The sequence below is a fragment of the Agromyces sp. GXQ0307 genome (genome assembly GCF_044769845.1).
GTDB lineage: Bacteria > Actinomycetota > Actinomycetes > Actinomycetales > Microbacteriaceae > Agromyces.
This window is the reverse complement of sequence record NZ_JBIZVY010000003.1, coordinates 567,174-624,844: the sequence shown is the minus strand read 5'-3', so window position 1 is coordinate 624,844 and position 57,671 is coordinate 567,174. Positions and strand designations below refer to the sequence as shown.

Here is a 57,671-nt window from a genome sequence, read left to right as displayed (position 1 = left end):
ATCGTCGCCGCGCTGACCCTCGACGACGCGACGGGCGCCACCTCGGAGTGAGGCGGCGCCCGTCGGGGTCGATGCGTGCCGGCGGCGCGGATCGGGTCAGATCGTCGTGGTGTCGTCGGGGCGCGAGGTCTCGTTGCGGGTGACGCGCTCTCCGGTGGCCGGGTCGACCGCGGTGCGCGACGTGGAGACCGAGCTCCGGCGCCGGGCCATCAGGATGATGCCGAGGATGATCACGACGGCTCCGGCCGCCATGAGGATGTAGCCGACCATCTGCAGGTTGATCCAGTCCACCGCCAGGTTCAGCGCGAACGCCAGGACGGCGCCGATGGCGAAGAGGACGATACCGAGGCCGAGACTCATTGTGGGGTGCCTGCTTTCACTCGGGCGGCGCGGGGCCGCGGGGCAGGGGCGGAGTGCCGCCCCCGATGCCGCCGAGTGTAGTGATGGCCGTTCGCGGCGGACAGTACGCTGGGAGGGCTGGCGTACGAAGGAGTGTTCATGGTAACGACGGTCAGGCTCGCGGTCATCCCGGGCGACGGCATCGGCCCCGAGGTGGTGGGCGAGGCGCTGAAGACGCTCGAGGCCGCCACGGCCGGCACCGACGTGGAGTTCGAGCAGACGCGCTTCTCGCTCGGCGCCGCGCGCTACCTCGAGACCGGCGACACCCTGACCGACGACGACCTCGAGGCGATCAAGGGCCACGACGCGATCCTCCTCGGTGCGGTCGGCGGCGTGCCCGGAGATCCCCGTCTCGCGGGCGCGAACATCGAGCGGGGCCTGCTGCTGAGGCTGCGGTTCGAGCTCGACCACTACGTGAACCTCCGCCCGAGCGTGCTGTACCCGGGTGTCGCGAGCCCGCTCGCGAACCCGGGAGACGTCGATTTCGTGGTCGTCCGCGAGGGAACCGAGGGACCGTACGTCGGCAACGGCGGCGCGATCCGCGTGGGCACGCCGGCCGAGGTCGCGAACGAGGTGTCGGTGAACACCGCCTACGGCATCGAGCGCGTCGTTCGGTACGCGTTCGCCGCGGCATCCGCTCGCCCCAAGAAGAAGCTGACGCTCGTGCACAAGACCAACGTGCTCGTCTTCGCCGGCTCCCTCTGGAAGCGCCTCGTCGACGAGGTCGCCTCCGAGTACCCGGATGTCGCGGTCGACTACCTGCACGTCGATGCCGCGACGATCTTCCTCGTCACGGATCCTGCTAGATTCGACGTCATCGTCACGGACAACCTCTTCGGCGACATCCTCACCGATCTGGCCGGCGCGATCAGCGGCGGCATCGGACTCGCGGCCTCGGGCAACATCAACCCCGACGGCCGGTTCCCGAGCATGTTCGAGCCCGTGCACGGTTCGGCTCCGGACATCGCCGGGACGGGCATCGCCGACCCGACCGCCGCCATCCTCTCCGTCGCGCTCCTCCTCGACCACCTCGGTCACGGGGCCGCCGCCGATCGGGTGCGCGACGCGGTCGCCGCCGACATCGCCGTGCGCGGCGACGCACGGCGCTCGACCTCCGAGATCGGCGACGCCATCGCCGCACGCATCGGCGCCACCGTCGGCGCCCACTGACTCGCACCACTTCCGAAGGAGGATCCCTTGACCACGTCGAACCTCACCCTGAAGGCTCCGTCGCCCGCCGGCCTCATCTGGCAGGTCACGAAGAACGAGACCGCGAAGTCCGCGGAGGAGCGCGAGGCCGTCCTCGCCGACCCCGGCTTCGGCAACCACTTCACCGACCACATGGTCGACATCTGCTGGTCGGAGAAGGGCGGATGGCACCGGCCGCGCGTCTCGCCGTACGGCCCGATCCAGCTCGACCCGGCCGCCGCGGTGCTCCACTACGCGCAGGAGATCTTCGAGGGGCTGAAGGCCTACCGCCACGCCGACGGGTCGATCCGGACGTTCCGGCCGTACGAGAACGCTGCGCGCATGCAGCGGTCGGCGCGGCGGATGGCACTGCCCGAGCTGCCCGTCGAGATCTTCATCGACTCGCTGAAGCAGCTCATCGCGGTCGACGCCGACTGGGTGCCGAGCGCGCCCGAGACGAGCCTGTACCTCCGGCCCTTCATGTTCGCCAAGGAGGCGTTCCTCGGCGTGCGGCCGGCGAAGAAGGTCAACTACTACCTCATCGCGAGCCCTGCGGCCGCGTATTTCCCGGGCGGGGTGCAGCCGGTCAACATCTGGCTGTCGACCAAGTACGCTCGCGCCGGCAAGGGCGGCACGGGTGCGGCGAAGACCGGCGGCAACTACGCATCGAGCCTGCTTCCGCAGGCCGAAGCGCATGAGAAGGGCTGCCAGCAGGTGCTCTTCCTCGACGAGGGGAAGTACCTCGAGGAACTCGGCGGCATGAACGTCGTGCTCGTGAAGAAGGACGGCACGCTCCTCACGCCCGAGTCCGACTCCATCCTCGAGGGCATCACGCGCGACTCGATCCTGCGTCTCGCGGCCGACCGCGGTCACCAGATCGAGCAGCGCCCGATCACGCTCGACGAGTGGCGCGAGGGCGCGGCATCCGGTGACATCGTCGGTGCGTTCGCGTGCGGCACCGCCGCGGTCGTGGTGCCCATCGGGCGGCTGCTCGGCGAGGACTTCGAGATCGTGCACTCCGGCCCGCAGGCCGAAGAGCTCGCGCTGTCGCTGCGCGAGGAGCTCACCGGCATCCAGTACGGGCGCGTCGAGGACCGCCACGGCTGGATGGTCCGACTCGACGCGTGACGGTGAGACCGGAGGCGGTCATTCCGGGGGACCGGATGCGGTCGATCACGGCCGCATCCGGTCCCCGGAATAGGCTTGGCGCATGAAGATCGCGCGCTTCTCCCACGGTGAGACCATCTCGTTCGGCATCGTCGACGAGGAGGAGCACGAACTCGTCGTGTTGAAGGCCGACCCGATGTTCGCCGGCTACGAGCCGACGGGGGAGCGTGTCGCGCTCGCCGACGCGAAGCTGCTCGCGCCCGTGATTCCGCGGTCCAAGGTCGTCGCGGTCGGCAGGAACTACCGCGACCACGCCGAGGAGATGGGCGGCGAGGCGCCGGCCGAGCCGCTGCTGTTCCTGAAGCCCAACACCTCGGTGATCGGCCCCGGCGACGCCATCGTGCTGCCGCCCGAGAGCGAGCAGGTCGAGTTCGAAGGCGAGCTCGCCGTCGTCATCGGGCGCGTCGCGCGCCGCGTGAGCGAGGCGGACGCGGCATCCGTGATCTTCGGGTACACGATCGCGAACGATGTGACCGCACGCGACCTGCAGCGCCGAGACGGCCAGTGGACTCGCGCCAAGGGCTTCGACACGTTCTGCCCGCTCGGGCCGCTCATCGAGACCGACGTCGACCTCGCTGCGGGCGAGATCACCACGAGCGTCAACGGCACGCGCCACCAGCACGGGCGCTTCGCCGACATGGTGCACCCGGTCGCGAAGATCGTCTCGTACGCCTCCGACGTGTTCACGCTGCTGCCCGGCGACGTGATCCTGACGGGCACGCCGGCAGGGGTCGGTCGGATCGTCGACGGCGACTCCGTCGAGGTCGCGGTCTCGGGGCTGGGTTCGCTCGTGAACCCCGTGCGTGAGACGCCCGGGCGCTGATGACGCGCGGTGCGGGCGACCTGGGCGATCTCACCGACCAGCGCGACCTGCGCGATCGTGACGACATCGCGCGACTCGTCCGGGAGTTCTACGCGCGGGCCTTCGACGACCCGCTCATCGGGCCGATCTTCACCGACATCGCGCACATGGATCTCGAGCACCACCTGCCGATCATGTGCGACTTCTGGGAGACGGTCGTCTTCCAGACAGGGTCCTACAGGCGCAATGCGTTCACGCTGCACGAGGCGCTGAACCGCCGGGCGCCGCTCGGCGATGCGGAGTTCGGACGCTGGATCGAGCTGTGGACCGCCACCGTCGACGACCTGTTCGCGGGGGAGTCCGCCGAGCGCGCGAAGGTGCGGGCGCGCCGGATCGCCTCATCGATGCAGCGGCGACTCGCGGGCGGGTCCGGCAGTGCGCTCGAGACGATCGTCACGCGGGAACGGCTCGCGGCGGCGGGCGGGATCGACGAGGTGCGCGAGGCGCCCGCCCGCTGATCGCGCGAACGGTCAGCGGCGCACGCGGGAGCGCAGGTGCAGCACCCGTTCGCCCCGGATCACCACGTCCGGATCCTCCAACAGGTGCTGCGAGTCGATCGACCCGAAGAAGCGACGCCCCGACCCGAGCACGACGGGTGCGACATCCATGCGCACCTCGTCGACCAGGCCCGCGGCGAGCGCCTGGCCGCCGACGTCGCCGGCGGCGACCTCGACGATGCGGTCTCCCGCGAGCGCCTGCGCCGCCGCCACGGCCGGCTCGACACCGTCGATGAAGTGGAACGGCGCCTCTGCGTCCCACCCCTCGGGCGGCGGCCGGTGCGTGACGACGACCACGTGGTCGATCCCGCTCGGCGGCGTTCCGTCCCAGCCGTCGGTGAGGTCGAAGACGCGTCGGCCGCAGACCGACACGCCGATCTCATCCCAGTAGGAGCGGACGTAGTCGTGGGATGCCCGGGACACCGTCAACACGCCGTCGTCGTCGAGCGGCACGTCACCGCTCGTCAACCAGTCGAACAGCGGCCCGGGCTGATCGTGCTCGTCGGCGATGAAACCATCGACCGACACCGAGGCGTACATGACCACCTTGCCCATGCGATGCTCCTCTGCTCGCGATGGGCTCACGCTATCGCGGCGTCGGCGAGCCCCTCGGACGGAATCCCCGCGCCGAGGTCAGCTCCGCCCGGTCGGCATCGCCCTCGCCGCGAGCTCCACATCCTCCTCGTCGTTCCACACGTGGAACGCGACGCGTGCCCGCCCGGCTCGGCCCGACGCCACGAGCCCGGCAGCGGTGAGGGCTGCGAGGTGGTCGCCGTCGGGGTCGGGCCAGGTGACGATCGCGCTGTCGGATGCCGCGAGCCCGAGCCGCGCGCGGAACGCGTTCGCGAGCCCGAGGTCGTGCGCGAGCACGGCGGCGGGGTCGCGGCTCGCCGCGAGCTCGAGCGCCGCTTCGGCGCCGGCCCACGCGTGCCACGCCGGCGAGACGTCGAACCGCCGCGCGCCCGCCGCGAGGTGCAGTTCGGGGCCGTAGCAGGACGCCCAGGGGTCCTCGCCCGAGTACCAGCCGGCGGTCAGCGGAGTGATCTCGTCGAGTGCGCGGTCGCTCGTCGACATGAAGGCTGCGCCGCGCGGCGCGGACAGCCACTTGTACGCGTGGCAGACGACGAGGTCCGCCCCGAGGTCGGTGGTGGGGAGCCATCCGGTCGCCTGCGTGGTGTCGACGAGGCTGAGCGCGCCCGTCGATCGGGCCGCCGCGATGACGGATGCCGCGTCCGCGACCTCGCCCGTCGCGGACTGGACGAGCGAGAACGCGACGAGCCAGGTGCCGGGGCGCACCTCGTCGGCGAGGTGATCGAGCGGCACATGGCGAACGCGCAGGTCGCCGCGCGCGAGGAAGGGTGCGACGACCGAGCTGAAGTCGCCGTCGACGCAGAGCACCTCGGCGCCCACCGGCGCTGATGCTGCGACGAGGCCGGTGAAGACCGAGACCTGGGAACCGACGGCGACACGATCGGCGGCCGCGCCGAGGAGCGTCGCGGCGTGGCCGCGGGCGCGCTCGACCGTCCCGGTGTAGTCGAGCGCGGAGGCGCGACCGTCTCGCCAGCGCTCGAGGTCGCGGGCGACGGCCTCGACGGTCGGGTCGGCGGGGATGCCGAGTGTGCACGCCGCGAGGTAGCCGCGGCCCGAGGCGAAGCGCCGGTCGGGGAGGACGCGCGCCGGCGCGGCGGCGCTGCGGTCGGTCGCGGCGGTGCCGGAGGCCATGGTGGTCGCGTTCATGAGTCCAGCCTGCTCGGGTGGCTTCGATCCGTCGAGAGCAGGTCTGCGATCAGTCGCATAAGGCAGGCTTATGATCAGTGCATGGACGCCTCGCCTGCGGAGACCAGCGGCCTCGCCGACCTCGACGCCACCAGCCTGCTCGTGCTCCGCGAGATCGCCGAGCGCGGGTCGATCACGGCCGCAGCGAACGCACTCGGCTACAGCCAGCCGGCGCTCAGCCAGCAGGTCCGCCGGGCGGAGGCTCGCGCCGGCGTCGCACTCGTGGAGCGGACCGGCCGCGGCATCCGCCTGACCCCGGCCGGTCGCGTGCTCGCACGGCACGGCGGCGCAGTCGCGACCGCGCTCGAAGCGGCCCGCGGCGAGCTCGCCGAGCTCAGGGGGCTCCGGTCGGGGCGTGTGCGGCTCATGGCGTTCCCGTCGGCGTCGCCGACCGTCGTGCCCGAGTTCATGGCCGAGATGGCCCGCCGGCACCCGGGCGTGCGGGTGAGCTTCGTCGAGGCCGAGCCGCCCGAGGCCGTCGCCGCGGTGCGCGAGGACCGCGCCGACCTCGCGTTGACCTTCAGCTACCCGGGCGACCGCAGCGACCCGCACCGCGAGAGCGCACGCGGGCTCGAGGTCACCACGATCGGCAGCGATCCGATGCACGTCGTGCTGCCGGACGGGCACCCCCTCGCGGGCGGCGACACCATCGATCTCGCGGGCCTCGCAGGCGAGCCCTGGATCGCGGGCTGCCCGCGCTGTCGTGGGCACCTGCTCGAGCTGTGCGACACCGCGGGGTTCGCGCCGCGCATCGCCGTCGAGACCGACAACTTCGTCGCGGTCGAGCAGCTCGTGGCGAGCGGCCTCGGCGTCGCCGTGCTGCCCGCGCTCGCGATCGAATCGGCGGGGGAGCGCGCCGGCGTCGCCGTGCGGGGCACGACGAACGGCGATCGCCGCACGCTGCACCTCGTGACGGCGCGGGGCGGCCGCGGCGTGCCCGCCGTCGCGGTGGCCGCCGAGGCGCTCACCCGGCTCGTCGCAGGACGTGACGGCGCCCGCCCCGATGCGGCGCCGGGCCGTACCATTGAGGGCGATGTCTGACACGACCCACCCCACGACGACCGCCACCGGATCCGACATCCGCGTGCGGTTCTGCCCCTCGCCCACCGGTACCCCGCACGTCGGCCTCGTGCGCACCGCCCTCTTCAACTGGGCGTACGCGCGCCACACCGGCGGCACCTTCGTCTTCCGCATCGAGGACACCGACGCCGCCCGCGACAGCGAGGAGAGCTACGGGCAGATCATCGACGCCCTGAGCTGGCTCGGCCTGCAGTGGGACGAGGGCATCGACGTCGGCGGCCCGCACGGCCCGTACCGGCAGTCGCAGCGCGGCGAGATCTACACCGACGTCATCGAGCGGCTGAAGGCCGCCGGCCACGTCTACGAGAGCTACTCGACCGCCGACGAGATCGACGCGCGCAATGAGGCCGCCGGTCGTCCGAAGCAGTTCGGCTACGACAACTTCGACCGCGACCTCACCGAGCAGCAGCGCGCCGCGTTCCGCGCCGAGGGGCGCCAGCCCGCCCTGCGACTGCGCGTGCCCGACGTCGACCTCGGTTTCGACGACCTCGTGCGCGGCCGCATCGACTTCCCGGCCGGGTCGACGACCGACTTCGTCGTGGTCCGCCCGAACGGCGCTCCCCTCTACACCCTCGTGAATCCCGTCGACGACGCGTTCATGGGCATCACCCACGTGCTGCGCGGCGAGGACCTGCTCTCGTCGACCCCCCGCCAGATCGCGCTGTACCACGCGCTCATCGAGATCGGCGTCACGGGTTTCGTGCCCCGATTCGGGCACCTGCCCTACGTCATGGGCGAGGGCAACAAGAAGCTCTCCAAGCGCGACCCCGAGTCGAACCTGTTCCATCACCGCGACCGCGGCTTCATCCCCGAGGGTCTCGTCAACTACCTGGCGCTCCTCGGCTGGGGCTTCTCGGCCGACCGCGACGTGTTCAGCCGCGCCGAGCTCATCGAGGCCTTCGACGTCGAGGACGTGAACCCCAACCCGGCGCGCTTCGACCAGAAGAAGGCCGACGCCATCAACGGCGACCACATCCGCCTGCTCGAACTCGCCGACTTCACCGCCCGCACCGTGCCCTACCTGCAGGCGGCCGGCATCGTCTCGACGCCCATCACGCCCGGCGAGGAGGCGCTCCTCGTCGAGGCCGCGCCGCTCGTGCAGGAGCGCATCACCGTGCTCGGCGAAGTCCCGGGCCTCCTCGGCTTCCTGTTCACGGATGCCGCGGGGCTCGAGTTCGACGAGGCGGCGGTCGGGTCGCTCCCGGCCGACGCGCCCGCGGTGCTCGCCGCCGCCCGCGAGGCGCTCGAGCGCATCCCCGGCGAGGCATGGACGCACACCGAGATCGAGGAGGCCCTCCGCTCCGCGATCATCGACGGCCTCGGCCTGAAGCCCCGCGTCGCCTTCGGCCCGATCCGCGTCGCGATCTCCGGCCGCCGGGTCTCGCCGCCGCTGTTCGAGTCCATGCAGATCCTCGGTCGCGTCGACTCGCTCGAACGCATGGACCGCCTCGCACAGCTCATCGGCTGACCCCGACGGATGCCGCGGCCGCGCCCCGCACCGCGCCGCCGCGGCATCCGCTCACCGGCCCGTCTCGATTTGGACCGCACCCTGCGATCGGCTACAGTTACATGTCGGCCCGGAACCCCGGTTCAGGGCCATTGGGGTATGGTGTAATTGGCAACACGGCTGATTCTGGTTCAGTTGTTCTTGGTTCGAGTCCAGGTACCCCAGCAGTGAGAAACCCCCGGTCGACCGGGGGTTTTCGTGTTTCCCGGTCGACTCCGCGGAGCGCGGGCTCCGCGATGTGCACGATCGCGATCTCAATCGTCCGTACGATTCGGCCCCGGCGTCGACGTTCCTAGGCTGGCGCCATGGGATCAGGGATCGAGCCGTCCGAATCGCGACGCTTCATCACGCACACCGAGACGACGATCTCGCCGAAGGGCGTCGCCGCCCTGTACGGGCGCGCCGAGATGCTCGCCAAGCTGCCGCTCGGCCTGCAGCGCCGGATCGTGGCGCGCGCCCGCGGCGACGAGTACATGGGATTCGTCGTCGAACCGTACTGCACCTTCCTCGCCTACGAGATCCGCGACGAGGACGCCGCGCATCGCCTGCTGCCGCCCGGCTACCGCCTCGTCCCGACCGCCATGTTCGCCGACGACGAGCCACGCACCTGCGCCATCCTCGGGGCGTTCAACGTGCACGCCTCGGTGTTCTGGGGTGTTCGGGTCGAGCTCTACCTCATCGCCGAGCACGTGCGGACGGGGATGCTCACGTGGGTCATCTGCGACTACGAGTCCAACACGATCAACTACGACCCCGGCCAGGGGTTCTCGACCTCGACCACCGACCGGGCGGTGGTCACCACCTCGTATGCCGGCGAGGTGATCGTCGACGTTCGAAGCCGCGTGCGCGCGAACACCCTGACCCTGACGGCGCCCCTGTCGATGGCGGCGATGCGGCCCCTCGACCAACGGCTCTGGGTCGAGGGCAACCTGTCCGTCGACTACGGCGGCCGGCTCGAGCACGACGGTTCCGACCCGTTCGGACTGGTCTTCGACCCGCGCGAGATGGCCCAGGCGCTGCAGGTCCCCCTCGAGGCCGTCATGATCGACCGCAACACCTTCGGCGCGGACTTCCGGGCCGACGACCCGTTCTCGGTCGCCTGCTTCCCGTACGCACAGCACTTCCTCACCACGAGCTACCCCCGTTCCAGCCCGATCCGCGACCGGAGGTCGCTGGAGGATGCCGTCCGATCGCACACGGCTGCGACGCGCTGACGCCGTCCGCTCGCGATCGACCGTGGTCGGCGGCCCGCGCTAGCGTGAGCGGATGGACCTTCAACTCACCGGTCGGGTCGTGCTCGTCGTCGGAGGCGGCGGCTTCATCGGATCGGCGATCGCGCGCCGGGCCCGCGACGAGGGCGCGACGGTGGTCGTCGCATCGCGGAATCCGAGCGACGGGATCGTGCTCGACGCCGGCGACGAGGCCTCGGTGAACGCCGCGATCGCGCAGGTGATCGACCGGCACGGCCGACTCGACGCGGTCGTCGTGACGGCGGCGCCCCCGGCGCACACGCTCGATCCGGCACGCAGCGGCGACCCGGCGCAGGTCGCCGAGGCGATCGACGCGAAGGCGCTCGCCTTCCTGCGGGTCGCGAACGCGTCCATCCCCGTGATGGCCGAGGCGGGATTCGGCCGCGTCGTCGGCGTGAGCGGACAGAACGCCTTCCTGACGGGGAACATCACGGGCTCCGTGCGCAACGCGGCACTGAACATCATCGCGAAGAACCTCGCGGACGCGGCCGCCGGGTCGGGCGTGACGGTCAACACGGTCAACCCCGGGCTGGTGCGGTCCGAGCCATCCGTCGACGTCGAACCCGGGAGGGGCGGCGAGTCCTCGCCGACCCAGATCGCCGACCTCGTCGCCTTCCTCATCTCGCCGCTGTCGGCGCTCTCGGGCGAGTCGATCGCCGTCGGCCACCGCATCCGCGGGGTGATCTCCGGGTAGCGGCACGCGCGGCGCGCGCCGCGTCGCTTTACAAGGGCCGATCCCTGAGGTTCGATGGAAGGCGAGGCCGAGGAGGACCGGAACCCTGCACCCGGTCCCGCCATGGGGACGGCCTCGGAAGGTCGGGGTTGGTTCGATGATGTACGGCGACACGCACGATCGCGCGGTGACCCGACCGCGCACGTTCGGGGGTGTCCTCGGTGGGCTGCTCGGCCTCGTCGCGGTGAGCGCCGCCGCGGCACTGCTCGTCGCCGCCGCGGTGACCCCGGCGATCGCCACGGCGGGAGTCGCGGCATCCGGCACCATCTCGCTCTTCGAGAACCTGCCGAGCTACCTCAAGATCGGCGACCTCTCGGTGAAGAGCAACATCTACGCGACGCAGCCCGACGGCAAGCATCGGCTGCTCGCGTCGTTCTACGACCAGAACCGGGTCGAGGTCGACTGGGACGAGGTGAGCCAGTACGTCAAGGACGCGGCCATCGCCGGTGAGGATCCCCGGTTCTACGAGCACAACGGCGTCGACCTGCAGGGCACGATGCGCGCAGCGGTGACGACGGCGAGCGGCCGCGAGACGCAGGGCGGGTCGTCGATCGCCCAGCAGTACGTCAAGAACGTGCGCGTCCAGGAATGCGAGCGGGCCGCCGCCGACGAGGCCGAGCGCGACGGATGCTACGACGCCGTCACCGAGACCTCCATCGATCGCAAGCTCAAGGAGATGCGTCTGGCGATCGGCGTCGAGAAGCGCTACACCAAGAGCCAGATCCTGCTCGGCTACCTGAACATCGCGGGCTTCGGCGGGACCGTGTACGGCATCGAGGCCGCCGCGAACTACTACTACGGCACGACCGCGGCGAACGTGACGCTCGCGCAGGCGGCGTCGCTCGTCGCGATCGTGAACAACCCGTCGAAGTTCCGGCTCGATCAGCCCGGCAACGAGGTCAACGGCGCCGCCGACGGCTACGCCGCGAACCACGGGCGGCGCGACTACATCCTGCAGAGCATGCTCGACGAGTCGAAGATCACGCAGGCGGAGTTCGACGAGGCGATCGCGACGCCCGTGGAGCCGAAGATCACCGAGCCGAGCACGGGCTGCCAGACCGCCGGCGGCAGCGCGTGGTTCTGCGACTACGTCAAGCACATCCTGCAGAACGACCCGGTCTTCGGTGAGGACGACGCATCCCGCCTGCTGAACTTCCGGCGCGGCGGATACAACGTCTACACCACCCTCGACCTCGACCTGCAGGCCGCTGCGGAGCGCGCGATCGCCGCTCACGTGCCGCCGACCTACCCCGGGTGGGACGTGGGCGGCGTGATCTCCACCGTCGAGGTCGGCACCGGCCGCGTGCTCGCGATGGCGCAGAACCGGGCGTACAGCCAGGACCCGAAGGTGCTCGCGAAGGGCCCGCAGTTCACGAGCATCAACTACAACACCGATTTCGAGTACGGAGGGTCGCGAGGGTTCCAACCCGGCTCGTCGTACAAGGTGTTCACGCTGGCCGAGTGGCTGAAGGAGGGCCACGGGCTCGCTGAGCGCGTCGACTCCCGACCGAAGAGCAACTGGGGAGTCTTCCGCGACAGCTGCCTCGGACCGCACTTCGCAGGCGACTGGAATCCCCGCAACGATGCGAACGAGTCGGGCGGCAACTACAGTGCGCTCGAATCGACCATCGGGTCCATCAACACGGGGTTCATCGGCATGGCCAAGGAACTGGACCTCTGCGGCATCCGCCAGACCGCCGAGGCGTTCGACGTCCACCGCGCGGACGGGAACGTACTGGTGCAGGGGCCGTCGTCGGTGATCGGGACGAACGAGGTCGCGCCGCTCTCGATGGCGGTGGCCTTCGCCGGTATCGCGAACAACGGCCGGACGTGCTCGCCCATCGCGATCGACCGCATCACCGGTCGAGACGGTGAGGAGATCGCGCCTCCGAAGTCGACCTGCACGCAATCGGTGCCGGAGCCCGTCGCCGCGGCGATGCACACCGCGATGGGCATGGTGATGACCCAGGGCACCGCGGTCGCCTCACGAGCCGCGACCGTCCCGAACGTCCCGCTGATCGGAAAGACGGGTACGACCGACGGCGCGAAGGACACCTGGATGGTCGGTGCGAGCACGAAGGTCGCCACCGCGGCCGCGGTGGTGAGCGTCAACGGCGATGCCAACCAGCGCGGTATCTGGTTCGCGACCGGCCAGGCCGCCACGGCTCGTCACCGGATGTGGCCCGAGGTGATGTCCGCCGCCGCGGCGAAGTACGGCGGCGGCGAGTTCACCCAGGCCGGGCTCGGCCCGGTGGCCGGACCGGGATCGTCCCCCGACGGACGCTTCGTCGAGCCGGACCCGCCGGAGCAACCCGATGAACCGTCGCAGCCGACGGGTGCCGGCGGTGACGGCGACGGACCGGGCAACGGAAACGGCAACGGAAACGGCAATGGCAACGGCAACGGCGGCCCGGGTGGCTGACGACTGACGCCACCTCGGCGTGCAGCACGCCCGGTCAGGGGCTGCGGTCGGGCATGCGAGAGGGCACGGCGTGCGTCTCCCGCAGCCGTGCCCTCGGTTCGCGTCATGCCGATGCGGGCGCCATCCGAGCGTGCCGGAACCGGTGGACGAACCACGCGGCGAGCGCCGTCAGGGTCAGGGCTCCGAACACGACCATCCACGGCAGCAGTGCGCCGGGGGAGACGCCACGCGTGCCCGCTGCGAGTTCCGCGGAGCCCGCGGCCAGACGGCCGTTGCCGTCGCGGAGCTCCGCAGCTCCCGACGCGAGCGTCTCGGCGCCGGTCGCGAGTTCGATCGTGCCGTCGGCGAGCGTCCTCGTGCCCGCGGCGAGCTCTGCCGACCCGGTCGCGAGTTCGTCGAGCCCGGTCGACAGGTCGGTCGCGCCCTGCGCGAGGGACCCGTTGCCGATCGCGAGCCCGCCCGCCCCGGTCGAGAGCCGCTGCGCGCCCGCGGCGAGCTCGGCCGTACCCGCGGCGAGTCGTCCGGTCCCGGCGACGAGTTCATCGACCTTGAGGTCGAGCGTCGAGGTGCCGCCGCGGAGGCTCGCCGCGCCGGCGCTGAGGCGAGCGGCGCCGTCGGCGAGTTCGGCGGACTTCGCGCTCAGCGTCCCGGCGCTGGACGCGGCGAGGTCGAGCTTCCCGTCGAGCGCGGCCGCACCCGCGGCGAGCTCGCCCGACCTGGCCGCCGCGACGTCGAGCTTCCCGGCGAGTGCCTGCGTTCCCGCGGAGGCCGACTGTGCTCCGGCGGACACCTCGGCGGCACCGGTCGAGACGGCGCCGGCGGAACCGGCGAGCTGCTGCGCGGCCTGCGCCAGCGCGAGCGCGTTCGCGACCGTCGCCTGGTCGGCTCCGCCGTCGACGAGGGCCTGGTGGAATGCTGCGAGCTGCTGCGCGAGCGACGTGCTGCCCGCAGCGAGTCCGGCAGCGCCGTCGGCGACGCCCTTCGCGCCCGTCGCGACGGCGCCGGTGCCCGCCACGAGGAGAGGTACGCCGTCGGGCCCGACGGCGTCGCCGAGGCCCGCGGCGAGTGCCGCTGCGCCGCCTTCCACCAGGTCGCCGCCGGCGGCGAGCGCGGCCACGCCGCCGGCCAGTCGGGAGGCGCCGTCGGCGAGGCGGGCGGCACCGTCGGCGGCGTTCCCCGCGCCGGTCGCGAGGTCGGCGGCGCCGGCGTTCGCGCGGCTGATGCCGTCGGAGAGGGCGCTCGAGCCGCTCGCGGCCCGAGCCGCACCGGAGGCCGCGTCGCTGGCGCCCGCCGCGCTCCGCGCCGCGCCGTCGGCCAGTTCGACCGCGCCGGCCCGCGCCGAGACGGCGCCGGCCTCGAGCTTCGCCGCACCCGCAGCGGAGGACTCGGCCCCCGCGCCGGCCGCCGCGGCGCCGTCGGCCGCGTCCGACGCGCCGTCGCGGAGCTCGCCGGCCCCGGCCGCGAGGGTCTCGGCGCCGTCGGCCAGATCCGCTGCGCCTGCGTCGGCCTGTCCGGCGCCGTCGGAGAGCCGCGTGGCGCCCGCCGAGATCGTGTTCGTGGTGAGCAGGAAGAACGCCGCGAGGGCGATCAGGGCGAGCGTGGTCGCGGCGGCGGCGATCCGCACGCCGAGGCCGTGGCGGTGGACGGCGGGGTCGGTTCTCGTCATCGAGTCTCCTGGGTTCTCCGGCGCGCCGAAGGCGCCCGTGTGCGTGGGGTGCAGGACCGACGGCGCCGGGGTGGCCAGGGCGCCGCCACTCGTGTCCGCGCGGTGCCCTCGGCCGTGACATCCGGCCGACGGTCGCTCCGTCGCGGCCGAAAGTGGCACGAATCTGGCAGAGCTTCCGTGAGCCCGTCAATGAATGCGCCGGAACTTCGGCGGTATCCGCCAAACGCCGGGTGGTGCCGCGCTCGGCCGTTGTGTCAGTTCACAGCGGATGCCGCGGCATCCGTCGCCTCAGACGTCGAACGAGTCTCCGGGCTCGAGCGGGAGGTACTCGCCTCCGCCCTGCTCGGTCGCCCACCCGAGCCGGGCGTTCGACAGGTCCTTGCCGGCGCGGGAGAGCACCATCTCGTGGGTGGGGAAGGCGCGCTTCGGACGGACCGCCATGACGTAGTCCATGGCTTCGGAGATCTTCATCCACGGAGCCCCGGCGGGTGCCGCGAGCACGTCGACCTCGACGCCCTCCGGCAGGGCGAACGAGTCGCCGGCGTAGTAGACCGCGTCGTTCACGAGCACGCCGACGTTGTCGATGACCGGGATCGACGGATGGATCACGGCGTGCCGTCCGCCGAAGAATCGGAGCCGGAACGGACCGACCTCGATCTCGTCTCCGGGTTCCACGCGCTCCACCTCGATGCCGGCGTCGGCGGCCGCCGCGACGACGCCGTCGGGCCCGAAGACGCGGACACCGGGGCTGCGTTCGCGGATGCGTCCGATCTGCTCCGGGGTCCAGTGGTCGTCGTGCAGGTGCGTGATCACGACCGCGAGCGCGCCGGTCGCCTCGGTGATCGGGGTGGTGAACTTTCCCGGGTCGACGAACAGTCGATCGCCGGAGTGCTCCACGACGAGGGCGGCGTGCTCGAGCTTGGTGACGCGCATGTTCCGAGCCAACACCGTGCGTGTCGTGCGCGCAACCGGGTTGCACTGCCATGATCGCTGCATGTCGCGTGGCCTCCGTCGCCTCCTGCTCGCGGTGAACCCGAGCGCCTCGTTCGGTCGCAACCGGTCGATCGGGCCGGCCGCCGCGCGGCGCCTCGAGGCCGAGGGCTACGAGGTGACCGTCCTGCGCGCCGACAACTTCGAACTGCTCCGGCTGGAGGTCCAGGCGGCCTTCGAGGCCGGGACGGACGGGCTCGTCGTCGTCGGCGGCGACGGGATGGTCTCGCTCGGCATCAACGTGCTCGCGGGGTCCGACGTGCCCATGGGGCTCGTCGCCGCCGGAACGGGCAACGACCTCGCCCGAGCCCTCGGGCTGCCGCACGACGACCCCGAGGCGGGGATCGAGGCGCTCGTCGAGGCGCTGCGACGTCCGCCCCAGTCGATCGATCTCGGGCTGATGCACCACGGCGAGCTCCGCACGTGGTTCGCCTGCGTCCTGTCGGCGGGCTTCGACGCGGTGGTGAACGAGCGGGCGAACCGGATGACGCGTCCGCGCGGTCCGAGCCGGTACACGATAGCGCTGCTCCGCGAACTCGCGACGTTCCGGCCCCGTCGGTACGCGATCACGATCGACGGCGCCCGGCGCGAGCAGGCCGCGATGCTCGTCTCCGTCGCCAACACCCCGTCGCTCGGCGGCGGGATGCGGATCGTCCCGCACGCGGACCTCTCCGACGGCATGCTCGACGTGTTCATCGTGCATCCGCTGTCGCGCATCGGCCTGCTGGGAGTGTTCCCTCGTGTATTCGCGGGGGAGCATGTCGATCATCCCGCCGTCGAGTTCGTGCGGGCGCGGCGGGTGCGGGTGGAGGCGGACGACATCGTCGCCTATGCCGACGGCGAGCGGGTGGGCGCGCTCCCCGTCGACGTCGAGGTCGTCCCGGGGGCCCTCCGGGTGTTCGCCTGAGCGGGTGCGCGCGCGCGGCCGGCCGCTCGATTTGGAATGGGCCGGAGACGTATGCCATACTCGAACACGTCGCAGCGAGGCCCCATCGTTTAGCGGCCTAGGACGCCGCCCTCTCACGGCGGTAGCGCGGGTTCAAATCCCGCTGGGGTCACCAATGACAGGCGAACGCCCCCGTACTTTCGTGCGGGGGCGTTCGTCGTTTCCGCGCGCGGTCGCCTAGACTCGTGCGAGCGAAGGGGAGTATCCCGCCGGGGCCGTTCGGCTCCGGGCCACGATCGTCAGTACGAGCGCCGTCGATGCCGCTCCGGGCGTGGCGGCGCAGCCGATGCGCCGGGAGAGACTTTCGGTCCTTGCCGCACCCTCTGAAAGGCTCCCGTGACCGCACTGCCCCTCTGGTTCGAAATCGGTTCGCTCGTCGTCCTGACGCTGATCCTCCTCGCCGACCTGCTGATGGTGATCAAGCGCCCGCACGTGCCGTCGTTCCGCGAGTCGACGCTGTGGGTCGCGTTCTACATCGCGCTCGCGCTCGTGTTCGCCGGGCTGATGTTCGTCATCGGCGACGCCGAACACGGCGCCCAGTTCCTCGCGGGCTGGCTCACCGAGTACAGCCTCTCGATCGACAACCTGTTCGTCTTCGTCATCATCATGGCGAGGTTCGCGGTGCCGAGGAAGTACCAGCAGGAGGTGCTCATGGTGGGCATCATCCTCGCGCTGATCCTGCGCGGCATCTTCATCCTGCTCGGCGCGCAGCTCATCGAGAACTTCAGCTGGATCTTCTACATCTTCGGCGCGTTCCTGCTCTACACGGCGGCCCAGCAGGCGTTCGGCGACCACGAGGACGAGGGTGGCGACTCGGCCCTCATCAGGTTGCTGCGCCGACGTCTGCCGATCACGAACGACTACGACGGCATCAAGCTCCGCACGATGATCGACGGCCGCCGTTTCTTCACGCCGATGCTCATCGTCTTCGTGGCGATCGGCACGACCGACCTCATCTTCGCGCTCGACTCGATCCCCGCGATCTTCGGCATCACCCAGAGCCCGTTCATCGTCTTCACGGCCAACGTGTTCGCGCTCATGGGCCTGCGCCAGCTCTACTTCCTCCTCGGCGGCCTGCTCGAACGCCTCGAGTACCTCAAGTACGGCATCGCCTTCATCCTCGCGTTCATCGGCGTGAAGCTCGTGCTGCACGCGATGCACGAGAACGAACTGCCGTTCATCAACGGCGGCGAGCACATCGAATGGGCGCCCGACATCTCGACCTGGACGTCGCTCGCGGTGATCGTCGGCGCGATGGCGGTCGCGACCGTGGCGAGCCTCGTGAAGGCCAATCTCGACGCCCGGCGCCGCGGCCACACGCTCGGCGAGGAGATCCCGCACTTCACCGAGGAGGGCGAGAGCGAGCGGGATCGCGACGCCGACAGCTCGTCCGTCCAGCGCTGACGTCGCTGCGTCGCGGGTGCGCGTGACGCGAGCGCGGCGAGCGCTTGCTAGCGTGGAGCGTCTGCGCCCCACGGCGTGAACTCTGCCCTGCCCAGAGAGGACCCGATCACGTGACGTCTGACGGCAGCGGTGTCGTGCCCATCCCCACGGGATCGGCGCGGATCGCGCACAGCGCCCGCACCCACGTCGGCAACGTCCGCACGGTGAACGAGGATTCGCTGCTCGCGCGGCCGCCCGTCTACCTCGTCGCGGACGGCATGGGCGGCCACGCCCGCGGCGACGCCGCGAGCCGCGGCGTGGTCGACACCTTCCGACGGCACCTCGATGCCGGCACGCCGTCGACGCCCGAGCGCGTGCTCGACGCGATCCACAGCTCGAACGACGTGGTCCGGGGGCTCTCCGACGAGGGCGATGAGGGCACCGCCGTGGCGGGCACGACCGTCTCGGGGATCGCGCTCGTCGACGCCGGGGACGGCCGCGGCGTGCACTGGATGGTGTTCAACGTCGGCGACTCGAGGGTGTACGCCTGGAACGGCCGGCGGCTCGAGCAGGTGACGGTCGACCACTCGGCCGTGCAGGAGATGGTCGACGCGGGCCTGCTCCGTGCCGAGGACGCGGAGCGGCATCCGGACCGGAACGTGATCACGCGCGCGATCGGCGCCGACGCGCATGTGGAGCCCGACGTGTGGCTGGTCCCGGCGACGGGGCGCCAGGTGTTCCTCATCTGCTCCGACGGCCTCTCGAAGGAGATCGGCGACATCGAGATCGGGCGGATCCTGGCGGGACACTCCATGCACGCGGCGGGGCTCGCCGGGGAACTGGTGGATGCCGCGCTGGCGGCCGGCGCGCGCGACAACGTGAGCGCGATCGTGGTCGAGTCCGATCTCGGCGGTGCCGCCGACGAGGACGGCACGACGCGCGACCGAGACGACGGCATCGCGGCGTCGGTCGAGGAGACCACGCCGCGCGGGAACGGGGGATGACGTGGCGGAGTACCTGCCCGACCACGGCGGTCGCTGGCTGACCGCGGTGCGCGACGAGGCGCTGCTGGTGCTGCCGGCCGAGCGCGTCGACGACCTGCTTGCACTCTGGCCCCGTCTCGACGGCGCCGCCGCCGCGCACGTGATCGACCGCTTGGCGGGATCGGGGATCACGGCCGCGCCGAGTTTCGCACTCGTCGTGCGCGAGAGCGCGACGGGAACGGCTCGTGCGCTCGTGCGCGGCGACCTCCGCGTCACGCTCGGCGAGGTCGAGGTGTCCGCAGTCGGCGTGTCGACCTGGCACGAGCGCGCCGTCGAGGGACGGCCCCACGTGCGAGTCGCCGTCGCGGCCGACGCGACGGGCACGCCGCTGCCGATCCTCGAGGGCGTCGTCGCGGCATCCGTCGTCGACTGGAGCGTCGAGGGCGTGACGGCGCAGCCCGCGCGCGCCGTCGCTCCCGTCGACGGCGCGGCCGGCATCGCGCCCCCCGACCGCGCGGCCGAGTCCGTCGTACCGGGCGAACCTGCGGTCGAGCACGTGGCCGAGACGGTCGTGACCGACGAGCGCACCATGGTGCCCGAGGACACGATCGTCGGCGTCTCGCGGACCGAGCGGCCCAGCTTCGAGCGACCGGCGCCGATCGTGCCGCCCGACTTCGGCTCAGCCCCGCCGGAGCGAACCGAGGCTCCGTCAGCGCCCGCGGCCGTTCACGCTCCGATCCTCGGCGACCATGACGGGATGACGGTGGCCGCCGCCGACATCCGTCGCCTCCGCGAGCGACGCGACGCCGACGCGGGCCGCGACCACGCGGCATCCGCCCCGGCGTCGCCGCCGCTGGCGCTGCGCATGCCCGACGGGTCGATCGAACCGATCGTCGGCGAACTCGTGCTCGGCCGCGCGCCGGCGATCGGCCGCGTGGCCGGCGGCCGCGTGCCGCGGCCCGTCGTCATCGGTGCGGGCGACCCCGACATCTCGCGCACGCACCTGCGCGTCGCCGTCGAGGGCGGGACCGTCGTCGTCACCGACCTCGACTCCCGCAACGGCACCCAGGTCGTCGCCCCCGGTCAGCCGCCGCTGCGGCTGCGCCCGTCGGAGGGGACCCCGGTGCTGCCCGACACCGTCATCGACCTCGGCGGCGGCTGGAGCATCCAGGTGGTGGTCCGCTGATGCGACGCCCGCCCGCCGCACCGCCGGAACTGCCCGGTCACACCCACCTCGGACTCCTCGGATCCGGGGGCTTCGCCGACGTCTACCTGTACGAGCAGCGGCTGCCCCGACGCAAGGTCGCCGTCAAGGTGCTCCTCGCCGACGACATCGACGCCTCGACGCGTGCGCAGTTCGTCGCCGAGGCCAACCTCATGGCGCGACTGTCGGCGCACCCGTTCATCGTGACGATCTTCCACGCGGATGTCTCGGCCGACGGCCGCCCCTACTTCGTGATGGAGTACTGCTCGGGGCCGAGCCTGTCGGAGCGGTACAAGCGGCAGCCGTTCTCGGTCGAGGACGCGCTGCGCACCGGCATCCGCCTGTCCGGGGCGGTCGCGACGGCGCACGCCGCCGGGATCCTGCACCGCGACATCAAACCGGCGAACGTCCTGACCAACGACTACGGATGGCCCGCCCTCAGCGACTTCGGCATCTCCTCCGACCTCGAGGGCGAGCTGCCGGTCCACACCATGAGCTTCACGGGGGATGCCGCGGCCACGGGCTCGGGCACGGGCTCGGATCGCGCGGCAGTGGGGATGAGCGTGCCGTGGTCGCCGCCGGAGATGTTCGAGGATGACCCGCGCCCCGACACCCGGAGCGACGTGTTCGCGCTCGCCGCGACGGTGCACACCCTGCTCGCCGGTCGCACGCCGTTCGAGGTGCCCGGTCGCTCGAACGGCCCGCTCGACCTCATCGGGCGCATCGAACGTGGTCGGATCACGCCGATCGGCCGGGACGACGTGCCGGCAAGCCTTGAATCGGTCCTCGCGACGGGCATGGCCGCTCGACGCGAGGACCGGTTCCAGAGCGCCGTGGAACTCGGTCGGGCGCTGCAGCGCGTCGAGCTGGAGCTGGGCTACTCGGTGACCGGAATCGAGGTGCCGAACCTCGTCGACGCGGCGGGCGCCGTCGACGCGCCGGGCGGACCCGCGCCCGGATCCGACGACGAGCCGGCGACCCGTGCCCGCTCGGTGCGCGTCGTCGAAGCGGGCGGTCCGGTTCCGGGCGGTCGGGCGGTGCCGGCAGCGGTTCCGGCATCGGCGCCGGTGGAGGACGGGACGGTGATCCGGCCGACGCGCGAGGTCGCGACGGCGGTCGAGCCCGTCGAGGGCGCGACGATCGCCGCGCCCGCACGGCGCGGCGGCGACGCGCCTCACCGAGAGGACGCCCCGACGGGCGGCCGGCGCGCCGTCGCCGGGATCATCACCGCCGTCGCGGGGATCGCGGTCATCGTCGCGGTGAGCGGGGCCCTGCTGCTCGGCGGATCCCTCGGCGGTCCGGACGGAGACGTCGACGATTCGCCGACGACGTCCGAGGACGCGGTGGTCGCTGCGACGGTCCCGACGCCCGAGGTCGAGCCGGGCACGGTCGCCGACGGCCGCGCGGTCTTCGCCGTGCGCCACGACAGTGCGCAGGCGGGCGACCGCTACCGGTGGCAACGCGCGGACGGTGCGGGCTCGACCGCCGTCGCCGACGGCCCCGAGATCGTCGTCGACGGCGTCGCGGCCGGGCAGACGGTGTGCATCGAGGTGCAGGTGCAGCGCGGAAGCAAGACCTCCGAGCCCGTCACCGGGTGCACGCCGTGAGGCCGCTCCGCGTCGAGTACTGCGGCGAGTGGTACACGGTCGAGGCCGGGAGCACGTTCACCATCGGTCGCGACTCCGACCTGACGATCGACGACAACCCGTACCTGCACCGCACCTTCCTGACCCTCTCGAGCGAGTTCGGGCTGTGGTGGCTCTCGAACGTCGGCCAGCTGCTCGCCGCGACGGTGTCGGATGCCACGGGCAGCGTGCAGTCCTGGGTGGCACCGGGCGCCAAGCTGCCGCTCGTCTTCAAGACGGTCCACGTCATGTTCAGCGCCGGCGCCACGACCTACGACTTCACGGTGCACGCCGAGGAGGACTTCTATAACACCTCGCTCACCGCGGCGCCCGCCGACGGCGGCACGACGATCCTGCCGGTCACGCTCACGACGAGCCAGCGCCTGCTCATCGTCGCGCTCGCCGAGCACGTGCTCTCGCAGCCGAGCGCGGGGCGCGCGACCGTGCCGTCCTCGGCCGAGGCCGCGGCACGCCTCGGCTGGAGCATGACGACGTTCAACCGCAAGCTCGACAACGTGTGCGAGAAGCTCGACAAGATCGGCGTCGACGGACTGCGGGGCGGGCGCGGCCGGCTCGCCGTGAACCGTCGTGCCCGGCTCGTCGAGTACGCGGTGGCGACCCGCCTGGTGAGTGCCGATGACCTGGCACTGCTGGACGGCGACCGCGACGGCGGGGGCGCAGCGGGCGACGCCTGACGCGGCACCCGACGCCGGAGGCGGATCTCCGATTCCCGCCGCAGCGGTGCGGGGGATCCCCTCCGTATCGGTCGCCGGTGGGGACCGCTCCCCATTTCGGGGGCCCGGAATCGCCGTGTTAGCGTATGCGCGACCCGCCGGTCTCTTCGGCGGCGATATCCGACGCCCTACCGACGGAACGCACCGGGGGAGACGAAGCTGTGGTCACGTTGAGGTCATGGGCGCGCTCGCGCCGCAACGTCGCCTCGGTCGCCGCACTCGTCGTGCTCGCGGGCGTGCCCGTCGGGCTCGCCATGGCGTACCAGGGCTTTCCCGTCACCGACCCCGACCTCCGGGCCCGCGAGGTGTGGGTCACGAACGCCGAGGAACTGCTCGCCGGCCGGCTGAACCGCCAGATCGAGGAGCTCGACGCCGCGGTCGCGACGGCGTCGAACGAGATCGACGTGTTCCAGGACGGCGACGACGCGTTCCTGTTCGACCCGAGCGTCGGCTCGATCGAGCGCATCGACCCGTCGTTCACGACGCTCGTGCAGCGTATCGACGTGCCCCCGGCGTCCGAGATCGCGTACGGCGGCGACGTGCTCGCGATCCTCTCGCCCGAGGGCGAGCTCTGGCGGGTGAACGCCGACGGAGATCTCGCGTTCGACTACCGCGGCACCGACCCGATCGCCGACCTCGGCTCCGGCGCGCACGTCGCCGTCACCCGGGAGGGCATGATCCTCGCGACCGCGCCGGGCGACGGCGAACTCGTGTCGCTGGCCCGGGAGGCGTCGGAGACGACGAGCACCGCGCTGCCCGCGATCGGCGAGCATCAGCTCACGGCGGTCGGCGAGCGCGCCGTCGTCTTCGACGAGGAATCCGATCGCGTGGTCGTCGACGGGCGCGAGATCGAGCTGCCGGAGCCGGCGCTGCGGCTCCAGCAGTCCGGCCCCGAGCACGAGCGCGTCGTGCTCGCCACCGCCACCGGCCTGCTCGAGGTGCCGCTCGCGGGAGGCGCGGTGCGCACCGTCCCGAACGGCGGCGACGTCGCGGCGGCGGACGCCGGCGAGGTCGCGGCCCCCGTGCGCCTCGGCGGCTGCGCGCACGGGGCGTGGGGCGGCGCCGTCGGCCGCTACCTGCTCGCGTGCGACGACGCCGAACCGCAGTCGACCGCCATCGAGCAGCCGACGGCGGGCTCGCGCCTCGAGTTCCGGGTGAACCGCGACGTGATCGTGCTGAACGACCTGACCAACGGCAATGCCTGGCTCGTCGACTCCGACCTCCGGCTCGTCGACAACTGGGAGGAGGTCACGCCGCCCGAGGAGAGCGACGAGCTCGAGGGCGACGAGAAGTCGGCCCAGCAGACCTTCGAGGACACCCTGGCCGAGCGCACCGACGTGAACCGCCCGCCGGTGGCGCGCGACGACGACTACGGCGTGCGACCCGAGCGCACGACCATCCTCGAGGTGCTCGAGAACGACACCGACCCCGACGGCGACGTGCTCACGATCGCCGGCACGTCGGAGGTCTCCGAGGCGGCCGGTCGGCTCGAACTCATCGACGGCGGGCGGGCCCTGCAGTTCACCCCGGCGGCCGGTGCCGCGGGCAGCGTGTCGTTCCGCTACGGCGTCGACGACGGTCGCGGCGGCGTCGCCGAGGCATCCGTGAACGTGCGCATCGTGCCCGACAGCGAGAACACCGCGCCCGCCGCCCTCCGCCAGGCCGCGATCAGCGTCGAGCAGGGCCAGCAGCTCTCGTACAACCTGCTCGCCGACTGGAACGATCCCGACGGTGACGACCTCTACCTCGTGAACGCCTCGCCGACCGGCGGCGACACGGTGCGATCGAGCCCCGACGGCCTGATCACGTTCGAGCACCGGTCGGCCGAGCTCGGCACCAAGGAGGTGCAGTACACCGTCTCCGACGGGCAGACGACGGCCGCCGGCACCCTCACCGTCGAGGTGAAGCCCACGGGGACCCTGAACCCCGTCGGCACACCCGACTTCACGCGGGTCTTCACCGGTGAGACGACGCTCATCGCGCCGCTCGCCAACGACCTCTCGCCCTCCGGAGCGGGGCTCGAACTCCTCGGCCTGGAGGAGGCGCCCGAGGGCCCCTCGATCACGCCGAACGTCGAGCGGGGAACGATCGCGTTCTCGAGCGTCGAGCCGGGGGAGTACGTCTTCCTCTACTCGCTCGGCGCGGGCGCCGCGACGAGCAAGGGGCTCGTGCGGGTCCAGGTCGTCGAGGCCCCGGCCGACGCGCCGCCGCCGATCGCGGTCAAGGACACCGCGTACCTCCGCGCGGCCGAGCCGCTCACGGTGCCCGTGCTCGCGAACGACGTCTCGCCGTCGGGCCGTGTGCTCGCCGTGCAGTCGATCGACGACTCGGCGGCAGACGGGCTCGTGTCGGTCGAGATCATCACGAACACGGTGCTCCGCATCACCGCCTCGCAGGCGCTCGACGAGCAGTTGCAGGTCTCCTACACGATCTCCGACGGCGTGAACTCCTCCACGGCGAGCGTGACGATCGTGCCCGTGCCACCGCTCGTCAAGCACCAGCCGCCGGTGGCGGTCGACGACGGCGCGATCGTGCGTGCGGGCGACATCGTGACCGTCGACGTGCTCGAGAACGACACGCACCCCGATGCCGCGACGATGCACCTGCTCCCGGAGCTCGTCGAGGTCGACGCGCCCGAGGGGCTCGCGTTCGCCGACGGCGACACCGTGCGCTTCCAGGCGCCGGAGCAGCCGGGCGTCTACAGCGCGGTCTACACGGTCGGCGACGACTCGGGGCAGACCGCGCGCGCGACCGTGCGCTTCACGGTCGTCGCCCGCGACGCGGGCGAGAACCGCGCACCGCTGCCGACGCCGCTCACTTCGCGCACGTTCGCCGGCTCTGCCGTGAAGGTCGACGTGCCGCTCGACCAGCTCGACCCCGACGGCGACTCGGTGGTCCTCACGGGCATCACCGTGGCGCCGGAGTTCGGCCGCGTGATCGAGCGCACGAGCACCTCGTTCACGTACGAGGCGTTCAGCGGTTCGGCCGGGACCGACGCGTTCCGCTACGAGGTGCGCGACACGTTCGGCGCGACCGCCGAGGGCACCATCCGCATCGGCGTCATCCCGCGTCCCGAGGTGCAGCTGCCGCCGAAGGCGGTCGACGACGCCATCGAGATGAAGCCCGGGCGCACGGCGTCGGTCGAGGTGCTCCTCAACGACTCCGACCCGAGCGGGTACCAGCTGCACGTCGCCGATCTGCCCGAGGTCGACGACGACATCGAGGCCGAGATCCGCGACCGTCGCCGCGTCGTGGTGACCGCGCCGCAGCAGGAGGCCGCGTACACGATCCGCTACGAGATCTCGAACGGCCACGGCGGCGCCGACACCGCGTTCCTGCAGGTCGCCGTGACGGAGGACGCCGTGATCGACCCGCCGACCGCCGAGGACCAGGTGATCGAGCCGGAGGAGGTCGTCGACGGCGAGAGCGTCACGGTCGACCCGCTGGCGGATGCCACGAACCCGGGCGGGCTCGTCGAGGACCTCGCGGTCACGCTCGAAGGGCCGAACGCCGACCGCGCCCAGGTCGCCGCCGACGGCACGATCGACGTGACCCCCGGCCGCGAGCGCTACGCGGTCGCCTACCGACTGACCAACGAGCTCGACGACCTCTCCGCCATGGCGTTCGTCATCGTTCCGCCGGTGCCGTCCGGTGACGACACCGTCGAGGAGACGCAGCGGCCGAAGACGCCCGAGGAGCTGCTCGCGGAGGAGAAGGCGAAGTTCCCCGCGCCGTATCTCAAGGACCTCGGCGAGGTCATCGTGCCGATGAACGGCAGCATCAGCTGGAACGTCGACGACCTCGTCGTCGTCCCGTCGGGAAACCCGGCCCTCATCCTGTCCGCATCCTCGACGAACGCCGGCGAACCGGCGTTCGTGAGCGGCACCGCCGTGCAGTACGTCCCCGCTGCCGACTACCGCGGAGCGGCGTCGCTGACCTTCGAGGTGACGGATGGCGAGAGCGCCGAGGATCCCGTGGGGCGCACCGCCATCCTGACCATCCCGATCACGGTCGGCGACCCGGACTTCAACGACACCCCGCCGACCTTCACACCGCGCAGCGAGACCATCGAGGCCGGCGAGGCGCCGCTCGACGTCGACCTGCGCTCGTCGACCGACCAGCCGAACCCCGACAACATCGAGCGGGTCGAGTACCGCAACCTCCAGGGGGCGAGCGCCGAGATCGAGGCGACGATCGTCGAGGGCTCGATCCTCCGACTCTCCTCGCCGCTCGGCGTTCAGCCGGGCACGGAAGCACGGGTCTCGTTCGACGTCGTGTTCAACGAATTCACGGTGCCGGGATACGTCGACGTGAAGGTGGTCTCCTCGACCAGGGCGCTGCCGAAGGCGAACGACGACGGGCCGGTCGAGATGGTCCGCGGCGGCACCGCGACGGTCGACGTGCTCGCCAACGACTTCAACCCCTTCGCACCCGACGCGCCCCTGACCGTGGTCAGTGCCCAGATCGACCAGGCCGACGTCGGCGCCGGCGCCTCGGTGTCGCACACGGCCTCGAACGTGACGGTGACGGCCGGCGCGGCCTTCACCGGCACGCTGAGCGTCGTCTACCGCATCCAGGACGGCACGACGGACCCGGCTCGCGAGGTGCAGGGTCGCGTCCTCGTCGTCGTCCGCGACGCGCCCGACCGTCCCGTCGCGCCCGAGATCCGCAACTCGGGGAACCGGTCGGTGACGATCCGCTGGGCGGCGCCCGCGAACAACAACTCGCCGATCACCGACTACGAGGTCGACTACAACGGGCAGCGACGGACCTTCGGGGCCGGGGCCGCCGGCGTCGATCAGGAGTTCACCGGGCTCACGAACGGCACGGCCTACCGCTTCCAGGTGCGCGCGAAGAACGCGATCGGCTGGAGCCAGTGGTCGCCGTTGTCGGCCCCCGAGACGCCGTACGGCACACCCGGCGCGCCGACCGGCGTGAAGGCGCAGCCCAACGGCTACGCACCGACGAGCGTCGACGTGACGTGGAACGCCCCGTCGAACACGGGCGGCGGCACCGTCCGGTACGACGTCCGCATCGACGGCGGCGCCTGGGTGAACTCCGGCCAGAACACGAGCCACCGCTTCACAGGTGTCGGCGCCGGATCGCACTCCGTCGCCGTGCGCGCCGTGAACCTCGGCAGCGGGAGCGCGGGGACCGCGTCCTCCGACTCGTTCTCCGTGCAGAACGAACCGAAGGTCGTCAACCTGACCAAGGGGGCCCGGGTCGGCTACTACAGCGGCCCGTACGGCTACTGCGGCGGCGACTGCTGGCACTACAACGTGAGCGTGTCCGGCTTCCCCGACGGCCAGACCTCCGGGTACGCGTGGTGCAACGGCACGCGGCTCAACACCAACATCCGCATCAACGTCTCGAACGGTCGCGGGAGCTACACGGGCTCCTTCCCCGATTCGTGGTGCGGCCACTCCAACGCGTACGTGATCATCGGCGGCGTCCAGAGCAACACCTGGTGACCCGCGACCTGACGAGACCGATAGGAAGAGAACCCCACGCATGACCGTGACCCAAGACCAGGCCGGCTGGTTCCAGGACGCCTTCTCCAAGCTCGTCGACAACGTCGACCGGGCGATCCTCGGCAAGCGCGAGATCATCGAGCTCGTCGTGACCGCGATGCTCTCCGAGGGGCACGTGCTGCTCGAGGACTACCCGGGCACCGGCAAGACCGTCCTGGCCAAGGCGCTCGCGAACACGCTCGACGGCACGCACTCGCGCATCCAGTTCACGCCCGACCTGCTGCCGTCGGATGTCACGGGCGTCACGATCTACGACCAGGGCAAGGGGCAGTTCGAGTTCCACCGCGGTCCGATCTTCGCGTCGGTCGTGCTGGCCGACGAGATCAACCGCGCCAGCCCGAAGACCCAGTCCGCGCTCCTCGAGGTCATGGAGGAGGGCCGGGTCACCGTCGACGGCGTCGGCTACGAGGTCGGCAGCCCGTTCATGGTCATCGCGACCCAGAACCCCGTCGAGCAGGCGGGCACCTACTCGCTGCCGGAGGCGCAGCTCGACCGGTTCCTGATCAAGACCTCGCTCGGCTACCCCGACCACGACACCGCGGTCACGCTGCTGCTGGACTCGGCGAACCGCGCCCGCGCGTCGAAGGTGTCGCCCATCATCGCGTCGAGCTCGGTCACGACGATGGCGCGGCTCGCCGCCGAGGTGCACGTGGATGCCGCGGTGCTCTCGTACCTCAACCAGATCGTCTCGGCGACCCGCGACCACCGCGACTCGGCGCTCGGCGTCAGCATGCGCGGCGCGCTCGCGCTCGCCCGTGCGGCCAAGACGTGGGCGATCTCGCGCGGCCGCACCTACGTCACGCCCGACGACGTGCGCGAGCTCGCGGTGCCGGTACTCGCGCACCGCATCATCGTCGACCCCGAGTCGGAGTTCGCGGGCGCCACGGCCGAGGACATCGTCCGCACGGTGCTCGTCGAGATCGCGCCCCCGGCGTACCGCGCGGCATGACGGCCGGCATCGACGCGCCCGCGTCGACGCCGCCCGGACCGGCGGCGCCGGCGGCGGAGGCATCGCCGCGGTCGCCGCGCGCGGCGAGCCCCGCGCCGTCGCAGTCGCGCATCGCGCTCCGATCAGCGTGGCGTTCGCTCGCGGCATCCGCTCGTTCACTGGCTGCCGGCCTGCGACGCGTCGGGCGGGCCGTGGGCGCCTTCGCCGCGCCCGTCACGGGCGTGATCTCCCCGGTCGGATGGCTCGTGCTCGCCGCGAGCGTCGTCGCCCTCGCGCTCGCGTGGCCGTTCGGCTGGATCGAGCTCGCGTTCATCGGTGCGACCCTGCTGGCGGCGCTCCTCGTCGCGATCCCGTTCGTCTTCGGGCGGATGGCGTACCGCGTCGCGATCGAGCTCCAGCCGCGCCGCGTCGTCGCGGGCGAGCGCGCGCTCGGCCGGCTCGTCGTGGAGAACGCCGGCGACGCGGCATCCGTGCCCTCGCAGCTCGAACTGCCCGTCGGCAGGGGGCTCGCGGAGTTCGTGATCCCGACGATCCCCGCGGGCGGCGAGCACGAGGAGCTGTTCGCGGTGCCGACCCAGCGGCGCGCCGTCATCGTGGCCGGCCCCGCGGCATCCGTGCGCGGCGACCAGCTCGGGCTGCTCCGGCGCGAGGTGCGCTGGACCGACCCCGTCGAGCTGTTCGTGCACCCCGTGACGGCAGGCCTGAAGCCCTCGGCGGCGGGCCTCGTGCGCGACCTCGAGGGTGAGATCACGAAGACGATCACCGACAACGACATCTCGTTCCATGCGCTCAGGGCGTACGAGCCCGGCGACGCGCTGCGCAACGTGCACTGGCGCACGTCCGCGCGAACCGGCCAGCTCATGGTGCGACAGTACGAGGAGACCCGGCGGTCGCAGCTGCTGCTCGTGCAGCCGACGAGCGCCGAGCACTACGCCTCCGACGAGGAGTTCGAGCTCGCCGTGTCGGTGCTCGCGTCGCTCGGCGTGCAGGTCATCCGCGACGCCACCCGGCTCGCCGTCGCCACCGACCGCCTGCGGCTCGGCACCGCGACGCCGACCGCGCTGCTCGACGACACCTGCCGGATCGCGCCGCTCGAGGACGGCGCCGCGCCCGTCCGCGACGTCGTCCGCGAGGCCGGCCGCCGCACCGCCGCGCCGAGCGTGCTCATCGTGGTCGGCGGGTCGCGCGCACCGCTCGCCGAGTTCCGCGCCGCCGAGACCGTGTTCGGGTCGGACACGCAGGTGATCGTCTTCCGGACCGAGGTGGGCGCCGCGTCGCGCATCACGCGCGTGGGGGAGTCGACCATCGTCACGGTCGGCTCCCTCGACGAACTCCCGCGCCTCGTGAGGAGGGTCCGCCCGTGAACCGGATCCCGCGCAGCTCACTCGCCGACCTCGGGGTGCTCTCGGCGCTGTCGCTCCTCGCGATCGCCGGGTACGAGACGAGCTTCGGCGGGCTGGACTTCCTCGCCGCCGCGCTCGCCGGCATCGCGGTCGGCACGCTCGCCGCCGTGCTCGGCACGGTGCTGCGCCTCAGCGTGCTCGTCACGGTGCTCCTCGGCATCGTGCTGTACTTCCTCGTCGGGACGCCGTTCGTCATGCCGGGCGAGGCCTTCCTCGTCGTGCTGCCGACCCTGACCTCGCTCGCCGGGCTCGCGGTCGGCGCCGTGCACGGCTGGGCCGACATCGTCACGATCGCCGCGCCCGTCGAGGCGCCCGACTACGTCGCCGCGGTCCCGTACGCCGCCGCGGCGGTGGTCGCCCTCGTCGGCGGGATGCTCGTGCTCCGATGGCTGCCGGGTCGGCGCACGCCGCTCCGCGCGGCGACGGTGCTCCTCGGGCCGGTGCTGCTGTTCCTCTCCGGCATCCTGCTCGGCACCGACCAGGCATTCCTCGCGGCCGTCCGAGGCGTCGCGTTCGCCGCGATCGCGCTGACCTGGATCGCGTGGCGTCGAGGTGCGAGCGTCGAGGCCGGTGGCGACGGCGCCGCGCGCCTGCGTCGGCGCAAGCTCACCGGCTCGGCCATCGTCGTCGCCGGCGCCGTGACCGTCGGCGCGGTCGCAGGCCTCGCGGTGGCCCCCGTCGCACCGGACCGGTTCGTGCTGCGCGACCAGGTCGTCCCGCCGTTCGACCCGTTGCAGTTCGCCAGTCCGCTCGCCGGATACCGCGAGTATACGAAGGAGCTCGCCGAGTCGCCCGTCTTCCTCGTCGAGGGGCTGCAGCCCGGCGACACGCTGCGGCTCGCAGCCATGGACTCGTACAGCGGCCGGCTCTGGAACGTCGCCGGTCCCGAGCAGGCCGCCGCCGACGGCGGCTACTCGATCGTCGGCTCGACCCTGCCCCCGCCCGAGCTCGCCGACCTCGGCGGCGCCCGGTCGATCGAGGTCGAGGTCGCGGCGTACTCCGACGTCTGGCTTCCGACCGTGGGCTACGGGTCGCAGCTCGAGCTGCTCGACCGCGGGTCGGCCGAGCGCGCGGGCGACGTGCGCTACAACCCCGCGGCGGGCACCGCCGTGCTCACGAGCGGCGCCGCGGAGGGCACGCGCTACCGGCTCGACGCGCGCGTCCAGGTCCAGCCGGACGACGCCGAGCTCGTCGACGTCCCGGTGGCACGACTCGCCCCGCCGCCCGTCGAGAACCTGCCCGATGTCGTCGCCGCGAAGGCCGAGGAGTACGCGGGCGACGCCCCGAGCCCGATCGAGCAGCTCCGCAACGTCGAGCGCGCGCTGAAGACGAACGGGTTCCTCAGTCATGGGCTCGCGAGCGACGCGGTCGCGTCGCGCGCCGGGCACGGCGCCGATCGGCTCATCGAGCTGTTCACGCGCAGCCGGATGGTCGGCGACGAGGAGCAGTACGCCGCCGCGATGGCGCTCATGGCCCGCCACCTCGGCTACCCGTCGCGGGTGGTCATGGGGTACGCGCCCGAGGTCGCCGAGGGCGGCGGCACCGTCGAGGTGCTCGGCGCGGACGTCACGGCCTGGGTCGAGGTGCCGTTCGAGGGCGTCGGCTGGATCGCGTTCCACCCGACTCCCGACAACGTCGACGTGCCGCAGGAGCAGACGCCGAAGCCGAAGTCCGAGCCGCAGCCGCAGGTGCGCCAGCCCCCGCGCGCCGAGCACGCCGACGACGAACTGCTCACCACGACCGAGATCGACGACACCGACGACGAGGACCGCGACCGGCCGTTCCAGATGCCCACCTGGGCGTGGATCGTGATCGGCGCGGTCGGCGTCCCGGCCGCGATCCTGCTGCTGCCGATGTTCGTCATCGCGATCGCGAAGCGCCGACGGCGTGCCATCCGCCATCGCGGCGCAGCGGACCGGCAGGTGGCCGGCGCCTGGGAGGAGCTCATCGACCGCTACGCCGAACTCGGATTCGACCCGCCGGAGCGGTCGTCGCGACTGCAGACCGCGAGGGCGCTGGAGCGACAGCTCGACGAGCAGGGCCTCGGCGACGTGCGCATCGCCGGACGCGCGCCGCTCTCGACGCTCGCCGCCACGGTGGACCGCGACGTGTTCGGCGGCGACGAGGTCGCGTCGGCATCGGTCGAGCGGCGATGGACCGAGGCGGATGCCGCGGCCGCCGCGGTCGCGGCCGCGGCCGGGCGCATGCGGCGACTCGTCGCCAGGTACCGGCTCCGCCGCCGTCGATGACGCCGGATGACGACGACGGTCGGGGTTAAGGTGGGGGCGTGAGCGACCCGGACTTCATCGTGCCCCCACCGGGGCTCGTGCCGGACGCGCCCGAGAGCGACCGGCCGGACCGGCCCGAGGGCACGGTGCGCGCCGAGCGGGCGCTTCCCGGATTCCGCCCGGCACCCGGCATCCGCCCGCCGTCGGCGCTGCCGATCGCGCCGCCGTCGACGCCGCGCACCGATGAGGCCGCGCCACCTGTCGCCGCGGCCGGCGCCACGCCGTCGCCGGCCCCAGCACGGCCCGCGCCGACCGGCCCATGGCGCCTCCGGAGTGCGGACGGCATCGAGTTCCCGGTGCACGATCGCGTCGTCGCCGGCCGGGACCCGAGCCCGCCCGCGTGGCTCCAGGGCGTCGTCGTGGTGGCCGTCCCGGACCACACGCGATCGATGTCGAAGACCCACGCACTCCTCGAGTCCAGGGAGGGCCGACTGCTCGTCACCGACCTCGACTCCACGAACGGCGTCCGCGTGTGGCCGGAGGGCGAGGCACCCGTCGACCTGGAGCCCGGCGTGCCCGCCGAGGCGCCCCTCGACGCGGTGATCCTGCTGGGCGACGTCGCCTTCCTCGTGGAACGGGCTCCCGCGCAGTCGGTGTAACCTGTCGGCATGCGTGCTCGGCGACTTCTCCTTCGGTGCCGCGGCGGGGCCCAGTCCTGAGGCCTTCCCCGCCGCGGAGTCCGTCGACGGCCGATCACCCTCCCGAAGGAAGACGAACCGCATGAACGACAGCACCCCGAACCCGTCGCGTCCGCGCACCCTCGCCGAGAAGGTCTGGGACGCGCACCTCGTCAAGAAGGGCGAGGACGGCACCCCCGACCTCATCTACATCGACCTGCACCTCGTGCACGAGGTCACGAGCCCGCAGGCGTTCGACGGCCTCCGCATGGCCGGGCGCCCGGTCCGTCGCCCCGACCTGACGATCGCGACGGAGGACCACAACACCCCGACGCTCGACATCGACAAGCCAATCGCCGATCCCACGAGCCGGACGCAGATCGAGACCCTCCGCCGCAACGCCGCCGAGTTCGGTGTCCGCCTGCACTCGCTGGGCGACGCGGAGCAGGGCATCGTCCACGTCGTCGGACCCCAGCTCGGCCTCACGCAGCCCGGCATCACGGTCGTCTGCGGCGACAGCCACACCTCGACGCACGGCGCCTTCGGCGCGATGGCGTTCGGCATCGGCACGAGCGAGGTCGAGCACGTGCTCGCCACCCAGACCCTGCCGCTGAAGCCGTTCAAGACCATGGCCATCACGGTCGAGGGCTCGCTCCGCCCCGGCGTCACGGCGAAGGACATCATCCTCGCCGTGATCGCGAAGATCGGCACGGGCGGCGGGCAGGGCTACGTGCTCGAGTACCGCGGAAGCGCCATCCGCTCGCTGTCGATGGACGGCCGGATGACGATCTGCAACATGTCGATCGAGGCCGGAGCGCGTGCCGGCATGGTCGCGCCCGACGAGACCACGTTCGCGTACCTGCAGGGCCGCGCGCACGCGCCGCAGGGCGAGGACTGGGACGCGGCGGTCGAGTACTGGCGGACCCTGCCGACCGATGAGGGCGCCGTCTTCGACGCCGAGGTCGTCATCGACGCCGACGAGCTCGAACCGTTCGTCACGTGGGGCACCAATCCCGGGCAGGGCGTCTCGCTGAGCGGGGCCGTGCCCGACCCCGCGGCGATCGAGGACCAGCACGAGCGCGCCGCCGCCGAGCGCGCACTCGAGTACATGGACCTCCAGCCCGGCACGCCGCTCAAGCAGATCCCGGTCGACGCCGTCTTCATGGGCTCGTGCACGAACTCCCGCATCGAGGACCTCCGCGCGTTCGCGTCGATCATCAAGGGCCGCACGAAGGCCGACGGCGTCCGCGTCATGGTCGTGCCCGGCTCGGCTCGCGTGCGGCTCGAGGCCGAGGCCGAGGGCCTCGACAAGGTGTTCGAGGCGTTCGGCGCCGAGTGGCGCTTCGCCGGCTGCTCGATGTGCCTCGGCATGAATCCCGACCAACTCGCGCCCGGGGAGCGCTGCGCGTCGACCTCCAACCGCAACTTCGAGGGGCGGCAGGGCAAGGGCGGCCGAACGCACCTGGTCTCGCCGCTCGTCGCCGCCGCGACCGCGGTTCGGGGCACGCTCTCGAGCCCATGGGACCTGGAACGGGATGCCGCGGCCGAACCGGTCGGCGCCGGCGCGAAGGGTGGCAACTGACATGGAGAAGTTCAGCACCGTCACCGGAGTCGCCGTGCCGCTCCGACGCTCGAACGTCGACACCGACCAGATCATCCCCGCCGTCTTCCTGAAGCGCGTCACCAAGACGGGCTTCGACGACGCGCTGTTCTCCGCGTGGCGGCAGGACCCGGAGTTCGTGCTCAACCAGCCGGCCTTCGCCGGCGCCGAGATCCTCATCGCCGGACCCGACTTCGGCACCGGCTCCAGCCGCGAGCACGCCGTGTGGGCACTCCGCGACTACGGGTTCAAGGTCGTCATCTCGAGCCGGTTCGGCGACATCTTCCGCGGCAACTCGGGCAAGCAGGGCCTGCTCGCCGCCCAGGTCGCATACGAGGACGTCGAGCGGCTGTGGGAGGCGATCGACGCGCAGCCGGGAATAGCCGCGACCGTCGATCTGGTTGAGCGTACGGTGAGCATCGGGAGCCTCACAGTCGCCTTCGATATCGATGACTACACTCGGTGGAGGCTGCTCGAGGGTCTCGACGACATCGGGCTCACCCTCCGAGACGAGCAGGCCATCTCCGACTTCGAGGCGACTCGGGCGGGATGGCGGCCGACGACGCTCCCCATCAGGGAGCCGGCAGAGACAGGGAACTGAGTGAACACACTCGTGGATGACGCGAAGCAGCACGGCACGGCGGTCGGCCTTCCGGTCGACCGCATCACGATCAACGGGGGCAAGCCGCTTCGTGGTCGGATCGAGTTGAAGGGTGCCAAGAACCTCGTCACCAAGGCGATGGTCGCAGCGATCCTCGGCGACACGCCGAGCATCCTGAAGGACGTGCCGAACATCAGCGACGTGCGCATCGTGCGCGGGCTGCTCGAAGTCCACGGCGTGACCGTGACGGAGGGTCCCCAGCCGGGCGACCTCATCCTCGACCCGGCGGCGGTCGAGTCGGCGCACATGGCCGACATCGACGCGCACGCGGGCTCGAGCCGCATCCCGATCCTGTTCTGCGGGCCGCTGCTGCACCGCCTCGGCGAGGCGTTCATCCCCGACCTCGGCGGCTGCCGCATCGGCGACCGGCCGATCGACTACCACCTCGAGGTGCTGCGCAACTTCGGCGCGATCGTCGAGAAGCTGCCGAGCGGCATCCGCATGTCGGCGCCCACCGGCCTGAAGGGTGCCAAGGTTTCGCTACCCTACCCGAGCGTCGGCGCGACCGAGCAGGTGCTGCTCACCGCGGTGCTCGCCGACGGGATCACGGAACTCACGGGCGCGGCGATCGAGCCCGAGATCATGGACCTCATCAACATCCTGCAGAAGATGGGCGCCATCATCACCGTCGACACCGACCGGGTGATCCGCATCGAGGGCGTGGAGCGCCTGCAGGGCTATACGCACCGTGCCCTGTTCGACCGGAACGAGGCGGCGAGCTGGGCCGCGGCCGCGCTCGCGACCGAGGGAGACATCTTCGTCGGCGGGGCACGCCAGCCCGAGATGCTGACCTTCCTCAACATCTTCCGCAAGGTCGGCGGCGCATTCGAGATCGAGGACGACGGCATCCGCTTCTACCACCCCGGCGGCGAGCTGAAGCCGGTCATCATCGAGACCGACGTGCACCCCGGCTTCATGACCGACTGGCAGCAGCCGCTCGTCGTCGCGCTCACCAAGGCCAAGGGCGTCTCGATCGTGCACGAGACGGTCTACGAGCAGCGTTTCGGCTTCGTCGACGCACTCGTCGAGATGGGGGCGTCGATCGACGTGCACAAGGAGTGCCTCGGCGGCCGGCCGTGCCGGTTCGGCCAGCGCAACTTCAAGCACTCCGCGGTGATCTCCGGCCCGTCGCAGCTTCGCGGCGCCGACATCGAGGTGCCCGACCTGCGCGGCGGCTTCAGCCACCTGATCGCGGCGCTCACCGCCGAGGGGCGCTCGACGGTGTCGAACGTCGGGATCATCGCGCGCGGCTACGAGAACTTCATCACCAAGCTGGAGCTGCTCGGAGCGGACTTCGCGCTCGAAGGATAATGGGTCAGTGCCCCATCGTGACCCCTCCGCCGTGCCCGTAGCGAAGCCCGGCGCCGAGAAGCGCCGCCCGTCGTTCTTCTGGGTGCTCGCCGCGCTGATCCTCCCGCTGTGGAGCCTCGGCGTGAAGTACCGCTTCCACCACCCCGAGCGGATGCCGCAGTCCGGCGCCTTCGTGCTGTCGCCCAACCACTACAGCGAGATCGACCCGCTGGTGATGGGCGTCGCCTCATGGCACCTCGGGCGACTCCCGCGGTTCATGGCGAAGGCGTCGCTGTTCAAGAACCCCGTGCTCGGGTGGTTCCTCCGCACCTCCGGCCAGATCCCCGTCGAACGCGCCGGCAGCAGCAGCCACGCCGCCATCCGTGCCGCGGAGGAGCTCGTCGAGAAGGGTCGCATGGTCATCGTCTACCCCGAGGGCTCCCTCACCCGCGACCCGGAGATGTGGCCGATGCGCGGCAAGACCGGTGCCGTGCGCATCGCGCTCGAGCGCGGCATCCCCGTGGTGCCCGCCGCCCACTGGGGCACGCAGCAGATCATGCCGCGGTACGCCAAGAAGGTCAGCCTCTTCCCGCGGAAGACGGTCGACGTGATCATCGGCGAGCCGCTCGACCTCTCCGCCTACGAGGGCAAGCCGCTCGACCAGGCGACCCTCCTCGCGGCCACCAACGACCTCATGAACGCGATCGCCGCGCTCGTCGGCGAGCTGCGGGGCGAGCGGCCTCCGACCGAGCGGTGGGACCCCGCCAAGCACGGTCAGAAGGAGACGGGGCGCCTCGATGGCTAGGGCCGGTCGCCGCGCTCCCGGCAAGCGCGTCGCCGTGCTCGGCGCCGGGAGCTGGGGCACCACGTTCGCGAAGATCCTCTCCGACGGCGGCGCCGACGTCATGCTGTGGGCGCGGCGCCCCGAGCTCGCACGCGAGATCCAGGAGGCCAAGCGCAACAGCGACTACCTCCCGGGCATCAACCTGCCGATCGGGCTCCGCGCGACGAGCCGGCTCGACCTCGCGCTCGCCGGTGCCGAGCAGGTCTACATCAGCGTGCCGAGCCAGACGCTCCGCCAGAACCTCATCGCGGCCGAGCCGCACCTGTACGCCGAGGCGACGATCGTCTCGCTCATGAAGGGCGTCGAGAAGTCGACGGGCCACCGCATGAGCGAGGTCATCGCCGAGGTGCTGCCGATCGCCGAGTCGAAGATCGCCGTGATCTCCGGGCCGAACCTCGCGCTCGAGATCGCGAAGGAGCAGCCCACGGCGGCCGTGGTCTCGTCCGCGAGCCTCGAGACCGCGCAGTCCGTGGCATCCGTCTCCCGCAACCGCTACTTCCACTCGTTCGTGAACACCGACGTCATCGGGACCGAGTTCGGCGGGGTCCTGAAGAACCTCATCGCGGTCGCGATCGGCATCGTCGACGGCGCCGGCTACGGCGAGAACACGAAGGCCTCGATCATCACGCGCGGCCTCGTCGAGATGACCGACTTCGCGGTCGCGTACGGCGCGCACCGCGACACGCTCTCCGGACTCGCCGGCCTCGGCGACCTCATCGCGACGTGCCAGTCGCCGCTGTCGCGCAACAACACCGCGGGGCGCCTGCTCGGCCAGGGGTACAAGCTGCCCGAGGTCGTCAACCAGATGCAGCAGACCACCGAGGGGCTCGCATCCGTCGGCCCGATCCTCGAACTGGCGCGCGCCAAGGGTGTGGAGATGCCCATCGTCGAGCAGGTTCGGCAGGTGCTCGCCGGCACGCTCGCACCGAAGGACATCGCGCCGCACCTCACGACCGACGACGAGCCCCAGGGCGAAAGGACGATGGATGGACAAGCTCAGGGTGGTTCTGCTCTTCGGCGGGCGCTCCAGCGAGCATTCGATCAGCTGCGCCACGGCGGCGGGAGTGCTCCGGGCGATCGACCGTGACCGCTACGAGCTGATCCCGGTCGGCATCACGCGCGATGGGGCGTTCGTGCTCGAGGCCGACGACCCCGACCGCTTCCGGCTCGACCCGGAGCACCTGCCGGAGGTCCACGACAACGGCACGCGCGTGCGCTGGCCGGAGTCGGCCGCGTCGCGCGAGCTCCACGTCGTCACCGCGAGCGGCGAGGAGGCCTCGCTCGGCGAGGTCGACCTAGTCTTCCCGATCCTGCACGGACCGTTCGGCGAGGACGGCACGATCCAGGGCCTGCTCGAGCTCGGCGGCCTGCCGTACGTCGGCTCGGGGGTCCTCGCGAGCGCGCTCGGCATGCACAAGCACTTCACGAAGACCGCGCTGGCGGCGGCCGGCATCCCGGTCGCGCCGTGGCGCACCGTGACGGCGCGGCAGTGGGCGGATGACCCGGACGCGGTCCGCGCGGACGCGGCATCCCTCGGCCTGCCCCAGTTCGTGAAGCCGGCGCGCGCCGGCTCGAGCGTCGGCGTGAGCAAGGTTGCGGACGCCTCCCAGCTCGACGCCGCCCTCGAGGTCGCCTTCGCCGAGGACGACACCGTGCTCGTCGAGTCCGCGGTGATCGGGCGCGAGGTCGAGATCGGTGTGCTCGGCGGGGCGCCGGGGGAACGCCCGCGCGCCTCGGTCGCGGGCGAGATCGTCCTCACGGGCGACGGGTTCTACGACTTCGCGGCGAAGTACCTCGACGCGCCGGGGGTCGACCTCGTGTGCCCGGCCGACCTCGGCGACGGGCGACTGGCGGAGATGCGCGACCTCGCGATCCGCGCGTTCGACGCGATCGGCGCCGAGGGCCTCGCCCGCGTGGACTTCTTCCTCACGGAGGAGGGCTTCGTCGTGAACGAGCTCAACACGATGCCGGGCTTCACACCGATCTCGATGTTCCCGCGCTGCTGGCAGGAGTCGGGCGTGACCTACCCCGAGCTGATCGACGAACTCATCAGGGTCGGGCTCGCGCGGGGCGTCCGCGTCGGCTGACGCCGGCGCGGGCGCCGACCTGCACGGGCGGTCGTGCGCTCAGCCGGCGTCCGTCGCGTCGCCGGTGGCGGGCGCGAGCTCCTCGAGGTCGGTGCACCCGCCGTCGGCGGGGATCGCCCCGACCGCGCCGGACAGGTCGGCGATCGCCGTCGAGCCGGCGACGGCGTCGTTGTCGACGACGACCTCGACGGCCGGCGTGCGACCGTAGGTCAGGAACCGGTACGTCGGTGCGTCGGACTCGTCGATGATCCAGTCGACGTCGTCGACACTCACGCAGCGCAGCGTCGTCGGGCCGGGCGGTTCGACGCCGCATCGCAGCAGCACGGCCGCCGGCGACCCCCACGCGCCCGTGCCCTGCGCGGTCGTCTCGCGGGCGTCGAGCCCGGCGACCTGGTCCGGCAGGCGCACGACGACCGACGCGCAGTCGGCGTCGGCGGCATCCGGAGCCGGATCGAACGGCACCGGCTGGCTGCAGGCGGCGAGCAGGGGCACGGCCGAGCCGGCGACGAGCGCCGCCGCGACGAGTCGGGTACGGCGGCGGAGGCGGCGGCCTGACGGGGAAGTCGACATCGTCGATCAGGCTACCGTGGGAGCCATGGAGCAGCCTGCACGCGCCGCGTCGCCCACGATCGGGGAGCTCGGCGAGACCGCCGTGCTCGCCCGCATCCTCCCGCGCCTCGAGCCGGGCGACGCGGCGCTGCTCGGGGCGGGCGACGATGCGGCGGTCGTGGCCGCGCCGGACGGCCGATTCGTCGTCACGACCGACCTGATGGTCCACGGTCCCGACTTCCGCCTCGCCTGGTCGCGCCCGCACGACCTCGGCTGGAAGGCGGCCGCGACGAACCTCACCGACGTCGCGGCGATGGGCGCACGGCCGACCGCGCTCGTCGTCTCGATCGCCGCGCCGCCGACCATGGGCGTCGCGCTGCTCGAGGGCATCGCCGACGGGTTGCGCGACGCGCTCGCCGCCCTCGCTCCAGGAGCAGGAGTGGTCGGCGGCGACCTGTCGGCGTCGTCGGTGCTCACGATCGCGGTCACCGCGTTCGGCGACCTCGAGGGGCGTGCGCCCGTCCTGCGGTCGGGATCGCGGCCGGGCGATGTCCTCGCGCATGCCGGCGCCCGCGGCGACGCGGCGCGGGGCCTCCGGCTGCTCTTCGCCGAGGCGCGCGACGCCGACGGCGAACCCGACGCGGGCCTCGCCGACGCGGTCCGAACGCGGCACCCGCGGCTCGTCGGCGCGCAGCTCGCCCCCGCGCCGCCGGTGTCCGCCGGGGTGGCCGCCGCCGAGGCCGGCGCGACCGCGATGCTCGACGTGAGCGACGGGCTCGCGCGCGACGCGCGGCGCCTCGCCGAGGCCAGCGGGGTCGGGCTCGACTTCCGCGCCGACGCGCTCGGCGCGGACCCGACGACGGCGCTCGCGGGCGCCGAGGACCACGGCCTGCTCGCGACCTTCCCGCCCGGGACGGTGCCGCCCGCACCGTTCGAGGTGATCGGCGTCGTGAACGGCGACGCGGGGCGACTCACGCTCGACGGGGCGCCCGTCGACACGACCGGATGGGACCCCTACTCGGGCTGGGACGGCGCGGCGGGCTGACCCGCGTCGCTCGCCGCCGCGTCGGTCGCCGTCGCCCACCACAGCGTCGTCTCGCCGTAGTCGCGGCGACGCTCGGGCTCGATGCCGGCCGGCCAGGCCGGTTCGGGTGAGCGGCTGCTCCGCTCGACGACGACGGTCGCGGCGTCCGCGAGGAGCGGAGCGAGCAGCGCCAGGTCGCGCGCGAGCTCGGCCTCGCCGAGGTCGTACGGCGGGTCGACGAAGGCGAGGTCCACGCCGCCGGCAGCGGACTCGAGGTAGGACGACACGCTCCGCGCCGCGACCCGGACGCGTGGCGCCGCTCCGCGCCCGGCCTTCGCGAGGGCCGCCGCATTGCGCCGGCAGACCTCGGCGGCGGGTCGCGCCTTCTCGACGAGCACGACGTCGGCCGCGCCGCGGCTCGCCGCCTCCAGTCCGAGCGCCCCCGAACCGGCGTACAGGTCGAGCACCGAGGCATCCGCGATCGCATCGCGCGCCTCGAGCGCCGAGAAGATCGCCTCGCGCACGCGATCGCTCGTCGGACGTGTGCCCGAGCGGGGCACGGCGAGCGTGAGCGAACCGGCGAAGCCGGCGATGATGCGCGTCATGTCTCGGGAGCATAACGGCCACTCCTCGGGCGCTGCCATGATGGTGAGGTGGATGATTCGACCGACGCCCTGCACGCCGATCCGTCCCATCACCGGGGGCACGAGCAGCAGGCCATCGACCGGATGTGGGACTTCGCCGATCCCGCCGCGAGCGAGGAGCGCTTCCGCGCCGCCGCGGCCGACGAGACGCTGAGCGTGCACGGCCGCGCCGTGATGGCCACGCAGCTCGCGCGCGCCATGGGCCTCCAGCATCGCGACGAGGAGGCGCTCGCCGTGCTCGCCGAGCTGGAGGGGGCCGATCCGGGCGACTCCGACGAGGAGGCCGCCGAGCTGCGCGCCCGCATCGCACTCGAACGTGGCCGCATGGCGGCCGCCGGCGAACGCCTCGACGAGGCCGTGCCCGAGTTCACCCGTGCCGTCCGCGAGGCCGCGCTCGGCGGCTCGACGTTCCTGGTGCTCGACGCGCTGCACATGCTCGCGCTGAACGACACCGGCCACGAGGAGGAGTGGGCCGCCGAGGGCTTCGACATCCTCGAGGGGGTCCGCGACCCGCGCCTCAAGCGCTGGGGCGTCGCCCTCCACAACAACCTCGGGTGGACCAAGCACGACGGCGGTGACGCGCAGGCTGCGCTGTACCACTTCCAGAAGGCCGTCGACGCGGCCGACCGCTACGGCACCGCGGGCCAGCAGCACGTCGCACGCTGGTCGGTCGGTCGTGCGCTCCGCACGCTCGGCCGGACCGACGAGGCGCTCGGGATCCAGCGCGAACTCGCGCTCGCGCGCCCCGACGACCCCTACGTGCGCGCCGAGATCGAGGCCCTCGAACCCGCGCCGACGGAGGCGGAGCCTACGATCGAGCCATGACGGCCGATCGCGTGGCGGAGGGGGCGCTGACCCTCGACAGCCGCCTCACGGGCGCACTCGGGGGCCGCACCGCGCAGGCCCTCCAGCGCGCATTCGGGTACGGCACGGTCGGCGACCTGCTCGCCCACTACCCGCGCCGGTACGCCGCACGCGGTGAGCTCACGGCGCTCGGCGAGCTGCCGCTCGACGAGAACGTCACGATCGTCGCCGAGGTGCTCGAGGTGCGCGAGCGCACCATGCGGTCGCGCCGCGGGTCGATCCTCGAGGCGAAGATCTCCGACGGAACCGGCATCCTCACGCTGACGTTCTTCAACCAGAAGTGGCGGGCGAACGAGTTGAGGCCCGGCGTGCGCGGCATGTTCGCCGGCAAGGTCTCCGACTATCGCGGCGCCCGTCAGCTCGCCCACCCCGACTACCAGCTGTTCGACGAGGCCGTGCCCACGAGCGGGGCGGATGCCGCGGCCGTGCGCTGGGCGACGGCGCCGATCCCGATCTACCCGGCCACCGGCACGCTCTCCAGCTGGCAGCTGCAGACCGCGGTCGGCGTCCTGCTCGACGGGCTCGGCGCGGTCGACGACCCGGTCCCCGAGGCGGTGCGCCGCGCACGCGGCATCCGGTCGCACCGGGACGCGCTCGAGGGCGTGCACCGTCCCGAGCGCGACGAGGACTGGAAGGCCGCGCGTCGCACGCTGCGCTTCACCGAGGCCTTCGTGCTGCAGACCGCACTGCTCGAGCGCCGGGCGGCCGCGCGTGCGCACGAGGCGGTGCGCCGCGAGCCCCGACCGGGGGGCCTGCTCGAACGGTTCGAGGCGTCGCTGCCGTTCGCGCTCACCGACGACCAGCGCGAGGTCGGCGGCGAGATCCTCCACGACCTCGCCGCGCCCGTGCCCATGAACCGGCTCGTGCAGGGCGAGGTCGGCTCCGGCAAGACCGTCGTGGCGCTCCGCGCCATGCTCGCGGTCGCCGAGTCCGGCGGGCAGTCGGCCCTCCTGGCCCCCACCGAGGTGCTGGCCGCCCAGCACCTCCGATCGATCGCGAAGATGCTCGGCCCCGAGCTCTCGGCCGACCTGATGCCCACGCTGGTCACCGGCCAACTGCCCGCCGCCGAGCGACGGAAGGCCGCGCTGCGCGTCGCCGCCGGCCAGTCGCGCATCGTCGTCGGCACGCACGCCCTCCTCGGCGACACGACGACGTTCGCCGACCTCGGGCTCGTCGTCGTCGATGAGCAGCACCGCTTCGGCGTCGAGCAGCGCGAGGCGCTGCGCCTCAAGGGGCGCCACCCGCACGTGCTCGTGCTCACCGCGACGCCGATCCCGCGCACGGTCGCGATGACGGTGTTCGGCGACCTCGACGTGAGCACCATCCGGCAGCTGCCCGCGGGCCGGGCCGGCATCGAGACGCACCTCGTGCCGCTCGCCGAGCGCCCCGCCTGGCGCGCGCGGGTGTGGGAGCGGCTCGCCGAGGAACTCGCTCAGGGCCGCCAGGGGTTCGTCGTCTGCCCCGCGATCGAGCCGAAGGTGGCGGAGGACGACGGCGAGCCCGCCGAGGGCGAGCCCGGCCCGGCCGCCGGCCCCGTGGCATCCGTCGCCTCGGTGCTCGCCGAGCTGCGGTCGTTGCCCGCGCTCGCGGACGCTCGCATCGCGCCCCTGCACGGGCGCATGTCGGCCGAGGAGAAGGACGACACCATGCGCGCGTTCGCCGCGAAGGAACTCGACGTGCTCGTCGCGACGACCGTGATCGAGGTGGGCGTCGACGTGCCCAACGCCAGCACCATGGTCGTCGTCGACGCCGACCGCTTCGGGGTCTCGCAACTGCACCAGCTGCGCGGACGGGTCGGCCGGGGGAGCGTGCCCGGGCTCTGCCTGCTCGTCTCGCACGCCGAGGCCGGGAGCGTCGCACGCGAGCGTCTCGAGGCGGTCGCCGCCACCCTCGACGGGTTCGAGCTCGCGCGCGTCGACCTCGAGCTCCGGCAGGAGGGCGACGTGCTCGGCGCCGTGCAGTCGGGCGGCCGATCATCGCTCAAACTGCTCCGCGTCGCGCGCGACGGCGACCTCATCGCCGACGCACGCGAGGCGGCCGCCGAGCTCCTCGCCGAGGACCCCGGGCTCTCCGGGCACCCGGCGCTCGCGGCTGCGGTCCGGCGTCGCCTCGACGACGAGGCGAGCGAGTACCTGAGCAGGGGCTGAGACTCTCCGCGACCCCTCCCGCGGCGTCGAACGCGCACTACGCTGGCACGTATGCAGCGGATCGCCGTCGTCCCCGGATCATTCGACCCAGTCACGCGCGGGCACCTCGACGTCATCGAGCGGGCCGCCGGCCTGTACGACCAGCTGCACGTCGTCGTGGTGCACAACCCCGACAAGTCGGCACTGCTCCCGATCGCGCAGCGCGTGGCGCTCATCGAGCAGTCGATCGCCGACGCGCACATCCCGGGTGACATCGTCGTCGCCTCGTGGAGCATGGGTCTCCTCGTCGACTACTGCACCGACGTGGGGGCGTCGGTGCTCGTCAAGGGCATCCGCTCGCAGGTCGACGTCGGCTACGAGACGCCCATGGCGATCGTGAACCGACACCTGGCCGGCGTCGAGACCGTCTTCCTCCTGCCCGACCCGGCGAACGCCCACGTGTCGAGCTCGCTCGTGCGGCAGGTCTCCGCGCTCGGCGGCGACGTCGCACCGTACGTGCCACGGTCCGTCGCCGAGTACCTCCAGGGGGCGATGCGACCGTGACCGACACCGAGGGCGCCATCGGCGTCGCCCCGGCGATGGACATCGACGAGGTCGGCGAACGCGCGGCCGCGATCGTGCGCAACGTCGAGACGGTCATCAGCGGCAAGCGCGAGGCCGTCACGGCGGCCCTCACGGTGCTCCTCGCCGAGGGTCACCTGCTCATCGAGGACGTGCCGGGCGTCGGCAAGACGATGCTCGCCAAGGCGCTCGCGCGCTCGGTCGACTGCACCGTCAGTCGCGTCCAGTTCACGCCCGACCTCCTGCCGAGCGACGTCACGGGCGTCTCCGTCTTCGACCAGGTGTCGCGACGGTTCGAGTTCAAGCCGGGCCCGGTGTTCGCGAACATCGTGATCGGAGACGAGATCAACCGGGCGAGTCCGAAGACGCAGTCGGCCCTCCTCGAGTGCATGGAGGAACGCCAGGTCACCGCCGACGGCACGACCTACCGCCTCGAGCAGCCGTTCACGGTCGTCGCGACGCAGAACCCCGTCGAGATGGAGGGCACGTACCCGCTGCCCGAGGCGCAGCGGGACCGGTTCATGGCGCGCATCTCCATGGGGTACCCGGCGACCGCCGACGAGCTCGCGATGCTCGCCCAGCGCGAGACCGCGAGCCCGCTCGACACGCTCGAGCCCGTCGTCTCGCTCGCCGAGCTCCGGGCGATGATCGAGGCGGTGCAGCGTGTCTTCACGTCCGAGCCGGTGAAGCAGTACGCGGTCGAACTCGCGCGGGCCACGCGGGAGGACCGCCAACTGCGGCTCGGGGCGAGCCCGCGCGCGACGCTCCAGCTCATCCGCGCCGCGAAGGCGCACGCCGCGATGCACGGTCGCGACTTCGTGCTGCCCGACGACGTCGACGCGCTCGCCGTGCCCGTGCTCGCGCACCGGCTCGTCCCGACGAGTCGCGCGGTCGGCGGGCACGACCACGACGGCGGGCCCCTCATCGACCAGATCGTGCGACGCATCGTCGGCGAGACGCCGGTGCCGGTCGGCAGCGCGCGGAGGGAGTGATCGGGATGTCGCGGGTCGGCCGGGCACGGCACCAGGCGCGTCCCCGCCTGACCCCGCGCGGGATCGCGCTCATGGTCGTCGGCGGCATCCTCTTCGGCGTGGCGCTCTGGTTCGACCTTCGCGACATCCTGCTCCTCGCCGCCGTCGGCATCGCGATGCCGCTCGCGGCGCTCGGCTTCCTCGCCGTCCGGCCGCCGCGGCTCGCGGTCCACCGCACCTTCGAGCCGCCGATCGTGGCGGCGGGCCATTCGACGACGGTCCGGTTGCGCGTGCACAACCGCAGCCGTCGCGCGTTCGACGGCGCGCACTGGCGCGACCTCTCCTCGCCCGCGCTCCGGCCGCCGCCCGAGGCGATCCTGCCGGCGCTCGGACGAACGGAGGGGGTGCTGCCCTCGGGCGACGACACGGTCGGGCTGGAGTATCGGATGCGGACGCCGCGGCGGGGCGTGTTCGACGTGGGGCCGCTGCGCGTGAGCGTGACCGACCCCTTCGGGCTGGCCCGCATCGATCGCGTGGCCGGCGGAGCGAGGGACCTGGTGGTGACGCCGAGGGTGACGCCGCTGGAGCCCGCGGTGGGACTGCTCGCGAGCGTCGACGGCACGGTGCACGCGCTGCAACGCCGCACGCGCCCGAACAGCGACGAGCTCATCGCGCGCGAGTACCGGTACGGCGATCCGCTCCGACGGGTGCACTGGGCGGCGACGGCACGTCGCGGCGAGCTCATGGTGCGCGACGAGGAGCAGCGTGGCGACCCCGAACTCCGGATCCTCCTCGACACGGCGCTCGGCGGCCGCGTGTCGCATCCGGGCTCCGGCTCGAAGGACGGCGCAGACATCCTCGATCCGGCGTTCGAGCTCGGTGTCGAGATCGCCGCGTCGCTCGGCGTCCACCTGCTCGGCCGCGGGTTCCGGGTGCGGCTCGATCCGGTCGAGGATCCCGCGATCCTCGTCGAGCCGATCGCGCCGGAGGCGGGCGGCTACCGTTCGCCGGGCGGCGACGTCGCCCTGCTCGAGGACCTCGCGCGACTGGAGTCGCCGCGCCGGGAGGCGCCCCGAGGCGAGGCGCGCGAGACGAGGCGGAGCCCGACCGCGCCGACGACCCCGGTGCGTCGCGACATGCGGATGCCGGCGATCGCGGTGCTCGTCGACCCGTCCGGTGACGCGGCCGAGACGCTCGTGGCCCTGCGCACCTCCGTCGAACCCGCGATCGCGTTCGCCGCCGACGGCGTCTCCGCCCGGATCGTCGACCGGCTCGAGGAGGCGGACTGGCGCGTCATCCGGCTGCGGCGGGCGGCCGACCTGCCGGCGGCGTGGCAGGAGGCCTGGCGGTCCGCTCGCGAGGCGGTGCGCTCCGGAGGCCGCCGTGGGGCCTGACCGCTATCCGTTGACGCGCGCGCAGTCGATCGCGCTGTCCGGGGCGAGCCTGCTGCTGCTCCTCGTGGCGACGACCGCGCTCGGGCCGTTGATCGCGGGCAGCGGATGGTGGTGGGCGGGCGCCGTCGTCGCGGTCGCCGTGATCGGCGGCGGAGCGGGGCTCCGAGCCCTCCGCACCCCGCCCTCGCTGGTGCCGCCGCTCGAGCTCGTCGTCATGCTGCTCGCGCTCACGCTGCTCTTCGGCGGCGCGACGAGCCTCGCCCTGGTGATCCCCACGCCCGACACGTTCGCGGTCTTCGGCGAGCTCGCCGAGGGCGCGCGCCGCACGATCGAGCAGCAGTCGGTGCCGGCGATCCCCGTGCCCGCCCTGGTCTTCGCGATCGCGGTCGGCGTCGGCCTCATCGCCGTGTTCCTCGACCTGCTCGTCCAGACCGTTCGGGTGCCGGCCCTCGCCGCCGTCCCGATGCTCGTGCCGGTGCTCGTGCCGGGCCTCTTCGTCGCGGAGGGTGCGGAGGTCCCCGCGCTGGTGCTCACCGCCGCGGCCTACCTGCTGCTCCTCCGCGTCGACGTGCGCGTCCGACGAGCCGCCGAACTGGTCCAGGAGGACGACCGCGACGACGCCCCGATCGTCAGCGCGCCGAAGCGCGCGCCGATCGTGTCGACCATGGGCGCCTCACTCGGGCTCGCCGCGATCGGCCTCGTCGCGGCATCGGTCATCGCCGCCGCGACGCCGAGCGTCAGCACCAGCTTCCTGGTCGGGACCGGCGGCCCCGCCACGCTCTTCGCCCGCGGCGTGAGCCCGTACGTCGATCTCGGTCGCGACCTTCGCAGGCCGGAGCCGGTACCCGCCTTCTCGTACGTCTCGCCGGAGGGCGAGCGGCCCTACTTCACCCTACTCACGGTCGAGCGGCTCGAGGGGCAGGTGTGGTCGGCGACCGATCGTGCGGTCGACGGAGACAACACCCTCGGGACCCTGCCCGGCCCCGACGGGCTCGACGACGACGTGCTGGTCGAACCGCGGCCGATCTCGGTGCAGGTCGACCAGGTGCGCACCGCGTGGCTGCCGGTGCCGTACCCGACGACCGAGGTCAGCGGCGTGAGCGGGTCGTGGTTCTGGGACCGGGGCACGCTCAACGTCCGGAGCGTCGACTCGACGACCATCGGGCAGCAGTACCGGTTGACGCACCTCGACGTGCAGCCCGACGTCGCGCAGCTGCGCTCCGCGCCCGCCGCGCCGGCCGACGCGGTCGCCGAGACGACGCGGCGCCTGCCCGACGACCTGCCGCCGATCATCGCCGAGACCGCCGCGTCGGTCACGGCATCGGCCGCGACGCGCTACGACGCCGCCGTCGCGATCCAGGCGTTCCTGCGCGGGTCGGAGTTCGAGTACTCGGAGAGCGCACCCGTGGCGGACGGCTACGACGGTGCCGGGTTCGAGGCGATCGCCGCATTCCTCGAGCAGCGCGCCGGCTACTGCGTGCACTTCGCCTCGACGATGGCGGTGCTCGCCCGCGAGGTCGGCATCCCGTCGCGCATCTCGATCGGGTACACGGCCGGCACGCCCGGTGACGGCCGCGTGGACGGCGAGGTCGTGATCGAGGTCGACTCGCACGACCTGCACGCGTGGCCCGAGCTGTACTTCGAGGGTGTCGGGTGGGTGCCCTTCGAGCCTACGCCGGGCCGGGGGAACGTGCCCGACTACTCACGGCCGAACGCCGGGCAGGGCACGGCGGGCGTGATCCCGACCGGTCCGGCCGCGACGCCCGGTGCGACGGGACGGCCCGAGGGCGACCCCGATCGCGCCCTCGGCGGCCCCGGCGGGGCGTCGTCGGTCGGCGCCCAGACCGCGCAGCTCGCGACGGTCGGCCTCGCCGTGGCGTTCGTGCTGCTCATCCCGGCGATGATCCGCATCGGGATCCGTGCAGCGCGCCGTCGGCGGATCCGCTCGGGCGAGCGACCCGCGGATGCCGCGTGGCGCGAGCTCCTCGCGACGGCCGTGGACCTCGGGTCGCCCGTCGATCCGAGGCGCACGGTTCGGGGGCTCGCCGGTGAGCTCGCCGAGCGTTCCGCCTTCCGTCCGGATCCGGAGTCCCCGCCCGGTGCGCGCGCCGAGGCGCTCGCCGCGCTCGAGCGCATCCGGGACGCGGTCGAACGCGAGCGGTACGGCCGGGTTCGCGCGACGGCGGGTGCGGCCCCCGGCGTCGTGTCGCCGTCCGCGCGGGCCGCCGGACCCGACGACCGCGGCGACCGCGACCTCGCGCGTCGAGCGGGGCTGGTGGCCGACCTCGCGTCGGCCTCGGACGCACTCCGCGTCGACGCCACCGGCGCGCGGCGCGTCGCCGCGGTGCTCCTTCCCGCGTCGCTCCGACCGTCGGCGCGCGTCGCGCTCGGCCGACCGGTGCCGCCCGGCGGGTAGGATCGTCGTTCGTGGCCGTACAGCATTCCCCGTTCAGCATCAACGTGCGCGACCTCGTCAACCGACCGGGCGAGATGCGCGAGCAGCAGCTCGACGTGCCTGCGCCCGAGCAGTTCGGCGAGGGGCTGGTCTCGGTCCGGCAGGGTTCCGAACTCGCCCTCGACGTGCGTCTCGAGTCCGTGCACGAGGGCATCCTCGCCACCGCGGAGGTCGACGCGACGGCCGAGGGCGAGTGCGGCAGATGCCTGATCGACATCGCGCTGCCCCTCCGAGTCGAGTTCCAGGAGCTTTTCGCGTATCATTCTGGGGAAGCTTTCGAGTATGAGGTTCAAGACGACCACGTGGATCTTGAACCGCTCATCCGAGATGCGGTAGTGCTGGCACTGCCCTTCCAGCCGGTGTGCCGGCCTGACTGCCCCGGTCTCGACCCCGAGACCGGACAGCGACTGGCCGATCATCCGGAACTCGTCACCCCTGTCGAGCACGACCCCCGTTGGGCTGCGCTCGCAGGGTTCACGGCTTCCGAAGACGAGGGCGCGGATGCTGCATCCGACGCCGACCAGCAGAGAGATTGAGAGAGAGTCATGGCTGTTCCCAAGCGGAAGAAGTCACGCGCCAACACCCACGCGCGCCGTTCGCAGTGGAAGGCCGAGGCCCCCACGCTCGTCAAGACCGTCGAGAACGGCAAGGTCACCTACAGCCTCCCGCACCGCGCACGCGTGGTCGAGGACTCGGCGGGCACCCCGCTCTTCCTCGAGTACAAGGGCCGCAAGGTCGCCGACGTCTAAGTCGGCCGTGAACGACGAACGACCGGTCGTGAGGCGCATCGAGCGCACGGACGTCGGGGCGGATGAGCTCGTCGAGCTGCAGCGCACGCTGCGGGTCGAGCTCGACCCCGATCTCCTGCTCCTGGCGCTCACGCACCGGTCGTTCGCGTACGAGAACGGCGGGATCCCGACCAACGAGCGCCTCGAGTTCCTCGGCGACTCGATCCTCGGGCAGGCCGTGACGGTGAAGCTGTTCACCGACCACCCCGAACTCGACGAGGGCGAGCTGGCGAAGCGCCGGGCGAGCCTCGTCTCGAGTGTCGCGCTCGCCGAGGTGGCGCGCACCATCGGGCTCGGCCCGTACATCCGCCTCGGTCGAGGCGAGACGATGACGGGCGGGGCCGACAAGCCGTCCATCCTCGCCGACACGGTCGAGGCGATCATCGGCGCGGTCTACCTCTCGCGCGGTGGCGAGGTCGCGACCGACCTCGTGCTGCGGCTCGTCACGCCGCTCATGCGCGACCCCGACCGGTTCGGGGCCGCGATGGACCCGAAGACGAGCCTGCAGGAGATCGCCGCACGGCGCGGCGCGACGGCACCCTCGTACTCGGTGAGCGAGAGCGGGCCCGACCACAACAAGCACTTCGTGGCGACGGTCACCGTCGGAGGCCTGGTATCGGCGTCCGGCGAGGGGTCCAGCAAGAAGCAGGCCGAGATGGCCGCGGCGCTCGAGGCCTGGACCGCACTGAACGCCGGCTGACGTGCCCGAACTGCCCGAGGTCGAGGTCGTGCGCGCCGGGCTCGCGCCCGCGTTGACCCACGCCCGTGTCGTCGGGGTCGAGGTGCTCGACGCCCGATCGCTGAAGCGACACGAGGCGGCATCCGGCGATTTCGAGACGCTGCTCACGGGCGAGCGCGTCGACGCCGTGGTGCGGCGCGGCAAGTTCCTCTGGATGCCGCTCGCCGGGGGTGGCGCACTCGTCGGCCACCTCGGCATGAGCGGCCAGCTCCTGCTCCGGACGCCCGAGCACCCCGGCGACGACCGGCACGCGCGCATCCGGCTGCACCTCGAGCACCCGGAGCACGGCGAGCTCCGCGTGGACTTCGTCGACCAGCGGATCTTCGGCTCGATGGCGATCGACCGCATGGTGCCGACGGCGGACGGCGAGGTCGCCGGTCACTCGGCCGGGGTCACCGGGCCGTGGGCGCGCTCGATCCCGTCGCAGGTGGCGCACATCGCGCGCGACCCCCTCGATCCCGCGTTCGACGACGCCGGGTTCGTCGCCGCGCTCGCCCGGCGCGCGACGGGCGTGAAGCGCGTGCTGCTCGACCAGGGCGTCGTGTCGGGTATCGGCAACATCTACGCCGACGAGGCGCTCTGGGCGGTGCGACTGCACGGCGAGCAGCCCGCGTCGAGTCTCAGCCGGCGCCGGGTCCGCGAGTTGCTCGGGGCCGTGCGCGCCGTGCTGCAGAAGGCGCTCGCCGAGGGCGGGACGAGCTTCGACGCGCAGTACGTGAACGTCAACGGTGCCTCCGGCTACTTCGCCCACTCGCTGAACGCCTACGGCCGCACGGGTCGGCCGTGCCCGCGGTGCGGCACGCCGATCGTGCGCGAGGCGTTCATGAACCGCTCGTCGCATCGGTGTCCGCGGTGCCAGCGACTGCGGCGCACATCGCCCGGGCGGGTCACCCCCGCTGCCACGTCGCCTGGATCGAGTGCGGGCGGAATCCGAGCTCCCGGTTGATCGCGAGCATCGGCCCGTTCTCGTCGGCGTTCCAGGTGTAGACCACGGATCGGTCGGAGGCGGCATCCGTCAGCGCGACGAGGTTCGCGAGCTTCATCCGCAGGCCGAGGCCATGGCCGCGGTGCGGGGAGAGGACGAGGGTGTCGTCCTGGTAGGCGCCCCGCTTCCCCGGCGCGAGCGCGAGCATCGTGAAGCCCGCGACCTCGCCGTTCGGGGCGATCGCCGCGACCGTGAGCTGCGTGCGCCCGGCCGCGACGGCGCGCGCCTCCTCGTCCAAGATCCGCGCAGCATCCCAGTGCTCGTCGGGGAAGTCGACGGCGCCGCTCGGCATCTCGGCGACCATCTGCGAGCGGGCGGCCGCGAACGCGTCGAGGTGCTCCTCGGGCGTGTGGTCGCGCCACTGCTCGAGGCGGTATCCGTCGCGTCGCTCGGCCTGTTCGGCCAGCCCTCGGAAGTCCCTGCCGCGGCCGCCCACCGTGAGGGCGCTCGCGACGAGCAGCTGGCCGAGCTCGTAGCCGCGCGAGCGAGCGAACCGGACCGACGGTGCGCCCGCGGGCAGCGACGCGCCGCCCTGCGGAGCGCGGACGCGCTCCCCGTCGCCGTCGTCGGTGCGGTGCTCGGAGATCAGGATGGTCGAGTGGCGTCCGGCGTCGCGTGCGGATGCCTCGATCGCATCGAGCACGCGGCCGCCGAGTCCGCGCCGGCGGTACGCGGGATCGACGCCGACCATCGTGATCATGGGCGCCCCGCCCTCGTGCTCGCGTTCCCACCACGCCGCCGCTGCAGCGACCAGGCGTCCGTCGTCGAAGATCCCGAACCGGCGACGTTCGAGGTACGGGTTGCCGCCGAGCACGGCGAGCTCGGCCGCCGAATGGCTGAACTCGTCGGTGCCGATGGTCTCGAGCTGGATGCGGCGCGCGAAGTCGGCGTACGCCTCGAGGTCGGCCGACTCGGGCACGCCCACGCGGTCGGGGGAGCTGATCGGACGCAGGTCTGCGGGCTCAGCCGTGTTCGCTCGGCCGTTCACGGCCGCTGCCAGACCGACTCGAGCGCGAACGGCCGGAAGCCGAGGTCGATGTTGATGGCGAGCATGTGCTCATTCTCGTCGGCGTTCCAGGTGTAGATGCGTTCGCGTGCGCCATCCGCCGTCTCGAGGAGCACGAGGTTCTCGAGCTTCAGGCGCATCCCCAGTCGGTGGCCTCGATGCGAGCCGAGCACGATCGTGTCCCACTGCTCGACGGCCGGCGAGTCGGCGAGGAGCGAGAGGACGGTGAAGCCCGCGACGGTCCCGTCGGGCGCGACCGCGGCCGCGGTCAGCGTCGTCCGTCCCTTCGCGAGCGCGCGAGCCTCCTCGTCGCGGACCCGGTCGGCGTCCCAGTGCTCGAGTTCGTACGCGATCGCACCCGACGGGGCGTCGACCGACATCCGCTCGTGGGCGACGGCGAGCGAGTCGAGCAGTTCGTCGGGCGCCCGGTCGGTCCACGTGCGCACCCGGTAGGGGGCGGCCGGCCCCAGGCGCGACAGTCGAGAGCCGAACTCGTTCCCGCGCCCCGCGATGTCGAGCACGCTGATCCGGTCGAGCTGCCCGAGCGCGTAGCCGTGGGCCGCCGCGAAGCGCGCGGCCGGGTCGTCGGCCGGGATCGTCGCGTCGCCCTGCGGCGCGCGCAGCACCGCGTCCGCGGCGCCTCCGGCGCCGACGGCACGACCGGCGCCGTGGTCGGCCGAGAGCACCACCGTCGGACGCCCCGCTCCGGTCGCGACGCGCTCGGCGTGCCTGAGCAGCGACGAGCCGATGCCCTCCCGGCGGCGGTCCGGCACGACTCCGAGCATCGCCAGGTAGGCCGTCCTCGCGTCGTCGTCATCGCGCTCCCACTCCAGCTCGGCGATGCCGATGAGGTCGTCGCCGTCGAACGCACCGAGGGCGACGCGCGCTCGATAGGGGTCCGCCGCGAGGTCGTGCTCGAGTTCCCGTCCGCTCCGCGAGAGCTCGTCGGTGCCGAGGCGCTCCAGGTCGAGCCGTCGGATGAGCGCGGCGTAGGCGCGGAGTTCGGCGGCCCCCGCGCCATCCGCGTCCTGGGGCGTGCGGATCGGCCTGATCACGGCAGCCATGCGTCCTCCTCGACCTCGGGCAGCCTGACAGCCTAGTCACGACGCCCGCCCGCCGGTAGCGCGATCGACTCGCGATGCCGGCGCGCGAATCCGGATCGGAACGCCGATCGGCCCGAACGCGGCGAGCGAGCCGGGCCCGCGGCATCCGCTCGGGTACGCTCATCCGAGGCATCCAGCACCATCACGCCGCGACACCGGGGGGACATGTACCTCAAGAGCCTCACCCTGAAGGGCTTCAAGTCCTTCGCGCAGCCGACCACCTTCGCCTTCGAGCCCGGGGTCACCTGCATCGTCGGCCCCAACGGCTCGGGTAAGTCGAACGTCGTCGACGCGCTCGCCTGGGTGATGGGGGAGCAGGGCGCGAAGACGCTCCGCGGCGGCAAGATGGAGGACGTCATCTTCGCGGGCACCTCCACGCGCGGCCCGCTCGGTCGCGCCGAGGTCAGCCTGACCATCGACAACACGGATGGCGCGTTGCCGATCGAGTACACCGAGGTCACGATCTCGCGCACGCTCTTCCGCAACGGCGGCAGCGAGTACGCGATCAACGGCGAGCAGTGCCGGCTGCTCGACGTGCAGGAGCTGCTCAGCGACTCGGGCCTCGGGCGCGAGATGCACGTCATCGTCGGACAGGGCCAGCTCGACCAGGTGCTGCACGCGAGCCCGGAGGACCGGCGCGGGTTCATCGAGGAGGCCGCCGGCATCCTGAAGCACCGTCGCCGCAAGGAGAAGACGCTCCGGAAGCTCGACGCCATGCAGGCGAACCTCACGCGGCTCACCGACCTCGCCGCCGAGCTCCGCCGGCAGTTGAAGCCGCTCGGCCGGCAGGCCGAGGTCGCACGCGAGGCGGCCGGTATCGCCGCCGTCGTCCGCGACGCGAAGGCCCGGCTCGTGGCCGACGAGGTCGTCGAGCTGCGACGAGCGCTCGAGACCGCCGGGCGCACCGAGCACGAGCGGCACGCCGAGCGGCTCGTGCTCCAGCAGGAGCTCGAACGCCACCAGGCGCACATCGATCGGCTCCAGCAGGCGCAGGGCGGCGACGACGTCGACCGCGCCCGCGCCGTGAGCTTCGCCCTCGAGCAGTCCGAGGCGCGGCTCCGCTCGCTCGACTCGCTCGCCCGCCAGCGCATCGCGCTGCTCTCCGCCGCCGACGAGGGCACGGATGCCGCGCCCACCCTCACCCTCGCCGACATCGAGGCCGCTCGCGGCGAACTCGACGGCATCCGCGGCGGTGTCGGCGAGGCGGCGTCCGCCCTCGAACTGGCCACCGCGTCGACGCGGGAGGCTCGGACCGCGCTCGACGCGGTCGACGAGGAGATCGCCGCACAGGCCGCGCGTGTCAGCGAGTACGACCTCCGCGCGTCCCAGCTCTCCGGCCGGGCCGACGCGGCGGCGTCGAAGCTCGCCGCGGTGCGCGGCGAGGTGCTCCGGCACCGGAACGCGCTCGACGCGGCGCAGGCGCGGCGTGAGACCGCGGCCGCCGACCTCGCACGCGCCGAGGCCGAGTCGGACGTCGACCCCGTCTCGGCGACCGACCTCGACGAGGCGTACGAGCTCGCCCAGGCCGCCGTGTTCGAAGCCGAGGGCGAGATCGAGCAGCTCCGCGAGGCACTGCACGAGCGCGAGCGCGAGCGCGACGCACTCGGCGCGCGCGTCGGCGCGCTCTCCCTCGCGCTCGACCAGAAGGACGGTTCGGCCGCGCTCGCGGGCTCCGGCACCGCGGGGGTTCGAGGGCTCCTGGCCGAGCACCTGCGCGTCGAGCCCGGGTACGAGGCCGCGATCGCGGCGGCGCTCGGACCGCTCGCCGAATCGGTGCTCGTGGAGGACCGCGACGCGGCGTTCCGAGCCGTCGGCGTCGCCACCGACGGCGACCTCGGTCGTGTCGCGCTCACGATCGCCGAGGCGGGCCCCGACCACGGCGCCGCGCGCGCCATCGCCGTCGACGGACTCACGGCGGCCGCCGACGTGGTCACCGCACCAGCCGGCATCCTCGCCCTCCTCGGCGAGGTGGTCGTCGCCGCCGACCTCGACGCGGTGCGAGCGGCCGAGCCCGCGCTCGCCGCGCTCGATCGCCCTGCGACCGTGATCACGCGCGACGGCACCGTCGTCGGTCGGTACGTGGTGCAGGGCGGATCGGGGCGGACGCAGAGCCGCATCGAGCTGGTCGCCGAGCGCGACCGGGCCCAGGCGCGCCTCGAGGAGGTGCGATCCGACATCGAGCGCGCCCGATTGGACCTCGACGAGCGGCGCGGCACTGCCGAGCACGCCAAGGAGCAGTCGAAGCTCGCGCTCGCCGCGCTCCGGGAGTTCGACGCGCAGCTCGCCCAGCGCACCGAGGCCCTCAACCGCGCACGCGTGCAGGCCGAGGCGGCCGCAGCGGAGACCGACCGCCTCGCAGATGCCCTGCGCACCGCCGAGGAGCGCATCGCCGAAGCCGAACAGGCCGCCGCGACCGCGAAGGCCGAGCTCGAGGCCGCACGCGCCGAGCCGCGACCCGTGCTCGACGCCGACCGCCGCGACGGCGCGCTGGCCACGCTCGAGCGCGCCCGCGAGGGCGAGGTCGAGGCGAGGCTCAGACTCGAGACCGCGCGCGAGCGGGTCCGCGCCGAGGAGGCGCGCATCGCCGCGATGGAGCGTCATCACGAGGCCGAACGCCGCGCCGCGGACGAGGCCGCCCGGCGTGCCGTCATCCGCCGCGCCCAGCTCGAGGCGGCGTCCCGCGTCGCCGATGCACTCCCGCCCGTGCTCGCGGCCGTCGGCCGCTCGGTCGCCGAGGCGCGCGTCGCGCTCGCCGCAGC

48 protein-coding genes and 2 tRNA genes (2 of these 50 cut by a window edge) are annotated in these 57,671 nt (G+C 72.6%); 41 read left to right on the top strand and 9 right to left on the bottom strand.

Going from position 1 to position 57,671, the window contains the following annotated elements:
- On the top strand, positions 1-51 hold the 3' end of the coding sequence (locus ACIQH8_RS12935) for an MFS transporter (RefSeq protein ID WP_400999233.1). The gene continues 1,503 nt to the left of window position 1, outside the view; the window shows 51 of its 1,554 coding nt (coding positions 1,504-1,554); its start codon lies off the left edge, out of view; it ends in the stop codon at positions 49-51.
- 45 nt (positions 52-96) lie between these two features.
- Here ACIQH8_RS12935 and ACIQH8_RS12930 read toward each other — a convergent pair whose 3' ends face one another.
- The gene (locus ACIQH8_RS12930; RefSeq protein WP_155049913.1) at positions 97-360 is read right to left on the bottom strand and encodes a DUF6458 family protein; all 264 of its coding nucleotides are present in this window, start codon (positions 358-360) and stop codon (positions 97-99) included.
- Between the two features lie 138 nt (positions 361-498).
- Here ACIQH8_RS12930 and ACIQH8_RS12925 point away from each other — a divergent pair, with 138 nt between their 5' ends.
- From ACIQH8_RS12925 to ACIQH8_RS12910, 4 genes are all read left to right on the top strand, one after another.
- On the top strand, positions 499-1,569 hold the full coding sequence (locus ACIQH8_RS12925; protein ID WP_400999231.1) for a 3-isopropylmalate dehydrogenase: 1,071 nt from the start codon (positions 499-501) through the stop codon (positions 1,567-1,569).
- Between the two features lie 27 nt (positions 1,570-1,596).
- Entirely contained in the window at positions 1,597-2,715 is a 1,119-nt protein-coding gene (locus tag ACIQH8_RS12920) for a branched-chain amino acid aminotransferase (protein WP_400999229.1), read from the top strand.
- Between the two features lie 82 nt (positions 2,716-2,797).
- A complete protein-coding gene (locus ACIQH8_RS12915; RefSeq protein WP_400999227.1) occupies positions 2,798-3,577 on the top strand; it encodes a fumarylacetoacetate hydrolase family protein in 780 nt (259 codons plus the stop codon).
- Positions 3,577-4,074 (top strand): group III truncated hemoglobin, encoded by a 498-nt coding sequence (locus ACIQH8_RS12910; protein WP_400999226.1) that lies wholly within the window; start codon positions 3,577-3,579, stop codon positions 4,072-4,074. Before ACIQH8_RS12915 ends, ACIQH8_RS12910 begins: the two co-directional genes overlap by 1 nt.
- A gap of 12 nt (positions 4,075-4,086) precedes the next feature.
- Here the strand turns inward: ACIQH8_RS12910 and ACIQH8_RS12905 are convergent, their stop codons facing one another.
- Complete coding sequence (locus tag ACIQH8_RS12905) at positions 4,087-4,668, bottom strand: dihydrofolate reductase family protein (protein ID WP_400999225.1); 582 nt, start codon at positions 4,666-4,668, stop codon at positions 4,087-4,089.
- A 78-nt stretch (positions 4,669-4,746) separates the two neighbouring features.
- Positions 4,747-5,850 (bottom strand): aminotransferase class V-fold PLP-dependent enzyme, encoded by a 1,104-nt coding sequence (locus tag ACIQH8_RS12900; RefSeq protein ID WP_400999224.1) that lies wholly within the window; start codon positions 5,848-5,850, stop codon positions 4,747-4,749.
- 81 nt (positions 5,851-5,931) lie between these two features.
- Between ACIQH8_RS12900 and ACIQH8_RS12895 the strand changes: the two genes are divergently transcribed.
- The 6 genes from ACIQH8_RS12895 to ACIQH8_RS12870 all read left to right on the top strand — a co-directional run bounded on the left by ACIQH8_RS12895 (position 5,932) and on the right by ACIQH8_RS12870 (position 12,881).
- Positions 5,932-6,930, top strand: coding sequence for a LysR family transcriptional regulator (locus ACIQH8_RS12895; protein ID WP_400999222.1), 999 nt, complete (start codon positions 5,932-5,934; stop codon positions 6,928-6,930).
- A complete protein-coding gene (gltX, locus tag ACIQH8_RS12890) occupies positions 6,923-8,437 on the top strand; it encodes a glutamate--tRNA ligase (RefSeq protein ID WP_400999220.1) in 1,515 nt (504 codons plus the stop codon). The genes ACIQH8_RS12895 and gltX overlap by 8 nt, the downstream gene beginning before the upstream one ends.
- Positions 8,438-8,569: 132 nt before the next feature.
- Positions 8,570-8,641, top strand: a tRNA-Gln gene (locus ACIQH8_RS12885).
- 140 nt (positions 8,642-8,781) lie between these two features.
- Positions 8,782-9,690 (top strand): hypothetical protein, encoded by a 909-nt coding sequence (locus tag ACIQH8_RS12880; protein ID WP_400999218.1) that lies wholly within the window; start codon positions 8,782-8,784, stop codon positions 9,688-9,690.
- Between the two features lie 52 nt (positions 9,691-9,742).
- A complete protein-coding gene (locus ACIQH8_RS12875; protein WP_400999216.1) occupies positions 9,743-10,420 on the top strand; it encodes an SDR family oxidoreductase in 678 nt (225 codons plus the stop codon).
- Between the two features lie 166 nt (positions 10,421-10,586).
- Positions 10,587-12,881 carry a transglycosylase domain-containing protein gene (locus tag ACIQH8_RS12870; protein WP_400999214.1) on the top strand — a complete coding sequence of 765 codons (2,295 nt, stop codon included), beginning with the start codon at positions 10,587-10,589 and terminating at the stop codon, positions 12,879-12,881.
- Positions 12,882-12,984: 103 nt separating this feature from the next.
- Here ACIQH8_RS12870 and ACIQH8_RS12865 read toward each other — a convergent pair whose 3' ends face one another.
- Complete coding sequence (locus ACIQH8_RS12865) at positions 12,985-14,547, bottom strand: hypothetical protein (RefSeq protein ID WP_400999212.1); 1,563 nt, start codon at positions 14,545-14,547, stop codon at positions 12,985-12,987.
- Between the two features lie 288 nt (positions 14,548-14,835).
- A complete protein-coding gene (locus ACIQH8_RS12860; protein ID WP_400999210.1) occupies positions 14,836-15,480 on the bottom strand; it encodes an MBL fold metallo-hydrolase in 645 nt (214 codons plus the stop codon).
- Between the two features lie 61 nt (positions 15,481-15,541).
- Between ACIQH8_RS12860 and ACIQH8_RS12855 the strand changes: the two genes are divergently transcribed.
- The 18 genes from ACIQH8_RS12855 (at position 15,542) to ACIQH8_RS12770 (ending at position 39,682) form a co-directional block, all read left to right on the top strand.
- Complete coding sequence (locus ACIQH8_RS12855) at positions 15,542-16,444, top strand: diacylglycerol/lipid kinase family protein (RefSeq protein ID WP_400999208.1); 903 nt, start codon at positions 15,542-15,544, stop codon at positions 16,442-16,444.
- Between the two features lie 78 nt (positions 16,445-16,522).
- Positions 16,523-16,598: transfer RNA gene (locus tag ACIQH8_RS12850), tRNA-Glu, on the top strand.
- A 221-nt stretch (positions 16,599-16,819) separates the two neighbouring features.
- Positions 16,820-17,887 (top strand): TerC family protein, encoded by a 1,068-nt coding sequence (locus tag ACIQH8_RS12845; protein WP_400999206.1) that lies wholly within the window; start codon positions 16,820-16,822, stop codon positions 17,885-17,887.
- A gap of 110 nt (positions 17,888-17,997) precedes the next feature.
- Positions 17,998-18,870, top strand: a complete 873-nt coding sequence (locus tag ACIQH8_RS12840) for a PP2C family protein-serine/threonine phosphatase (RefSeq protein ID WP_400999204.1) — start codon at positions 17,998-18,000, stop codon at positions 18,868-18,870.
- A gap of 1 nt (position 18,871) precedes the next feature.
- Positions 18,872-20,035 carry an FHA domain-containing protein gene (locus ACIQH8_RS12835; protein ID WP_400999202.1) on the top strand — a complete coding sequence of 388 codons (1,164 nt, stop codon included), beginning with the start codon at positions 18,872-18,874 and terminating at the stop codon, positions 20,033-20,035.
- Positions 20,035-21,660, top strand: a complete 1,626-nt coding sequence (locus ACIQH8_RS12830) for a serine/threonine-protein kinase (protein ID WP_400999200.1) — start codon at positions 20,035-20,037, stop codon at positions 21,658-21,660. Before ACIQH8_RS12835 ends, ACIQH8_RS12830 begins: the two co-directional genes overlap by 1 nt.
- Entirely contained in the window at positions 21,657-22,373 is a 717-nt protein-coding gene (locus ACIQH8_RS12825) for a hypothetical protein (protein ID WP_400999198.1), read from the top strand. The genes ACIQH8_RS12830 and ACIQH8_RS12825 overlap by 4 nt, the downstream gene beginning before the upstream one ends.
- 200 nt (positions 22,374-22,573) lie before the next feature.
- Entirely contained in the window at positions 22,574-27,883 is a 5,310-nt protein-coding gene (locus ACIQH8_RS12820; RefSeq protein ID WP_400999196.1) for an Ig-like domain-containing protein, read from the top strand.
- A gap of 40 nt (positions 27,884-27,923) precedes the next feature.
- Positions 27,924-28,892: an AAA family ATPase gene (locus tag ACIQH8_RS12815; protein WP_400999194.1), complete on the top strand. Its 969-nt coding sequence runs from the start codon at positions 27,924-27,926 to the stop codon at positions 28,890-28,892.
- Positions 28,893-29,362: 470 nt separating this feature from the next.
- On the top strand, positions 29,363-30,256 hold the full coding sequence (locus ACIQH8_RS12810) for a DUF58 domain-containing protein (protein ID WP_400999831.1): 894 nt from the start codon (positions 29,363-29,365) through the stop codon (positions 30,254-30,256).
- Positions 30,253-32,544, top strand: a complete 2,292-nt coding sequence (locus ACIQH8_RS12805) for a transglutaminase family protein (RefSeq protein ID WP_400999192.1) — start codon at positions 30,253-30,255, stop codon at positions 32,542-32,544. The genes ACIQH8_RS12810 and ACIQH8_RS12805 overlap by 4 nt, the downstream gene beginning before the upstream one ends.
- Before the next feature lie 38 nt (positions 32,545-32,582).
- Complete coding sequence (locus ACIQH8_RS12800) at positions 32,583-33,182, top strand: FHA domain-containing protein (RefSeq protein WP_400999190.1); 600 nt, start codon at positions 32,583-32,585, stop codon at positions 33,180-33,182.
- 121 nt (positions 33,183-33,303) lie between these two features.
- Positions 33,304-34,782 (top strand): 3-isopropylmalate dehydratase large subunit, encoded by a 1,479-nt coding sequence (gene leuC / locus ACIQH8_RS12795; RefSeq protein ID WP_400999188.1) that lies wholly within the window; start codon positions 33,304-33,306, stop codon positions 34,780-34,782.
- A gap of 1 nt (position 34,783) precedes the next feature.
- The gene (gene leuD / locus ACIQH8_RS12790; protein WP_400999186.1) at positions 34,784-35,401 is read left to right on the top strand and encodes a 3-isopropylmalate dehydratase small subunit; all 618 of its coding nucleotides are present in this window, start codon (positions 34,784-34,786) and stop codon (positions 35,399-35,401) included.
- Positions 35,402-36,772, top strand: a complete 1,371-nt coding sequence (gene murA, locus ACIQH8_RS12785) for a UDP-N-acetylglucosamine 1-carboxyvinyltransferase (protein WP_400999184.1) — start codon at positions 35,402-35,404, stop codon at positions 36,770-36,772.
- Between the two features lie 7 nt (positions 36,773-36,779).
- Complete coding sequence (locus tag ACIQH8_RS12780) at positions 36,780-37,556, top strand: lysophospholipid acyltransferase family protein (RefSeq protein ID WP_400999182.1); 777 nt, start codon at positions 36,780-36,782, stop codon at positions 37,554-37,556.
- Complete coding sequence (locus ACIQH8_RS12775) at positions 37,549-38,682, top strand: NAD(P)H-dependent glycerol-3-phosphate dehydrogenase (RefSeq protein WP_400999180.1); 1,134 nt, start codon at positions 37,549-37,551, stop codon at positions 38,680-38,682. Before ACIQH8_RS12780 ends, ACIQH8_RS12775 begins: the two co-directional genes overlap by 8 nt.
- Entirely contained in the window at positions 38,582-39,682 is a 1,101-nt protein-coding gene (locus tag ACIQH8_RS12770; protein ID WP_400999178.1) for a D-alanine--D-alanine ligase family protein, read from the top strand. The genes ACIQH8_RS12775 and ACIQH8_RS12770 overlap by 101 nt, the downstream gene beginning before the upstream one ends.
- Positions 39,683-39,721: 39 nt before the next feature.
- Here the strand turns inward: ACIQH8_RS12770 and ACIQH8_RS12765 are convergent, their stop codons facing one another.
- A complete protein-coding gene (locus tag ACIQH8_RS12765) occupies positions 39,722-40,252 on the bottom strand; it encodes a DUF3515 family protein (RefSeq protein WP_400999176.1) in 531 nt (176 codons plus the stop codon).
- A gap of 25 nt (positions 40,253-40,277) precedes the next feature.
- Here ACIQH8_RS12765 and thiL point away from each other — a divergent pair, with 25 nt between their 5' ends.
- A complete protein-coding gene (gene thiL / locus ACIQH8_RS12760) occupies positions 40,278-41,276 on the top strand; it encodes a thiamine-phosphate kinase (protein WP_400999174.1) in 999 nt (332 codons plus the stop codon).
- Here the strand turns inward: thiL and rsmD are convergent.
- A complete protein-coding gene (rsmD, locus tag ACIQH8_RS12755) occupies positions 41,246-41,860 on the bottom strand; it encodes a 16S rRNA (guanine(966)-N(2))-methyltransferase RsmD (RefSeq protein WP_400999172.1) in 615 nt (204 codons plus the stop codon). The two genes, thiL and rsmD, sit on opposite strands and share 31 nt — an antisense overlap.
- A 48-nt stretch (positions 41,861-41,908) precedes the next feature.
- On the opposite strand from rsmD, the gene ACIQH8_RS12750 reads away from it, so the two are divergent.
- From ACIQH8_RS12750 to mutM, 10 genes are all read left to right on the top strand, one after another.
- Positions 41,909-42,724 (top strand): hypothetical protein, encoded by an 816-nt coding sequence (locus tag ACIQH8_RS12750; RefSeq protein ID WP_400999170.1) that lies wholly within the window; start codon positions 41,909-41,911, stop codon positions 42,722-42,724.
- Complete coding sequence (locus ACIQH8_RS12745) at positions 42,721-44,910, top strand: ATP-dependent DNA helicase RecG (protein WP_400999168.1); 2,190 nt, start codon at positions 42,721-42,723, stop codon at positions 44,908-44,910. The genes ACIQH8_RS12750 and ACIQH8_RS12745 overlap by 4 nt, the downstream gene beginning before the upstream one ends.
- Before the next feature lie 51 nt (positions 44,911-44,961).
- A complete protein-coding gene (coaD, locus tag ACIQH8_RS12740) occupies positions 44,962-45,453 on the top strand; it encodes a pantetheine-phosphate adenylyltransferase (RefSeq protein ID WP_400999166.1) in 492 nt (163 codons plus the stop codon).
- A gap of 35 nt (positions 45,454-45,488) precedes the next feature.
- A complete protein-coding gene (locus ACIQH8_RS12735) occupies positions 45,489-46,463 on the top strand; it encodes an AAA family ATPase (RefSeq protein WP_400999829.1) in 975 nt (324 codons plus the stop codon).
- A 5-nt stretch (positions 46,464-46,468) separates the two neighbouring features.
- On the top strand, positions 46,469-47,836 hold the full coding sequence (locus ACIQH8_RS12730; RefSeq protein ID WP_400999164.1) for a DUF58 domain-containing protein: 1,368 nt from the start codon (positions 46,469-46,471) through the stop codon (positions 47,834-47,836).
- Positions 47,826-50,252, top strand: a complete 2,427-nt coding sequence (locus ACIQH8_RS12725; RefSeq protein ID WP_400999162.1) for a transglutaminaseTgpA domain-containing protein — start codon at positions 47,826-47,828, stop codon at positions 50,250-50,252. The genes ACIQH8_RS12730 and ACIQH8_RS12725 overlap by 11 nt, the downstream gene beginning before the upstream one ends.
- 74 nt (positions 50,253-50,326) lie before the next feature.
- Complete coding sequence (locus tag ACIQH8_RS12720; protein ID WP_400999827.1) at positions 50,327-50,827, top strand: YceD family protein; 501 nt, start codon at positions 50,327-50,329, stop codon at positions 50,825-50,827.
- Between the two features lie 9 nt (positions 50,828-50,836).
- A complete protein-coding gene (gene rpmF, locus ACIQH8_RS12715) occupies positions 50,837-51,040 on the top strand; it encodes a 50S ribosomal protein L32 (protein WP_092669520.1) in 204 nt (67 codons plus the stop codon).
- 76 nt (positions 51,041-51,116) lie between these two features.
- Positions 51,117-51,779 carry a ribonuclease III gene (rnc, locus tag ACIQH8_RS12710; protein WP_400999825.1) on the top strand — a complete coding sequence of 221 codons (663 nt, stop codon included), beginning with the start codon at positions 51,117-51,119 and terminating at the stop codon, positions 51,777-51,779.
- A gap of 1 nt (position 51,780) precedes the next feature.
- Positions 51,781-52,764, top strand: coding sequence for a bifunctional DNA-formamidopyrimidine glycosylase/DNA-(apurinic or apyrimidinic site) lyase (mutM, locus tag ACIQH8_RS12705; RefSeq protein ID WP_400999160.1), 984 nt, complete (start codon positions 51,781-51,783; stop codon positions 52,762-52,764).
- Here mutM and ACIQH8_RS12700 read toward each other — a convergent pair.
- Both ACIQH8_RS12700 and ACIQH8_RS12695 read right to left on the bottom strand, forming a co-directional pair.
- The gene (locus ACIQH8_RS12700) at positions 52,706-53,791 is read right to left on the bottom strand and encodes a GNAT family N-acetyltransferase (RefSeq protein ID WP_400999158.1); all 1,086 of its coding nucleotides are present in this window, start codon (positions 53,789-53,791) and stop codon (positions 52,706-52,708) included. The genes mutM and ACIQH8_RS12700 overlap by 59 nt on opposite strands.
- Positions 53,788-54,873, bottom strand: coding sequence for a GNAT family N-acetyltransferase (locus tag ACIQH8_RS12695; protein ID WP_400999156.1), 1,086 nt, complete (start codon positions 54,871-54,873; stop codon positions 53,788-53,790). Before ACIQH8_RS12695 ends, ACIQH8_RS12700 begins: the two co-directional genes overlap by 4 nt.
- Positions 54,874-55,077: 204 nt before the next feature.
- On the opposite strand from ACIQH8_RS12695, the gene smc reads away from it, so the two are divergent.
- On the top strand, positions 55,078-57,671 hold the 5' portion of the coding sequence (gene smc, locus ACIQH8_RS12690; protein ID WP_400999154.1) for a chromosome segregation protein SMC. Its footprint extends 934 nt past the window's final position; only the first 2,594 of its 3,528 coding nucleotides appear in the window; the start codon lies at positions 55,078-55,080; its stop codon lies beyond the right edge, outside the window.

Excerpts from the sequence above, each read along its gene's own strand:
- ACIQH8_RS12860 (WP_400999210.1), bottom strand. The coding sequence starts at position 15,480 with ATGCGCGTCACCAAGCTCGAGCACGCCGCCCTCGTCGTGGAGCACTCC.
- ACIQH8_RS12770 (WP_400999178.1), top strand. The coding sequence starts at position 38,582 with ATGGACAAGCTCAGGGTGGTTCTGCTCTTCGGCGGGCGCTCCAGCGAG.
- ACIQH8_RS12930 (WP_155049913.1), bottom strand. The coding sequence starts at position 360 with ATGAGTCTCGGCCTCGGTATCGTCCTCTTCGCCATCGGCGCCGTCCTG.
- rsmD (WP_400999172.1), bottom strand. The coding sequence starts at position 41,860 with ATGACGCGCATCATCGCCGGCTTCGCCGGTTCGCTCACGCTCGCCGTG.
- ACIQH8_RS12925 (WP_400999231.1), top strand. The coding sequence starts at position 499 with ATGGTAACGACGGTCAGGCTCGCGGTCATCCCGGGCGACGGCATCGGC.
- ACIQH8_RS12915 (WP_400999227.1), top strand. The coding sequence starts at position 2,798 with ATGAAGATCGCGCGCTTCTCCCACGGTGAGACCATCTCGTTCGGCATC.
- ACIQH8_RS12735 (WP_400999829.1), top strand. The coding sequence starts at position 45,489 with ATGGACATCGACGAGGTCGGCGAACGCGCGGCCGCGATCGTGCGCAAC.
- ACIQH8_RS12875 (WP_400999216.1), top strand. The coding sequence starts at position 9,743 with ATGGACCTTCAACTCACCGGTCGGGTCGTGCTCGTCGTCGGAGGCGGC.
- ACIQH8_RS12730 (WP_400999164.1), top strand. The coding sequence starts at position 46,469 with ATGTCGCGGGTCGGCCGGGCACGGCACCAGGCGCGTCCCCGCCTGACC.
- ACIQH8_RS12910 (WP_400999226.1), top strand. The coding sequence starts at position 3,577 with ATGACGCGCGGTGCGGGCGACCTGGGCGATCTCACCGACCAGCGCGAC.
- ACIQH8_RS12865 (WP_400999212.1), bottom strand. The coding sequence starts at position 14,547 with ATGACGAGAACCGACCCCGCCGTCCACCGCCACGGCCTCGGCGTGCGG.
- ACIQH8_RS12815 (WP_400999194.1), top strand. The coding sequence starts at position 27,924 with ATGACCGTGACCCAAGACCAGGCCGGCTGGTTCCAGGACGCCTTCTCC.
- ACIQH8_RS12745 (WP_400999168.1), top strand. The coding sequence starts at position 42,721 with ATGACGGCCGATCGCGTGGCGGAGGGGGCGCTGACCCTCGACAGCCGC.
- rpmF (WP_092669520.1), top strand. The coding sequence starts at position 50,837 with ATGGCTGTTCCCAAGCGGAAGAAGTCACGCGCCAACACCCACGCGCGC.
- ACIQH8_RS12900 (WP_400999224.1), bottom strand. The coding sequence starts at position 5,850 with ATGAACGCGACCACCATGGCCTCCGGCACCGCCGCGACCGACCGCAGC.
- ACIQH8_RS12695 (WP_400999156.1), bottom strand. The coding sequence starts at position 54,873 with ATGGCTGCCGTGATCAGGCCGATCCGCACGCCCCAGGACGCGGATGGC.
- ACIQH8_RS12775 (WP_400999180.1), top strand. The coding sequence starts at position 37,549 with ATGGCTAGGGCCGGTCGCCGCGCTCCCGGCAAGCGCGTCGCCGTGCTC.
- leuD (WP_400999186.1), top strand. The coding sequence starts at position 34,784 with ATGGAGAAGTTCAGCACCGTCACCGGAGTCGCCGTGCCGCTCCGACGC.
- gltX (WP_400999220.1), top strand. The coding sequence starts at position 6,923 with ATGTCTGACACGACCCACCCCACGACGACCGCCACCGGATCCGACATC.
- leuC (WP_400999188.1), top strand. The coding sequence starts at position 33,304 with ATGAACGACAGCACCCCGAACCCGTCGCGTCCGCGCACCCTCGCCGAG.
- thiL (WP_400999174.1), top strand. The coding sequence starts at position 40,278 with ATGGAGCAGCCTGCACGCGCCGCGTCGCCCACGATCGGGGAGCTCGGC.
- ACIQH8_RS12880 (WP_400999218.1), top strand. The coding sequence starts at position 8,782 with ATGGGATCAGGGATCGAGCCGTCCGAATCGCGACGCTTCATCACGCAC.
- ACIQH8_RS12905 (WP_400999225.1), bottom strand. The coding sequence starts at position 4,668 with ATGGGCAAGGTGGTCATGTACGCCTCGGTGTCGGTCGATGGTTTCATC.
- ACIQH8_RS12855 (WP_400999208.1), top strand. The coding sequence starts at position 15,542 with ATGTCGCGTGGCCTCCGTCGCCTCCTGCTCGCGGTGAACCCGAGCGCC.
- coaD (WP_400999166.1), top strand. The coding sequence starts at position 44,962 with ATGCAGCGGATCGCCGTCGTCCCCGGATCATTCGACCCAGTCACGCGC.
- ACIQH8_RS12830 (WP_400999200.1), top strand. The coding sequence starts at position 20,035 with ATGCGACGCCCGCCCGCCGCACCGCCGGAACTGCCCGGTCACACCCAC.
- ACIQH8_RS12720 (WP_400999827.1), top strand. The coding sequence starts at position 50,327 with ATGCGCGAGCAGCAGCTCGACGTGCCTGCGCCCGAGCAGTTCGGCGAG.
- ACIQH8_RS12765 (WP_400999176.1), bottom strand. The coding sequence starts at position 40,252 with ATGTCGACTTCCCCGTCAGGCCGCCGCCTCCGCCGCCGTACCCGACTC.
- ACIQH8_RS12895 (WP_400999222.1), top strand. The coding sequence starts at position 5,932 with ATGGACGCCTCGCCTGCGGAGACCAGCGGCCTCGCCGACCTCGACGCC.